Here is a 56,499-nt window from a genome sequence, read left to right as displayed (position 1 = left end):
GCCATCAAACTCTCTTACATAGTTATTGTAATTGCGTTTGATTTTCGAAGAAGGGTCTTCGCGTTGCGCCTGAGGCTGTTGATGTCTTTCCTGGCCTTCGTGAGGAGGGCGTTGCTGGCGCTCTTCACGTGGCTGAGCAACTGCTTCCTGCGCAATTACCGCCGGTTTTTCTTCCTCAATATCAGCCTGAATTTCAGCAACCGTTACTTCCGGCTCGGCAGCTGTCTCTACTTCGGCAGGGATTTCTTCTCTGCCCAAGTCGTTGAGGGTATCATTATCCTCGTCGATTTCGAGCGATGTATCTATGTTTTTCGGACGTTCTTCCTGGCGTTTCGGGAACTCCTGGCGTGCAGGGGTATCGAACAGCGGGGCAGAAGAAGGGCCGGTTGGGATATCTTTTTTATTCCGTACAGGACGGTTATTGCCGCCTTTCACGGGAACCTGCACAGGAGTCGGTTCAATGGGCCTACGAGCCCGTTTTTTCTTGGGTTCACCAGAATCCGCTGAAACTGCTTCGAGCACAGGAGCTTCGACAGCTACGGGAGCGGCAACAGGCGCAGGTGCTTCCTGCTGCGACATTATCCGGTTAATCAGTTCTTTTTTAGGAAGTTTGGCATGATCGGGTATTCCCAGAGCACCCGCTATTTCTCGTAGCTCTGATAAAAGCTTAATGTTTAAATCATCAATTGTAGGCATACAGAAAATGGAAAGTAAAGGGTCACTTTACCAATTGGACAATAAGGTTGTGAATATAATTGGATATAAACAGGACTGCGCGCCCTGAAGTCACGTGATGGTCATTGATAGGTTGATAAGCATTTATTGCGAAAGCCCGCGCGAAAGGCTTTACAAACTGCAAAACTTTGATGGATCAAATCTGAAAATTGTAACAGGTACAAACAGGAGTATTGACAATAAATCAGCAAGATTTTAAATCTCGATAACGCTGAGGTGCGAAGTTACTGCGAGATGGAATTTGGATTTACGAGTCGATACTGACTTGGATGGACGAAGGTAAATATATATGGTTTAATTTCCAAATATTTAGCTTAAAAACCATGCCAAGCGGTTTATTATTGTTTTTGTATGACAAAAAATCTCGGATAATGTGCACAAGTCGGTGATTTAACGTGCAGTAACTTCCTTGCAGCCTTAGTTTTTGTGGCGGGAAAATCGGAATTTTGCGGACTATGAACATTGTTGTGGATTCCGGGAATACCTTTTCGAAGATCGGATGGTTCGAAGGGGAAAAACTTATACGATATACGACGCACCTGGAATTCCCGGAACTGATCCGTAATGTGAAGGCGGAACTGCCGGAGTACTTGTTTTTTTCATCAGTCGGAAGAACGCAGGAAGAGTTTCAGGAAGCGCTTGGCGAACCGGTGCAGGTGATGGGGCTGACGCCCGATACCCCTTTGCCGATTGCCAAGCATTACGATACTCCGCAGACACTCGGTGCCGACCGGATTGCCGCTGCTGCGGGCGCAAATTATCTCTTTCCTGGTGAAGATCTCGTGGTGATCGATATGGGTACCTGCATTACCTATGACCTCATCGACCGCCATGCAACATTTCAGGGTGGGTTAATTTCTCCCGGTGTGCGGATGCGATTCAATGCCATGCATACGTTTACTAAAAGACTTCCACTTTTCGAGCCTGAAAAAACGCCTGATTTGATCGGAAAAAGCACCCGTCAGGCCATGCAAAGCGGTGTAATGAACGGCACCCTTTCTGAAATCGAAGGAATTATTGAACGATACCGACACAATTACCCGACTTTACGCGTAGTATTATGCGGTGGGGATGCTGCTTTTTTTGAAAGTAGCTTGAAACCACCCATCTTTGCGGTGCCGGAACTGGTTTTAATAGGATTGAACAGAATTTTAACATATAATGTCTCTTTACAGTAGAATAGGAATAGTCACGCTTGCCATTACACTCGGTTGGGGTTGTACAAATCTTGCAAAAGCACAAGGATTGGGCAATTCCCCGTATTCATCGCTCGGCATGGGGGAGTTTTACGGGGATGCATATTCCGACAATACTGGTATGGGAGGAGCTGGCGTCGCCGCAGGAAGCGGATTCCAGGTCAACAACCTGAACCCGGCGCTCTGGGTGCGTAACAGGTTTACTACACTGGATGTGGGGTTGGTTGGACAATATAAAGACATTGCCTCCGGGAACCTGAATCAGAGAAATGCAGGTGGAAACCTGGCTTATCTGTCGTTGTCGTTTCCGATTACACCAAGGTGGGTAATCGGCGCCAATTTGAAGCCTTACAGCTTCATTGACTTTGAGAACTCATTTACGCGGCCGGTATCCGGTTCAACAGGCGTTGCGCAATATACCGTTTCGGGAAAAGGCGGCGTCAATAAGGCATCGGTAGTCAACTCGTTCCAAATCGGGCGTTATGTAAGCCTGGGCCTCGAAAGCAGCTATTTTTTCGGCAATGTGCGTAGAGCGTCAGATGTAATGCTTTTTGTAAATGGCGTGCCGTCTGACTACATCGTGAGCCTCAACGAACGCAACACCTATTCGGATATCGCTTTCCGCGCCGGTGGGTCCGTTCGTATCCCTATTAAAAAGGAGAACAAGCTGAATCTGAACCTTGGCGGTGCATATAGTTTCAGTACTGCTTTGAATGCGACCAAAACGACCTCCTTTGAGCTTACGCAAGGTTCATTCCCTGTTGCAACACCCGATACATTAGAAAACAATCTGGGCGGTTCCATGAAAGTGCCTGAGCAATACCAGGTAGGAGCGACGCTGGAATGGCCATTCAAAATGACGGTTTCCGTGGATTACAGCCACCAGTCGTGGTCCCAGTACAGAGGTTTCGGAAATGTGAACGAAGCGCTGAGAGACGTGAATCGCCTGCACGTCGGTGCGGAATATATTCCGAAGTTCGCTTCGCTCAATTATTTTGATAACGTTCGTTACCGTATTGGTTTCAGCACCGGTAACACGCCGTATGTGGTGGGCAAAACGAAAATCAATGATACAAATGTCAGCCTCGGCTTTACTTTCCCGATGGGCCGTGGTTTTGCCAATTTCCTTTCGATCGCATTGGTAGGAGGGCAGCGCGGCACCAACTCCGGCGGCGCCATCCGCGAGCGTTACGGACGCGTGGTTTTGGGTGTGACGCTCCTGGAAAGATGGTTTGAGAAGAGAAGGATCGACTAAACAGGCAGTTTTATGCTTAGCAAAAGCATTCAAAAGGTTTTTTCAAAAGGAGATAATCACTTATCTCCTTTTTGTATTCTGGCACTTTGCGCGTTGCTTTTCGCGGCTTGTGAACCGAAAACGGATAAAATCGGAGCGGCTTACAATGGACCGATAGAAATTGTCAACGATCTGGTGGTGAAATACAGCGAGCAGGGCAATATGAAAGTATATGTCAAAACGCCCAAGTCATTAACCTATCAAAACGAAACCCGGGTTTTTCCGGACTCGGTCAATATCAGTTTTTTTGATTCGCTGGGAACGGTGGTAACTACGCTGCGCTCGGACTCGGGCAGGTACGACCGCAATGCGGACGTGTATATTGTGAAGGGGCATGTGCGTGTTGTGAAATTACAGGACCATCAAATCCTGACCACTACTGAGCTCAATTGGAGCCCGGGAACCCGAAAGGTTTTTACAGATAAGCCATTAAAAGTAAGAAACACGTTGACATCGGAAACGACTAATGCGGTAGGGATGGATGCGGAACAAGACTTTTCTCGGATCAAGTTGCGGAAAGGTACCGGAACATTTCTTACAGAATTCTAATCAGCCTTGCATTCTGCCAATGCTTTGTGCACCACTTCGATCGGCGTGTAAACGCTGTCTTTCCCCCATTTCATTGAAACAAAACTTACGATTTCCGCAATTTCTATTTCGGTCAATTTAGGATTGGGCGGCATCGGCCTGCTGAACTTCTTGCCGTTCACGACGATGGTATCGCTCATGCCGTACTGGATAATGCAGGCGACGCGTGCTTTGTCGGAAAGAATCGGCGACCCGGCAATGGGAGGGTACAAATTGGACATTCCTTTGCCTTCCATTTGATGACAGTTGGCACAATGCGTCATGTATAACTGCTGTCCGGTCACAAAATACTGCTCACTTTTCAGTTCTTCCGAACTGCGGCATGATGCCAGGCCCAGCATTAGCAACGCCAGGATGCGGGCTGTGGCGGCACGGTTCAATTGCAGCAATTTCATTTTTTGTATTCAGCCAGTAACCTTTCCATGTCGTTGAGCAACTTTTTGGTCCCTTCCTCAGTGGTACCGTCATACATGCCGCGCACGTGCTTGTCCTTGTCGACGAGAATGAACGCCCCGCTGTGGATGTATCCGCCCTGCACGGTGGTGTCTTCCTTGGCTGTGGACATGTAGTTCTTTTGGCCAATTTCATAAATCCGGGCCTTGTCACCCGTCAGGAACTGCCATTGCTGGCCTTCCACGCCCAAATCCTTCGCAAACTGGTTCAGTACCGCCGGTGTGTCGTGTTCGGGGTCAATGGAGTGGGAGAGGATCATCACATCGGGATTACCCTTGTATGCCTCGTATACCTTTACCATTTGTTTTTTCATAACCGGGCAAATGGTAGGGCAGGTTGTGAAGAAAAAGTCGGTTACGTAAATCTTGTTTTCGACAATTTTCTCGGTGATAGTATCCCCGTACTGGTTAACAAAAGCGAATTTCGGGATCTTGTTATAAATGGTGTCAACGACTTCCTTGCCATCCACAGTCTTCTTCACAACGTCGCGCTCTCCCAGGATCGGCAGTTTATTGTCCGAATCGCCGCAACCGGTAATGGCAACCATTGAACCGGAAATAAACAGCGAATGGAAAAGGATTGATTTTACTTTCGAATTCATAAACGGGTTATTCTAAAAATGTTTTCGCCTCCTGGATCGATTTCAGTGTGGCTTGTTTGACGAGCAATATCCTTTCTTTCTCTTTTTCGAAATAAAGGAGAGCTTCTTTGGGTTCCAGTTTTTTAGCCGAATCGCCGCGGTATGCATGCATCCAGTCCATCATAAGCTTATCGGCATCGGTCAGTTTCTGATTGAGATCTACCGCCTTAATGCGCTGTTCGGCCATTGTATTGCTGCTTACACCTACATTTTGAAGGCTGTCGATCCCCTGAATCTTCTTGGAAAGCTGTGATTTCAGGCTCATAATATCCTCTTGCTGAGGCATAACTTCGTCGTGAATCGCCAGTACTTCGGTCTCAAGACTTGTTAGTTTTTCTTGGTCTTTGTCTTTCCCGCACGCGAAGCAAAGTACGAGGAGAAATGATAGAGGGATAAGGCTTTTCATAGTAAATGGGTTTAACCAAATAGGCGTAGGTCAATCTTTCAGGATCATTTCGCGCGCATTATGCAGCACGGCTTCCGACGGATTATGCCCGCCGATCATCTGAGCGATCTCCTGTACACGTTCATCGATGGTGAGTTTTTTGATCCTGCTGACAGTTCTGTCGGAGGAGTGATCTTTATATACAAAATAGTGCGCGTCGCCGCTGCTGGCAATTTGGTGCAAATGGGTAATAGCGATAATCTGGTGGTTTATGGCCATATTTTGCATCATTTTACCCATCTTCTTGGCAATTTCGCCGGAAACCCCGGTGTCGATCTCGTCGAAAATAATGGTAGGCAGCTTTCGTTTGTCGGCGAGTATATACTTAATAACCATCATTAGCCGGGAAAATTCCCCGCCGGAGGCAACTAATTTCAATTCTTGGGGAACAATACCCTTATTGCCACTGAAAAGGAACGTTGCGGAGTCAATTCCGCTTGGTGCAGGCGCGGTTTCGTTGATCTGGATGCTGAGCGATGCATTGGGAATGCCGAGCTCATACAGCCGGTCCAGAATAAGCTTTTCGATGGCTTTGGTCACTTTTTTGCGCCTGTCGGAAAGTATTTTCGCGCCGGCAAGCATCTTGTCGTGCGTTTGTGTGACTTTCTTCTCGGCTGCGGCCAAGTCTTCATCCAGGTTCATGACAATGCTTAGCTTGCTCTGCAAGTTGGCCTCGATATCCAGTAACTGTGCGACGGCAGAAACCTGGTGTTTTTTAAGTAGTGAATAAATCAGGTCCAGACGCTCCTGAACGACCTCAGTCCGCGCGGAATCCAGTTCAACATTGCCATTCACCTGGTCGATTTCCTCGGCCAAGTCGCGAAGCTCAATGAGCGCGCTTTGGGCGCGTTGGCGCAGGATATCATATTCATTCACCAGTCGGGACGCTTGCGTAAGGGAGCCTACCGCACTTTTCAGTAAGTCGAGGGCCGAGTTTTCCGGGTTATCGAGATACGCGTGGGCCAATTGGAGTTTTTCTTTAATCTCCACCGCATTTTCCAGGATTGTCAGTTCCTGTTCCAGCTTTTCCTGCTCGTCGGCTTTCAAGCCGGCATTATTCAATTCCTGAAAAAGGAACTGATCATAATCGAATTCCTTGCGAAGCTGGTGTGCCTGGCGTTTTAACTCATCGAAAGCCTTAACAGCTTCCCGGTAAGCATTAAAATCGGCCTGGTACGTTTTGAGCAGATCGGCGTTTTCGGCGTAAGAGTCGACGACGCGTAGCTGAAACTCGTTATTCCCAAGCAATATCGAATCGTGTTGCGAATGGACATCCAGCAACTGCATACCGATCTTCCGAAGCGTTTCCAGGTTGACGGGCGTGTCGTTGATGAATGCCCTGGACTTACCAGCTGCCGAGATTTCTCGCCGCACAATGCATTCTTCCGAGAAGTCGAGATTCTCATCCTCGAAGTTCGGAGCCAGATCGTAGCCTGTCAGGTTGAAAGTGCCTTCAATTACACATTTCTCACTGCTGTCGTACAGCGATTTTGCGTCCGCCCTGTTTCCGAGCAGCAGGCCTATTGCACCAAGCATAATGGATTTACCGGCACCCGTTTCGCCTGTAATGATGTTCAGGCCGGGATCGGGGGACATTTCTAGGTGCTTTATCAGCGCATAGTTTTTGATCAGTAAATTAGAAAGCATGTCTAATTTAGGAAGCAGATTGCCGGAGATGATGCAACCTGGCTATGATGAAGGGGATCAACGTCGTCTCCGATACGAATATAGGCATGATCTTCCCAATTAGGAAATATAACAGGAAGTTGCCCCGATTTTATAAGGTAGCGTGCCTGCTGGGCGGTACAATGCCTCTGTCGTCGTCGTAGACCACTTCATACAAGTCGGAAAGCGCGATCTGGTGCTGGTGGTTGCGGGTATCTTTCAATACAAGATGCGTGGCATCGACGGATAATAATATGCCAAAAACAGTGTTTCCGTTCGATAGGACGGCATTGAGCGGCTGTTTTTGTAAAATGCCCTGCTTGCTCTTTATTTGGTCGGGAGTGACCCGCATTAGTCTTTTACTCATGAATAATGTGCTACATGGATAGCCGCTGGTAGAGCTGGGTTTTTGAAGGGTCGAGATTAACCAGCAGGGTGTAAGCCTGCACACGTTGCTCGGGTAATCCCTCGATCATTATTTTATACAATTCATCCGATTTGGCATCAAAAAAAGAATTGACCACAACGCTCGCCGGGCGGAGCTGATTAACTTCTTTAATGGTATTCAGGAATTCAAGCGTTTTCGTACGGGTTTCGGCCGGATTCTGCGTTGCTACGTCCAGTCCCTGACGGTAGTATTTATACATACCTTCACGGAATGGAGTAAATTGCTGACTTTGAAGGTTTTCGATCAGCCAATAGCGGTTTTTAGAGTCGCCGTTCGAGTCCCAGCCGCGTTTGTTGGGTGAGGAGTTTCTGGCAAGATTCACAAGGTTGAATGCTTTTTGTACATATGGCGATCCGCCCATTTTGCTGAAAGAGTCATAATCGAAAATCAGCGCGATGTTGGCGTAGAATGCCAGGATGTAGGGAAGTTCTTCGGTGTAGCTGTTTTCATTAAAATACAGCTGCGTGCTGGGAAGGTAAGTGAATGTGAAATTCTTATCGACATACGTAAAAAGCACGGTTTCGTAGGTGGAACCATACACGGGCCGGGATACGATCAACTGTGCATTGCCTTCGTAATTTCCCTGAGCCAGAGAGCGGGTGAGGTTCACATTGAGCTTGCATTTGATCTTCTCTTCCTTGGCAAACTGGTCGTTGGTCCAACGTGTATTGTTGAGAAAATCATTCATGTATGTCTGCAACTGACTCATGGATTGCGGGTCAGTTTTTTGTTGGGCTACCAATTGCTCATAATTGAGATTGACGGTAAACTGGAATTCCTGCGCGTGAACACGTTGCGCGAGCGCCCCCAGCAGCAGCGGGATAGTCAGGATCAGTAGTTTTATGCTTCGCTCCATTTGGCTAGTACGATATTAAGAATGTCCTGCGCGACCTCTTCTTTGGATTTAAGGTCGAATTGCTGGACATTTTTGTCTTTGTCAATAACGGTTATTTTGTTGGTATCGTGTGCAAAACCTGCCCCGGGATCGTTTAGTGAATTTAAAACAATGTAATCGAAATTTTTCCGGACAAGCTTATCCTCGGCGTGGTTCAATTCGTTTTCGGTTTCGAGTGCAAAACCGATGATCGTTTGTCCTGGCCGTTTCATGGCACCCAGGGTTCCCGCAATATCTGTTGTTTTGGTAAGATCCAGCGTCATGCTGTCGCCCTGCTTCTTGATTTTTTGTTCGGCAACGTGCTTTGGCGTATAGTCGGCCACCGCAGCTGCGAAAATGATCAGGTCATTAGCTTCGAAGTGGTCTTTTGCCGCATTGAACATCTGGTTGGCAGTTTCAACAGGGATGGCGTGGATATTGGGATTAGACGCTTTCAAATGCGTAGGCCCGCTTACGAGCGTTACATGCGCACCAGCGGCCGCGAAAGCTTCTGCGATGGCATACCCCATTTTACCCGAAGAACGGTTGCTGATAAACCGTACCGGATCGAGCGGCTCCACCGTCGGGCCGGCGGTAATCAGGACGCGTTTAGAGCGGGCAACTGGCCGTTGCGAGAAATGAGCGTCGAGTACTTTGATGATATTTTCCGGCTCAGCCAACCTCCCGTCACCGATCAGCCCGCTGGCCAGTTCTCCGTGTTCGGGAGAAATAAAGATGTTTCCGTAACTAACCAGTTTCTCGATGTTATGCTGCGTGGAGGGATGTTTGAACATATCCACATCCATGGCAGGAGCGAAGAAAACAGGGCACCGGGCTGAAAGATAAATGGCCGTGAGTAGGTCGTCGCAATGGCCGCTGGCACACTTGGAGAGCGTTTTTGCCGTGGCAGGCGCGATAATGACTAAGTCAGCCCAAAGTCCGAGTTCGACGTGGTTGTTCCATTCACCCGCATCATTTTTGGTAAACGAGGTGAGAACAGGATTTTTGGAAAGGGTCGACAACGTCAACGGCGTGATAAACTCCGTCGCGGATTGAGTCATTACCACACGAACCTCTGCTTCTGCCTTCACAAGCAGTCGTACCAGCAAAGCGGATTTATAGGCGGCAATACTACCCGAAATGCCTAGCAGTATTTTTTTACCTTTCAGATTCAATTTTACAAGGATTTGATTGTAAAGTTAAAACAAAAAAGCCCGCCATCAATCAGATTCATGGCGGGCTTCGGGAAATGCGGATGTATTATTCTTCGCTGGCGTCGCGGTAGCTGTGGTAAGTTTTGCCTTCGATGAACTCATCGATTGCAATGCTTCCTGCCTTAGGCATACGCTCGTAAAATTTCGAAATTTCGATTTGCTCTCTGTTTTCAAACACTTCTTCAAGGTTATCCACACCGGAAGCAAATTCAGCCAGTTTGTTGTTCAGCTCTTCCTTCATTTTGCTGGAGATCTGGCGAGCCCTTTTGGAAATGACCGATACGGATTCATACAGGTTACCTGTTACCGCCGCTATCTTGTCTGTATCACGGGTAATGATCGATGGATTCGTTGCCATAATGGTCTGATATAGTTAAATTTTTAAAACAATATAAATGGTACCTGCTACTGGCCGTTCGGGGCACTGGCAGCCGGTGTTGTAACCTTGGCCGGTTTGGTAGCCGGGTCGGGTTGAGCTTCTTTCAATTTCTGGCGTTCGGCTTCTACCTTGGCGATCGTTTCGATCTGCTTCTGGCTGTCTTCGTACATTTTTTCGGCGTCACGGTTATATCTGCCGGTCGGATATTTATCGACTAGTTCCTGGTAGAACTTGACAACGTCCTGGAATCTTTCTTTCTGCTTGTCGCTGAAACTGTTTGAAGCCAGGTTGTACTGGGATTCTACTTTCAGGAAGGCAAGCTCCTCGTTGTATTGTGAGTCGGGGAAGTCTTTTCGGAAGTTTTCGATGGAAATAACCGCCGATTTAAGCGACATCGGGTTAAAGTCACTGATTTTGTGATACAGCCTCGCGCGTTCATAGGCTTTCCTTTCGAGTTTAGACCTTAGTTCAAGAATATAACGGGTACATTCTTCGCGGAAAGGGCTGTCGGGATAAGTATTGATGAAATCCTGCATAGCTTGGATCGCCGTGAATGTGCTCGTCTGATCCAGGTTGTATGGTGAAGAGTCCTTGTACAACGAGAATGCATGCATATACAGTGATTCCTGTGCGTAGTCACTGCGCGCGTAAGTGTCGTAGAATTTCTTGAAGAGAAACTGACTGGTATTGTACTGGCCCTGGTGGTATTGCGAGTAAGCATAATAGAACTGCGCGAGCTCGGATTCGGTACTTCCTTTGAGCAAAGGGATCAATTCCTCAAACAGCAGTCCTGCGCGGTAATAGTCCGCCTTTTTGTAATAGGCCATGGCAGCATCGTACTTCTGCTGATCTGTGCCTGTCTTCTGTAACTTGGAGAACTTACTGCAGGAAGTAACAACAAGGATTGCAATGAATAGCAAGAAATAGCTTGCCGGACTGTTTTTTCGCATATTAACTGCAAAGGTAATAAAAAAAAGCTACACGATTCATAACGAATGCGTAGCTGATATAGTGTTAAAAGTTAGCCTATTGCTGATGGCGAACGAGCATTTTCTTGGTGGCCACTTTCTTGCCGTCGACAGACAACTGGTAGAAGTACAGGCCGGTAGCCATATCCCTGGTATTGATCCGCAGTTTACGATCGTTTTTGTTGAGTGTAAACTCCTGCATCTGAGAACCGAGCACATTGTAAAAAGTCAGTTTTGCATCGCGCAGGCCCGGATTGATCGTGAAATCGATTTCCGCGTATTCACTCGCAGGGTTGGGGTACACATTGGAAACCGAGATCTTGTCATTCACGAACAGTAGTTCTTCTGCTCTCAGTTGCGCTTCCAACGCGGGGGATTTCTTTTCACTGCCTTTTTCCGCTACTTCAACGGCCAGTGCATTATTGTCTGTCGCATTGGCGGATGCAAAAAGAAACGAAGTGTAGAATCTATTCAGCGCTTTTGGATTTTGCAAAGTCAGCGGTTTGTAGCTGGCACCGCTCGAAAAGTTTGAGAATTTGATGTTCTGAGTTGCGGGGGCTTTCTTTTTGCCGACCATATTCAGGCGGCTTCCCCCCGACACACTTTGGGCCTGTAACCCTTGAATACTCAGGGCTAAGGCTAAAATCATATATATAAAACGTATAGTTCTTTTCATAGCTGCAATCGGATACTTTTTACTAATGCGTTATGTGTTTTTTAGCTGAAAAGTACGCTACAAAAATATAGAGAAATAATTGTATATTCAAAATATATTGTGAGAATGGGTAACTTTATTTTTGTATGGTAAAAAATCGTGCCGACAGCCAACACCGTCACAATTTCTGATCAAACTTATTTTTCCTGCCAGGTCGTCTTGGCCTTCGTCGGTTTCTCGGCTATACGCCAGTTGAAACCGTCCAGTTGCCTTTCAGCGGGTTTTATTTTCGAAGGAGGGATTAACTTTCCATCCGGTTTTCCGATGAATGCGATCCGCTGGATACGATTGTCCTCGAAAAGCAGGTTCATTCTCCCGCATTCGACCCTGTTCAGACCGATATTTTTCTGCTTATCATCCACCGCATAGTAGGCGCTTTCCCCGTTGCCGTCTACCAAAACCTGCTTCAATTTGTTTCCTGTCTGAAAGTAGGCATTGATCGTCCGACCCTTCACCTGGTTGAATTGCTTCACTAGCGTGTCCTCCGTAATGACGAAAGATTTCCCCTTGAGAAGCATTCTGTTGATCTCGTTGCTGACCAGGAATGCGGTGATTGAATCGGCTTCCATCTGGTAATGCTGGTCACTCCAAAGGATCGGTTTACGGAAGAAACGGATGATCGAATCGGCCGTGTCGTAGGTGATCGAGTCGCATTTTCCCTGGAAATCGGATTTGTAGATGAACACATTGCGATCCCCGATCAGTTTCCGGGTGCTGTCACGCGAGTTCTCGAACGAGTAAAGCGTATCGGCCCGAATGTAGAGCGTGTCTTGAGATACTACATTTCTGACATAGGCATGGCCAAAAATTTTGGAATAACCCTTTGTCTTCCAGTAATATCCCTCGTCGCCATTCAGTACCGTTTTGTCCTTTTTAGCGACGATCACCACATTTCCTTTTCCTTTTCCGTCATTGGATTTGCCATCTACTACCAGTGAATCGGCGGTGAGTGTATACGTTTCATTGTCGACAGTCGTGCGCGTATGAAATGCTGACTGCGTCGATTCCGTATTGTACTGCCCCCGGGTTCCCACAACAGTGCCGTCTTTATTTACGATCTTGGTCTTGCCATTGAAATAAGACCATTTGGTGATCGAGTTGTAGAGAAGGGTATCAGTTGTGAGCGTGTATTTTTTGTTCACCAGCTTCACATTTTTGTAATAAGTGAATTCTTTCGTGCTGGTGTTGTACACTCCTTCTTTGCTGGTGAGTACATTCTCCTCATCGACGGTCCGCCCCGGTAGCTTGTAGTAGGCCATTCCGTTGGCCATATCGTACTCGATTTTCCGGGTTGTAAGCGTTTTTTTAGTGTCTTTCAGGACCGTTTTCTTTCCGCTTACGATTGCCAGGCGGGTATTTCCGTAATAATAGAGCGTATCTCCCGTTACTGTAATCGTGTCTCCCTGGACGATCTTGACATTGCCAAATGCCTCGATCATATTGGAATTGATGTGCTGGATAGCAAGGTTGCTGTATAAGAGTGCTCCCTTGTGCCTGAAAACGCCATTGGTAACCCGCCGCGAATCGTCGCCCGGCTCATTGATAATTTCGAGCTCGTCCGATTTGAGAATCTCTACCAGGTTGTCACTGGGAAGAGGCTGCGCCTGAGGTAATGCTTTCTGTGCGAACAGATAAGGCGAAAAAATCAGTAAGGCAAAGAACGTCAGTTGAAATATATTTCTTTTGATATTGATGACGCCGAAAAGTTTAAAAGGGTTGCAGGTTCCTGCACTATTTTTTTTGTTCATGTTGCTTTTCTTTCTCTTACCTTTGGCTGGATCCTGTCCCGTTGCCATCCGGACGAAGAGATAAATCCATTCTCATTTATTCAAAAGTACATCAAATACGATTCGCAGGTTCATGTTGGATTCGTTTTTAACTTTTATTAACCAACACACGCCGGATCTGAAACAGCAGCCGACTTTGCTCGCCGTGAGCGGAGGAATCGATTCTGTGGTGATGGCTCATCTGTTTCATAATCTGGGACTTCCTGCGGGTATTGCGCATTGCAACTTTGGTTTGAGAGGGGAGGAGTCGCAGGGTGATGAAGCATTTGTACGTGAACTGGCAGCCCGGTGTAATTTTCCGTTTTTTGTGAAAAGTCCGGATGTGAAAAGTTTCGCAAAAAGTACTTCCGTGTCGACGCAAATGGCAGCCCGCGAACTACGTTACGAGTGGTTTGAGAAGGTTAGGGAGGAGATGGGCTACCGATGGATCGCGACCGCGCATCATGCGAATGATTCGTTGGAAACGCTGTTGCTGAACCTGGCCCGGGGAACCGGCCTCGCCGGGCTGACAGGTATCGCGCCTGTAAACGGTCATTTGATCCGACCTCTATTATTCTCAAATCGAGCGGAAGTTAGTCGCTATGCGGCGGAAAACGGCATTGGATGGCGGGAAGACCGTACTAATGCAACAGACGATTATTACAGAAATAAGATTCGTCACCACGTGATCCCCGTTTTGGCTGAGTTGAATCCTTCGCTGGAAAATACATTTAATGTTTCGGTGGAACGACTGAGAGCTTCCAACGCATTGCTTGAAGCACATTTACAGAATTGGAAAAAGCAGATTGTGAGTGAGGAAAATGGCAATGTTCGCATCCCCATCGTCGCAATATCGGAAGAAGCTGAACCGGCTTACCGCCTCTGGTTCATTTTACGGGATTTCGGCTTCCAATATGGTCAGGCACGAAGCGTCGCGGCTTCTCTCAACGGGATTTCTGGTAAACAGTTCTTCTCACCAACCCACGTTTTGCTTATTGACAGGGATTTTCTTGTATTAAGAGATTTATCCGAAAACTCCGGTCAGGAGGAATTGATCATCGAACAACCCAACGCGACGCTGGACTGGCATGGCTTAAAACTTGCCCTGCGTACATTACCGGCAGGAAGCCCGGTTCACTTTGATCATACAACGATCGCCGTAGATCTTGATTTGCTCACATTTCCGTTAACCTTGAGAAAGTGGCAGCAAGGGGATATCTTTCATCCCTTCGGAATGGGCGGCAAACGTAAAAAGGTAAGTGACTTGCTGATCGACAAAAAAGTCGATCTTTTCGAAAAAGAAAAGACTGCCGTGCTGCTCAATGGCAATGGCGACATTATCTGGGTGGTAGGAATCCGCGCTGACGAACGGTTCAAAATAACAACGGCCACAAGCAATCTACTGCTGATCTCCCTCAACTAGTAGGCACAAAAAATGGCCGGATTAAGAACCCGGCCATTTTCCCACGAATTTCTATCCTAACATAAACTCGGTTAGTTCTATCGGATGCAAGAAAGTGAGGTAATTCGATTGGAAAAATGATATTGGTCATGGCTTTGAAAAAAAATCGGGGAGTTTGCCGGTGTGTGGCTCCTCGCAGGTAAAGGAGAGTGTTTTGTGACACCGTGTTTACTTAATTGGAATAGTCAACACTAACATAGAAATTACATACAATCTTCCCTCTTGGCAATCATGATTAAACAGTTACTCACCCTCTTTGCTTTTTGTTGCTATTTCAGTTGGTTTGCCCAAGCCCCCGCCATTCGCATTAATAAGTCAATCCCAAAAATTACTGCATTGGAACGGAGTTCTCGATCGATGTGACGGTGGAGGGGACATTTCCTGCTGATAATAATTTTACCGTCTTAGCCTACCGCTATTGGTACAGTCCTGCCCGACGCTGGGAATCGTCCGCGTGCTCGGGGGGGACGTTGGTTACCAAGCTGAAAGATGCGGAATTGGCCGATCTGGAAAGTTTTCAGATAAAAGTTCTTTCCACGAATCCCAAACGTAAATTGTTAGAGAGGATTTGAAACCAGATATATAACTCACTGTTAATAAGAAAGTTATAGGATTTCAAAAATTACTTCCACGATTCACGACATCAGCTTAAAAAGCCTCGTAAAAACTTATGTAACTAGCTGATTGTCAATTAATAACAAGCCGAATTTTACACAAAGTTATGAAATCTCTGTTTAAGGGCAAAAATTGGGTTAATTTCTTCTGCACTTTAGGTTCGAATCCCTAGTCTCCGAGGGTTCGAATCGTTTCGAGAGCATTTGGAAGTACCCAAGTCCGTCGGGAGCTCATATGGCTGTAATAGGAAAAGCTACGACATGTCAATTAGATAAAGCGTTCGATATTTCCGTCAATGGAGCAAGTGAAGTCCTGGTTTCCAGGCTAGGTTTGAGCTTGAGAAAAATCGACCCGAGCTTCGACCCCAGGACCTATGGTTTTAAAAGCCTTTCACAACTGCTGGAAAGCTTACCCAAATACCTACTGGCAAAAAGTGAAAACAAGCACCCATTAGTGAAGTTACGATGAGCGTGGGTTTAGTTGGTCTGTATTCCCTTTTCCTAACCTGCCAACTACAACAGATGGGGGAGCTGTAAAGCCAGCTATTCTGGTAGCTTGTACACCAGCGCATTCATATTGATACCTGCGCCTAAGGATGCGAAAACGATGTTGCTGCCGGCAGTAAACGTATGCTTCCCGAAATTGCCTTTCGCTATTAAATCAAATAAGGTCGGCAGCGTAGCGACAGAACTGTTCCCAAGCAAAGAGATCGACATCGGCATAATGTCTTCCGGGTGATCCTTGCGGCCGTAAAGATGAAATAAATGCGACAGGATTGCCTCGTTCATTTTTTCATTGGCCTGGTGGATCAATATTTTGTCGATATCTCCTATGGATAGCGATGCCGTCTGAATGGACTCCTTGACAGTGGCCGGAACGGTTTTCAGGACACTTTCATAGAGCTTCCTGCCATTCATCTTCAGGAAGGTGGCACCGTCGTCATAGTCGGGGTTGTACGAGCGACCCATCTGTAAAACGTAAGCCAGCTCATCGGTATAAGATTTGACGACATGTGAGAGGATACCTACGGGCCGGTCGCTCTGTACCCGCTCGACAATCACTGCTCCCGCGCCGTCAGCATATATCATGCTGTCCCTGTCATGCGGGTCACATACCCGTGACAACGTTTCAGCCCCAATGACCAAGACCCGCTTAGCTGCTCCGCAACGGATAAAGATATCCGATTGGATTACCCCCTGCAGCCAGCCGGCACACCCGAAAGGCAAGTCGAGGCAAACGGTGGAAGGGTTATGTATTTGTAGCCGGTTCTTTATCCTCGAGGCCAGTGAAGGCACCAGTCCGCTGCGGCAATTGGAGGCTGGTATATCTCCAAAATTGTGGGCGACAATGATATAATCAAGAGATTCCTGGTCGACTGACGAAGACCTTAAAGCTTCCTGGGCGGCAAAATAGCCGATGTCGGATGCCATCAGATCATCTGTGACGTATCTCCGTTCGGTGATGCCTGTAATCTTTTCAAATTGACTGATGATATCGGGGTTAGCCTTGGTAAGCCGGAGGCCGTCGCGGTCAAAAAATATATTTTCCAGGAAATGGTCATTGGGAACCTTCAGGGTAGGGATGTAGCAACCGCTACCGGTAATAACTGAAAAAAAATCGTTCTTCATTAAACATTAGAATTTTACAAAATGGATGTTGCTAGCAACTTTCTATCAGGCCGGTACGGAAGGTAAGCATAAATCAGGGCAATCAATGGGAAGTCGGAATCAAATACCAGCCCGTTTGATGACCAGCCCTGGGAGCTGCATTGATCATACAGTGCGATCATCACCAGGCCGACCAATCCAAGGGCAGTATACCTTTGGATTCGAAAAAATACAGGCGGTTCGCGACATGGGTTTAATCGGTAAATTTCCTTTACTATTTTGCAGTGCAAAACTCATCTAAATATAGAAGATATTTCAAGTCCGTTGGACCAGCCGGAGGAATCCACTTTGGATTGCTGGCGAAGGCGGGCAAAAGACATCAAAGAGAAGGACGAGCAGACCTCCGGGAGCGGTCATCCACACTGTTTCACCCTGACGGCCCGGACGCGGGAGAGGAATGGGAGGATTAGCTACGGTGTACAGCTCACCAATGACGGCCCTCTTTATGTTCGTCCAGGTTACGGGTTGGACTTATGGGACCAGTTCTTTTGAGCAACCAGTATCCTGCATCTGAGGGAAGTGTATCCTGGGCCAACAAAAAGGACAAAGTATGGCAACAACCAGGACCTTGTTTGGGAGATAGCTGTATCCTGCTTCACCCACCACGTATGCCACAAGCAAAAGAACTTAATCGAGGGGCATAGTGCATCACCTTTGGCAGGTTTGCCCGAGAATGCGATGCTACCTCTTAGTTTCTTTGCCCGGATTCTATCTGTTTGGTCCTGAATGTTTTAGGCCGCGAGCCCTGGAAGATGCCCATAATGCTTCCTGGAAGGTGGTGGTTCTACTGGAAAGCGTTCAATTTCCAATTCCCGCCAGTATGAGCTGCAATATCTGTTGCTAGGAGTATTTGCCTGGGTAAGTCAGATAGTTAATCACAGCGCGGATGCCAAAAATATCCATAACACATTCCTGAGCCGAAATTCTTTCCTTTTTCCGATGCACATTACCTTCCAGAAATACCACACGATCGGTGACACGTACGGTTATTTTTTTGCTGTCGACAAAAATATTCGCCTCTAAGGCACCCATGACCATTTCCAGTAGATTTTTATCTGTGGCTATTCTGTCAGCCTTTGAATCGAAGTCTGGTTCCCAAGATGTGCCGTTTTCTTCATTTTTTTTCATGTTAACAGGCAAAACAAGGTGTTGGGAAAAGTGAAAGGTGGTCCAAAGGCATGGGCTAAGGGCAAGACCGTGATTCACATCCACATGTTTTTACGAGGAATTGTTGGTTCCACTTATCATAATAAGCGTTAGGCGCCTGGATGATTTTGGGAGGTAGTGCGGTTTTCCCGTTTTCATTTGGCATTCGCATCTGAGACGACCGATGGCCGTGGATCGTCTACAAAATAATGATAATAACACGCATAAGGCCTTACACAATAACTGGCAGATGTTGTATATGTTACATATTTACAGACTTTCGCGTCTTTTCGGTTTGAGTTTCTTGCGGGCCTGGTGTCAGTTGATCGGAATATCAAACTGCCGACAAAGACCTTTGTGGTAAATGTTGGTTCATCATTATTGGTACCAAAAGTGCCGAAGAGAGAGAAGTGTAGCTATCTGGATGGAGAATGCGGTGTCTTTAATCATCGGATTCCTTGCCGGATAGACTATCGATAGGTTATTACCTTGTACAGGTGAAGCAAGTGTTAATCATTTACCTACTAGTCATTTTTTTTCGGAATAGATTGTCCTCGAATTCTGAATTGTAATGATCAACCACTACGAATTCTCCGCTTATGGTGCCGCTTGGCTTAGGTGAGAAGCGAATTACTCCTGTCCCGAATGATTTTGGGCTAAAATCGTCTAAGGGGGTGTTGATCCTTTGTCCTATGTAACTGAAATATTGCAAATAGATATTTCTTCCTTAGGTACGAGATCTAGCCCTTCATTGGTCTTCGAATTCAAAAATATGACTACTTAGCAAGGAAATTGTTTTGATTTATTGTTTAAGTACAGGATTTAAAAGTGACTTGTGTAAGTATCCCGCAAATCTGAAATCATTGCCTGGATGTAGTCAGGAAGGACAAAAAAGGTTCAGCCGCAACATGGGGAACATGTAAACAGCCCCTGGCAGGTTGACCTGCTGCATTGGAAAACCTCGGATTTGAATGTATTTGATACTGTGGCGACCACAAAAACAGGCTGCCAGTCCCCAAGGATGAATCGGTTCTAAATTCGGCTCGACGAACGGCTCGGTGTCCGTTACTTTTTAAGCCTGGATTCTTCAAGGTCTAAATTTTGTTCTATATCTCGTATCACATCTTCGTCGTATTTGTTTTCATCGCCGAGGGTGTGCAGGCACGCCCTCTGCAGGGCTACAAGTTCAATCATGATCTTCTTTTTTAGGTCTCTGGCAGAGTGGCCTCCATCCTGTGCCGGGTCGGCAAGGGCGATTGTCCTTTGAAGTTGTTCCACAATGCGTTTGACCGATCCATTGCTCCAGATTTCAGAGTGGTAATGTTGTTTCATGTATTCGGCAGACCGTTGCGCGAGGTGCAATCGTATCATTTCGATCTGCTGTTGAACGGATAGCTTCTCCTCGTCTTCCCGCACGTTTAAGAGCCGCAGTACTAAGGGAAGGGTCAATCCCTGAAAAACGAGCGTGACCAGTATGACGATGAAAGTAATGAACAGAATCAGGTTGCGATGAGGAAAAACGCTGCCCTCCTGGGTGGTCAGCGGGATCGTCAGCGCTGCCGCAAGCGATACCACGCCACGCATACCGGCCCATCCCATCACAAAAGTGAGTCTCCATCCCGGGCTATTCTCCCTGTTTCTAACATTGCGGCTCAGCATACGCGGAAGGAAGGTTGCCAGGTATACCAGGACAATCCTGACTATAATGGCGGTAGCACTGATAAGAAGCCCATATCCAATTGCTTCTCTCAACGAGTATGTACCTAGACCGTCAACAATCGTCGGCAGTTCTAGGCCGATCAAAATAAACACAAATGCATTCAGCAGGAAAACCAGCATGAGCCAAATTTCACGGTTTTGAAGCCTTGTCTGATAGTTTAGGAAATGCCTCGCGTGGTAAGAAAGGTAAAGGCCGCCGGTTACCACGGCGAGTACTCCTGACCAATGAAATTTTTCAGCAATGACATACATTAGATATGGCGCTATCAGGATGATTGGGGACGTAATTCGTGAGGACTTTGCCCAATAGCGAAGTATCAGGTATATCAGATGGCCAATAACAAGCCCAACGGCCATTCCCATAAATGCCAGTACTGCAAAATCGACGACTGCCTCTTTGGGTGCGAAATGGCCAGTCAAGACGGTAATAGTGGCAAAGCGGAAGACTGTTAATGACGCAGCATCATTGACCAGGCTCTCGCCTTCCAGGATCGTAATCCCACGCCGGGGCATGCTGAGGCCTCTCAGGACGGAGCTGGTTGCAACCGCGTCGGGCGGGGAAATGATCCCGCCAAGCAGGAAGCCCAAGGCCAGCGTAAAGCCAGGAATGATGGTCACCGATAAATAGGCAATAATCAGGGATGTTGAAAACACAAGTCCGAAACCCATTGAGAAAATAGATTCCTTTCGCGCCCAGAAATCTTTCCATGACGTGGTCCATGCGGCTTCGAAAAGCAGCGGCGGCAGAAATATCAGAAAGACAATGTCCGGATCCAGACTGATGTTGGGCACAGCCGGAATCAGTGAAATAACCAAGCCCCCCAGAACCAGTAGGATCGGATAAGACACCTTCAATCTTTCGCTCCAAAGATAAAGTAAGGCTATAAAGAAGAACAGGATAAGTACCAGCAGCAGATTTTGATGTACCATGTTTAAAAGTACATATACATTTCTGAAGATGGGTTGCAGGCAGCCATAAAATGGCAAGAAATCGAAGCATACCAGCTATCACCCGTGATATATGTAAATGTAAATATGGCGGATGTAAGGATCTTAGGTTACTAAAACATTTTCTTCACCGGATGATCCGAAATAAGATTTTGCAATTTTTTCATAAACCGGCCGGGCCATTCCGCTTATGTGACAATTTTCTAAGTTTTGGGATTAGCACGGCAAATCCAGAATTCAGGTGCTCTGGCTTGTCAAAAAAACAGTGATATGGCCTCCGTGTTCGGTAATCAAACTTTTGGTGAAGTTGGCAAATCAATGACAGTCGTTTTATTAACTATTTGTTGGCAGGCGTGCTGCTTTGGCCAAAAGCCCGGGAATGTGCTGGAAAGGGATTCGACCACCCAGGCCGATACCAGTAAAATGCTCGATCTGATCGATGTTGGCAAGCGATTACTGCACATCAGACCACGAAAGCCCAGCGGCACGGGTGAGCGCAAAATCTATTTCACTTTCCTGCCATTTTCTACACAAGTCCCCGGGGGAGGCACAGCGCTGATCACTTCTACCACGGCCGGGTTTTATCTGGGAGACAGAAAAAATACCCACATGTCAAAATTGACATTTACACCATACTGGAACTTCAAAAGTCGTTTTGGTCTTCCAATCCGCTCCTACATCTGGTTGAGTAAAAACAGGTGGGTGATCAGCGGTGATACCCGATTTTTGATCTACCCGCAGTATACCTGGGGGCTTGGGCGTCAGCACAAGGATCATGAAAAGCTTCTGGTCAATTATTCATACCTGCGGTTTTATCAACAGGCTTTCAAGCGTTTCTTTCGAGGCGCTTTTGCAGGAATGGGCTACCATCTGGATTACCGGCTAAATGTGCGGACGGCTGTTGACAGCCCTTCCTTGCGGGATTATACCGGCTATGCCTACGGTACATCTGCTTCTTCAAACAATTATTCATCGGGGCTGAGCCTGAATGTGCTTTTCGATACGCGCAGTAATTCCCTTAATCCCTGGGATGGGCATTATGCAAGCATTCAATACCGCATCAATCCTTCCTTTTTAGGCAATCAGTACACCTGGGAATCGCTGTACGTTGATGTGCGAAAGTACATCCGCTTTGGCGGGGGGGCACCAAAACAGAATATGCTCGCTGTCTGGGGGTATTTCTGGACAGTGCTTGACAAAGAAGTGCCGTATCTTGACCTTCCCAGCATCGGTTGGGAAGATTACAACAGGTCCGGCAGGGGCTTTGACCAGAACCGTTACCGAGGCCGGAATTTGCTGTACCTTGAGGCCGAATATCGGAGGGACATTACACAGAATGGATTTCTCGGCTTTGTGGTTTTTGCCAACACCAATTCTGTCAGCGGACCAAAAAGCAGTTTTTTAATCAGCTGGAACCCAGCAGTCGGGGCTGGAATACGCATAAAAATGAACAAACGATCTGCCACGAACATTGCGCTGAATTACGGCAGGAGCGTGCATCATTCAACAATTAACCTGACACTTGGAGAGGTATTTTGATCTGACTGGCTGATCGTTACGACACCTGCGGAGTTTGCCGGTTTATCGCGGCGAGGCAACAGGTTTTGAGTTATCGACCTTCGGCAGTCATGTGTGATATATATAAATGTTGTTGAGGCGGGTGTAAGGTCTTTCATCGTATATGGGTGAACTTTGGCATATCAATATCAAGCTCTCTGCTATGAACGATTCAGATTCTTTAACCGATCGCGATGGAATCGCTGACTATGCCCTCACGCTGGTTCATGAAATTCGTAATCCGCTTACAAATATTGATTTGTCACTGCAAATGCTCTCTGACCAGATACAGGATAATGACCTGCGGGTCTATCTTGGAATTATCAGAAGAAGCTCGGACCGGATCGGAAAGATCTTGAAGGATCTTGTAAACCATCAAAAAGTCGATCACGGCTTCCACTGCGACCAGTCCTTACATGCCATATTGGATGAAGTAATCTTGCTCGCCAGTGACCGAATTGCTCTCAAAAACGTCAAGGTGACACGGGATTATGTTTCGGAAGACTGTATTGTGATTGTGAACTTTCAAAAAATAACAATTGCGCTGACAAACATCGTTGTCAACGCCATCGAGGCCATGGACCCGACGCAAGGGGAGTTGAAGTTGGTTATCAGGTCGACGGACGCCGCACACCAGATCCGCATTGAAGACAATGGTTGCGGGATCAATGATGTCGGCATGAAAAATCTGTTTAAAAGAGGGTTTTCGGATAAACCAGGTGGAATAGGCATCGGCCTGTACTCAACGTTGAAAATCCTGAAATCCAACAATGTGGATATCGAGGTGCAATCTAAGGCAGGCTCCGGCACATGCTTCACACTGACGTTCAGCAAGAACCGAAATCCATAAAAATCGACCTGAAGACAGCCATAAACTCGGCAGAATAAGCTATATTGTAACAGGTTAGCTCTGAATTTATTGCCAGTGGAGTTATTGAGCTTATTCTATTATGATATTGTATATCAAATACATGGTCAGCCTGCGTTGCAAAATGATGGTGCAACAAGAACTGAAAAAACTAGGCCTGCATTACGTGGTCGTTGACCTGGGAAGTGTTGAGATCCTTGAAGATATCACAGCTGAGCAGCACGAAGCGCTTAAAACGAATCTGCTCAAGTCGGGCCTGGAGCTACTGGACGACAAGCGTAGCATCCTGATTGAGAAAATCAAAAATGTCATTGTGGAGATGATCCACTACCAGGATGAGCTTCCTAAAACCAATTATTCGGATTACATCGCTGCAAAACTGGGGTATGACTACACTTACCTTTCCAACATCTTTTCCGAGGTGAAAGGGATCAATATCCAACAATTTATCATCCATCACAAGATAGAAAAGGTCAAAGAGCTGCTGCTTTACGAGGATTTGAACCTGACAGAAATCTCCTATAAGCTGCACTATAGCAGCGTAGCGCACCTGTCTAACCAGTTTAAAAAAGTGACAGGCCTTTCCCCTACCTATTATAAAAAACTTAGGCAAAAGCGGGAAAGCAACCTGGAAAATATATAAGGGCAGTTGATGGCCATGGCAAGGTGTCGATTTCATTCGCGGTAATCAGTGATCAATGTAACTTTTAAGATCTGTTGTGTAACAGTTCGGCACCTGCGCATGTCGACCTTTGTACAGGTTGATTCAAACATAAAATCCCCTAGGGGCTCAACAATGAACAAGTTATGTATTACATTCATACTGTGCGTAGTATCGGCTACATCGTTTGCGCAAACATTTGGTTTCGGGCCAAAGGCCGGAGTGAACCTGAGTAATTATCAGGGTGGCAATATCCAGGCCGAAGCGAAGGTGGGTTACCATTTTGGCGGTATGTTGAATTTTGGCTTTGGAAGCGTGTTTTCTATCCAGCCTGAGGTGCTTTTTTCCACGCTAGGGGCCAAGGTCGAGCGTAGCGGTAATAAAGCAGACTTCAAGATCAATTATCTGAAGTGCCAATCATGCTGAAATTCAAAACCCGAAGTGGTTTTTATCTGGAAGCAGGGCCTTAGGCAGGATTCCGGTTATCGGAAAATGTCCCGGACCAGACTATTGATCATTTTGCTAAAATAACTTGGATATTTCGCTGGGTGCGGGTTTGGGCTATCAATCTAAAATAGGGCTTGGGGTAGGGTTTCGTTACGTAGCAGGTCTCTCAAAAGTGGGCGACTTCTCTTCCGAGGAAATTAATCCTGACTTCAAAAACAGCGTCATTCAGGGCAGCTTATTCTGGGTGATTCCCATCGTCAAAGAATAGTATGCTTTGCGTACGCGTTACGGGCACGAATGAAAGACTTCATGGATGTGATCAGGAAAACATAGCGTATATGAATACGGACAATGAGGAGTTAGCCAAAGCAAAAGCCCACATTATTGTGGAGATCATCGAGTATGTACCTAACGCGGTACTTAGCAGGACTATCATCAAAAAAACGACCGGTAATGTCACCGTGTCGGCTTTCGATGCCGGAGAGGAAATCGCCGAGAAGTCTTCCGCCTTTGATACCTACATTCAGATTATCGACGGCTCAGCTGAAATTATCATAGATGGCAAAAAGCACCAACTTGCCAGAGGTCAGGGGATTATCATTCCTGCACATCAAAGAAATTCCTTTTGCGCCAAAGAACCTTTCAAAATGATTTCGACGGTTATAAAGAGTGGCTACGAATGATCCGGACATATTCTTAAATAAACTCGCTATGATGAAAATGGAGAAAGTATCCCCTGGGCTGGTGCTGGCCACAACCTTAGGGTTTGCGCTGGCAGCCTGCTTTGCGTCCGGCATTATATTTCGTATACGTAGCAGCGTTAGAAAAAGAGTAGAACGCAGAGATGGCACGCTGGATGAGATCAACCGCAGGGTGACCAGGTTCAAGGGTGAAGTCAATAGAATCCTAGCAACTCTTCCCTTAAAGACACATGGGCATAAAAGTAAGCTCCACTTCCAGGAAACGAGAGCAAAAGCAATTACTGCATTCTCCGGTCCAGAAGCGATCTTATCCAGTGAACCGGTCGTCTGACAAGTGTGATGTTTACGCTGAAAGATTTTCGGCGAGTTGTATCACAGATAATTTTTGGAGTCAGGACAGTTATTAGGCCTTCATCTGCTCGGGCTGACCGTTAGCACCGCGGTGCCCGGGGTGGAACAAGAACTGATTCTACAAAATTCCTGCAAAATTGATTAAAGATCACAATTAAAATAAAGAACGTATGAAAACCGGAAAAGCATTTTGGGGATGGGTAACAATGGCTTCAATTTTTGTGGCTTTGGGAACTATGTTTCTGCCGAAAGGTAAATCCTACAAAGCAAGACGAATAATTGACAAAGCGAAAAAGCTCTTGGGGATGCAGGACCCGCTGCTGACAAACCCGGATGAGCAGAAAACAACGACCTTCCAGGGTAGGCCATAAACAGGATTGAGGTCACCGCAAATGATGGCCTAATCATCCTTTCTGGCACTGGGGATAGCTATGGTAAGAAATCAGAAGCGGAAGCCAGGCATGTGAAAGGCGTTAAAATGGAGACTGATCAGACAAGCGTTAAACCAGCCGCGGAAATGGTCATTCGGGATGACGCTGATCTGGGCGCGGCAGGCCCGGAAAGCGCCCGGTGTCAAGATCATTTGCAACAAGTTAATTGTAGAGAACTATTCCGCTGGCTCAAAAACAAGGTAGACTGTTCCTAGCGGGAAAGCCATTCATTTTAAACGAGAAACAATCATGAAAACCAACAAGATCATATTTTGCCTGGGCTTAGTCTTGCTCGCTTTTCCCTTAACCGCGCAAGTGGTCTCGAAAGACTCTCTTTCATACCTGAGAGAGCAGAAGCAAATGCTCGAAATAAGCAAAAGGTTAAACGAAAGTAAGATGCAGCTGGCCAAACTTGAAAATGAGCGAGAAGAAAAAATGATGGAAGTATCGCAAACATCCGAGAATGCACAGAAATCGGCAGACGCTAATAAGCGGGCGGCAGATAAACTCAGCGATGAGTCTCAGGACCGCAAGTTAGCTCGCAGGGCGAGCAACAGCGCTGGTTCCGCCAAATCGGACGCGAAGAAGGCGCGGAAGGCTGGTTATAGCCTGGAAAAACTCGATAAAGACATTAACTCACTGAGAACCAGTATTCAGCAGGATGAGAAAAAAATCGCTGAAATGCAGCCTGGTATGCAATCCGCACCGATGTATTGAAATGGTATTGGTACAACTTTTATCGACTAAAAAATGAACGAGCCAATCACAGATAACAAGTATTTTGACGGACAATGCGTCTATTCCAATGAGAATCCTGGTCAAAAGCTGATTATCAGACGTTACTATAAGAGAATCTATTATTGCCGGACGGTAGATGGTTCAGAAAAGGAATACGCCTTTTTTGAAAGGGAAATTTCGCCCGATTATGAAAGTGGCAAACAGCTGTATTGCCACTTTCCGAGGGAGGACATTGAATTGTGAGTTGTAATAGTCCGCACTTTAATCAGGTTGTGGGGTTCACGTTGCTAGTCAGCAGCGAAATAAATGCTGAAATTACTTCCTTCACCCGGGGCGCTTTCAACCACCAGGCTACCTCCGGATGCATCGATAATCCGTTTCGTGAGGTAAAGCCCCACACCGTTCCCTTCTATGTCGTGTCTGAGTCTTCCGTAAAGGGCGAAGATATGGTCCAGTTCCGGTGTGGGGATCCCGATACCGTTATCTTTTATGGAAAGTATTACTTGACGGTCGATCTTTTTGGTACTGATGTGAATAGCGGGATGCGAGCCCTCATTGAATTTCAAACTGTTAGAGATAAGGTTGAAGACGATACTTCGCAGGTTTTTCTTCGAAAAGGAAATGTCTTTCTCTTGCAGATCGACAGTTATTTGTGTGTGGGACTGTTTGATCCTGGGCTCTAACGGCCACAATACGCTTTGGATTATTTCATTGATGTCGACCTTTTCCCGTGATTTCAAATCATGTTCAACCTTGGCAACGGTGCCAATATCTTCCACCAGTGCGCGAAATCTTTTTAACGACGCGTCAATAACGTCCATAACTTCCGCCAGCTGGGCATCACGCACACCTATTTCGCTCATCAACGCGATACTACCCTCAATATGGGCAAGTGGTGCCAGCAGATCATGAGAGGCCAGGTGGACAAAATTGTCGAGCTCTTCGTTTAATTCAATCAACTTTTTGTTTTCAATATCCAACTTGTTGTTTTCTGACCGCATTTCTTGATTGTCATGACGCATCCGCCCGTTCGCGAGGCGTAACACGGCATTTGCAGACCTTAAATCGTTTAGTGATACATCCGATTGCTGGCGGACTGCGGATAGGTCTGTTTTTAATTCATTGAGCTCTTTTTTAAGGTCGGATATCTGTTTTTTGTGGCTCTTTGCAGTGTTTAAATCAATGTCAAGTTTTTTAGTCTGCGAGACGCTCTGCGCATTATCCGCCTTAAAAAAGCGAAGGCTGCTTCCATTGTTTGAAAAAGTCGTGGTGCCGGAGAGGAATTCGCTGGATAACGCCAGCATTTCTGATGAGGTAACTTTAAGAAAAGACAGGTAGTCCGCCAATGAATAAAAGTGCTGATCCAAAGCCCTTTTTCGCGTTTTATGGGACAAGATGTCAAACTTGTAACCCGAAAAATCAAACGCAGTGTTCTCGCGTATCACATTCAGAATCGTCTCCATTGTTACCTTTTCATTCTGATCCAGCAGAATTCTACGACTTTGCATCACATGATTTTCTATGATTTTTGCCATCAGGCGGGGTTCAGCAACGAAATCAACGCAGGAGGAGACCTCTGAATAGTCTGTTTCTTGTTCTCGTGCAATGACGATTCCTCCGGCGTCACGAATCGCCCGGATACCGCCAAGCACATCTCCATCCATCTCACAAAGGATGACCCCGATGGCTTTTTCGCCCTGATCAGCAGCCAGGGAATTGAAAAAACGGTCGATGTTTCGATGTAATCCCTGTTCAGGCGTTTTTGGCGTGATTTGCAACCTTCCTTTCAGGATAGTCATTTCACTATTAGAGGGAATAATGTAGATATGGTCTGCCTCCACAAGTATCCCGTTTTGCGCCTCACGAATAGCCAGATCAACATGCCTGGCTAGAATTTCGGCCAGTTTTGTTTGAAAAGCAATAGACAAATGCGGGATGACGATATAGGAAACTCCGGCAAGCGGCTTTTGATCAAAGAAAGAGGCTATTTCGTCGATACCGGAATCGGAACCACCGATGGAGATGATATGATGATGTGCGTTCATAGTGGAAGTGTCAAGTATGGTTCGTCTTTATCCAAAGCTGTGAATTTTAGTATTCTTATGGCATCAGCCGGCCGATGGTTTGGTTTTGCAGCGCATGGAAGTGGCACAAGGGCTGGTTGTCTCCGTTACTGGTGCTGAAATTGGCTAACGTGGTGTGCAGTTTGATGAAATGTGCTTATTGATTGACGCCATAGCCGCGGTTATTGGGAACATAAAATGGGGTGATTGCTGCGATTCGCAGATATTCTTTGTTGCAGGCGCTGCCGGAAAGGCAGGAACGAGAGGCATGGATCCAAGTTAAACAATTCCCTCATTAAAACAGGGTATTCCAAACTTTTTTAATGCGGCGACATGGGAACGTAGCGCCATCATAAAAGTTTGATGCTCCATGTAGTTCAGTCCAAATTCCCGGGCCGTTTTTTTGACGATAGGGGCGATCCCGGGATAATGAATGTGGCATATCTTGGGGAAAAGGTGGTGCTCAATCTGAAAATTCAATCCGCCTATATACCAGCTTAGCCATTTATTTCGCGGGGAGAAATTGACGGTCGTCTCCATTTGATGCACCGCCCAATCTTTTTCTATAATACCCTCCGGATTAGGCAACGGGTATTGAGTGCCTTCCACCGAATGTGCAAGCTGAAAGATCACAGTCAGTATCACGCCTGCTGAGAAATGCATAAGCAAAAAGCCAGTCAGAATAAAGTCGAAACGAATATGAAAAACCAGCGTGGGCAGCGCGAAGAATGTACCGAAATAAACCAATTTGATGATGATCATCGAGGCAAGCATTTGCAGGTTTTTGGGCTTTGTCTGGCGGTTAAGTCCGGATTTAATGAAATGAGCATATTGGACAAAGTCTTTCACCAACACCCAATACAAAGTCAGTATCCCATAAAAGAAGAAGGCATATATCCATTGGAACCTGTGAAAGGAAGTTACAGTTTCATGCGGAGATAATTTGATAACGCCCCGGTTCTTGATGTCCTCGTCCAGGTTCGCGACATTAGTGTAGGTGTGGTGCAAGACATTATGTTGCCATTTCCAATTGGACACCCCCGCGCCGGCAAGGCAAATCGTGAAGCCCAGCCATTTATTCACGGTCGGATTTTTGGAGAATGCGCCATGGTTAGCATCATGCATCACATTCATACCTATTCCCGATATGGCGGCGCCCATCACCAGCCAAAGGCACATGCTGATCCAGAAACCGGGTGCGACCAATAGTATTACTAAAAATGGCAAGACATAGGAAGATAGCAAGACGATCGTTTTCAGGACCATCGTGTGATTGGCATATCTGGTTTTTCGTCTCTCCGAAAAATATTGCTCAACTCTTTTTTTTAGCGTTGGGAAGAAAAGGCTTTTGTCGACAGCAATAAATCTTATTTTTTTCTCTGCGGTCATGATCTTCCAGTTTAAGTCCGTGTTTTAAAAAGACTTTGGAAGAGACAGAGATATTAAATCTGCTCTGGCAGGGCCGTTTGATATAAAACGCTGAAAATCAGTATTTATTTTAGGGGATTCTCCAAGAAATTGTAAGGCATTATCAACAAATTTCTATAAATCAAAAATGTTATTGATAAGCTGCTGTTAGGGTGATTGCTATGCTAATTGCAGCTACCTTTATACATGAATATCCACCTGGCATTTCGCCGCCCGACGGTTGCAATTTTTGATACCCACCCGGCAATGCGCATGGGCTTGGCTATTCTTCTGAGAGATAATTTCACGGAAGCCGAAATTATTGAATCGAACGATATGCTGGATTATCGTCAAGATGCAGGGCGGCCGGAGCCCGATGTGATTATCTATGTGTCACATGCGGATTTTGAAGAGGAGGGTTATCCATTAATTTCGGACATCAGACAGAAATGTCCTGGTTCGCGGGTGATCGTGTATGGGTCTGAAATGCAACCTGAGGTAATTATCGACTTTTTCAGGAAAGGGGTTAACGGCTATTTATCTAAATATGCGGATATCTCGGAAATGCTGATATGCATCAAGTCCGTTATCGATGGAAAGCGCTATTTGAGCGGCGAGTATATGGCTTTTTTATTCGAATACCTTCTTGCGAGCCATACCCCACAAAGGAGATCGGATCTGCTCACGCGAAGACAGAAGGAGGTTGCCGACTACCTTGTTCAAGGAATGTCGACATCTTCCATTGCCGAAAAGACGGGCCTTCATCTTTCTACTATCAGCACATTCAAGGCCGCCATTTTTGCGAAACTAGGCATCGATAATGTGTTCGCTCTTAAGGAAATTCTCGGAATGAACGAAAACTAAATAGGTATGAAACTCGCGCAACAAATAGCGAATAAAGTTTACCCAATCATGGAAGGAAACAGGCACCTTAGTTCGGAGAGGCTGAATCTGGCATTGATGCAGGAATTAGAAGCACTGACTGATAAGCCGATTGATCTTCTCAGGAAATTACTGGAATGCAACGTTCCCAATACAAGCAACAAGCATATTTTCGACGAAGTCAGGCGTTATCTGGATACCGTAGGCTAAGACCGGTTCGTGGTAATCAAACCCATTCTGCTGGATGTGGCAGTAACCGAAGAGCATTAGTTTTTTGACTTACCATTGAGTGGACTGGATTTTGTGCAAAAGCTTGGGAATGGGTATTTTACAGATGACGATGAGGACATGCAGTAGGCAGGACCGGGTAGAACGCCCTCTAAGGTTTATGTCACAAGTTTTTCGAAGATTCGATTTCAAATTTATAACTCATTGCAGCTAAGTATGGCTCAGTCAGTCCCTCTACGGGCGCCAGCTCCTCGGGACCGCGGCCAATCGTAAGCGGGATCTGGCCTTCACTGGATGAATAAGCCTGAGGTCATGGCCCAAACCCACTTGCCAGTCCTAGTTGTCGCAGCATCTGAACCATGAGCGGTGCAGAATCGCGGCAGGAACCAGCCCGCGTCCCCAGGATAATCTCACACGTTTGCATGCCTTGCTCTAATCTATGCACGTGCCGGATATAATTACAAACATGCATTTTAGCTTCACCAGAAGAGAAAGGGGGGCGTCATGGAACTTTTCGGTGCAGCCAACGAATGCGGTGAGCACAGAGCTCCTGTCGACGATTTGCAAATATGGTATTAACGCATTTTTAACGATCGAAGAATACAAAAATGATGGGCGTTGAGACTCACCGTCGGACTAACGCATCGAAGGGGACAAACTGTTCAGTCTGATGTTCAGGGTAACCTCTACCGACATAAAATCTGTTTTGTCGCCGAAATCAGCCCGCGCCATTTTGTTGCTGTAAACGTCGTGCTGTCAGTATAGGCGATTGGCAGGCCGCAGTACAAAACTGTACTCTTCTATGATCGCATGGTATCGTGGAGAATACGGTGCAACAGACCACCCCATTCCATGGTAGTTACAAAAAATCAAAATTATTGGATTTTTTGTAACTGCCTGGTTGAAGGAAAATTGGGTGGTCAATCAGGACCGAAATGACCTGGTCAGCCCAAATTGAAATGGAGTGTCACTGGCACCGTAATTGCCGCCTTTCACAATGTTATTAACAATGAAAAACCGGAGTTATAATATCTACAACAATGAAGTGCGATGGGTGGGAGGCTCCGAGGGCATATCGTTTCGATCCCATAAGGAGGTTAGGGTGGGGAGTTTTGAATTAAATTTCACGTTAGATCGGCGACTGTCTACGTGAAAAAGAAAAGCAGCATTCCGGGGTAAAGAGACATTATGGAATCGGCCAAAAGGCGATTCGGATCAAAACCCGGATGTACTTCATCAATACTTTCAGATCAGGTATTGATGTTCAGAATCAGACTGCACTTGCAAGATCTGCCATTACCCAGCAAGGTCTCGAAAGAGCCGCTGCTGCAAGGCCAACACTTCGGTCAAGTGTATAATCCGAAGTTTTCTAGCGCCTCCTAGGGACAGTGAATCGAAATCAGCAGCTTGTCGGTTAGCCAGCGCGGCCCTGTCTCGTTCATATTTACTCAATATGTCGAGTTTTTGGACGTCAGTTTTCATTGGGCTTCCTGGTTAAGTTATTAATGATAGCAGCAATAATCATTCCACACTTTAACAGCGTCGAGGCCATTTATTTGCTTATCGAAGCGTAAAGTCGATGTGCGGTCAACGGCAATATGAATGTAGCAAAAAAGCCGAGTAAATAGATCGAAATTTTCTACGGCCTCATCGAGTAAGAGCATTTCTGAGATTCCCGGAAACTTGTCGCAAGATCGATGGTACTTATAACATCATCCAAAGACCTATTATGTCATACAATTTGCGCTTGAAAAGTCAGTCTAATCTTCCAGTTTAATAGTCTGTATCAGCGTCAAAAGTCTGGTCAAGTGTTCGATTGACATCCCTCCATCTCCACTCTGATAAAAATCAAATACTTCAAAAGGCCCGTAAGTCAATGATTCACGGGCCTTTTGTTTCATGCCTGATATCTCAAAATATTCATTTTCCAACAAAAGCAAAGGGGCGAATTCGGGGTCAATTCGCATTTCGTCCTTTTTGTTGGAAAATACGGTGACACTGACCACTTCGTTCCGTGGCGGATTGACCACTAGTTACGACTCGCTTGATCTCTTGTAACTTGCTGATAAAAGACAAAATAGGGTGGTCAATTGAGGCCGAAATGACCTGGTCAACCTAATTTGAAATCAGGTGGTCAATTTCGCCGTTATTTCCATTAAAGTGTAATGTTCGCAAAACGCCGGTTGCTAACTGCTGCGTATATGCCACCATACATGGTTCGAGCGATTAGCATTCAATAATCGATATAGCATTTTTTGTTAAATGAAAAGGGCCGAACAAAATTGGATCCGACGGCGTTTGGAGGAGCTAGACGTTCTTGAATAGGATCAGAAGGCAGTTAAGCCTTTTGGGGTGAGAAGTTCCAGGACGCGATATCTATGATAATAAGGTTGCCGTGGAAAGGGATTTTAGCTGGTTTTTCCAGGCATGGTTAATTTAGCGCGATTATCTATCCAAAGGAATGTCAAGTTTTTTGATCAAAAAACTTGACATTTTGATTCCGATCTAATACATTGGTAGTATGGCTAATCTATCTAAGACTATACAGCAACAGATTCAGGGCATACCGGAAGACACCAGCTTCGGGTATGGAGAGCTAACCATACCTGCACAACAGTACCCATCAGCAGCGAAGGTGCTTGAACGATTGCAACAGAAAGGCCTGATTAGAAAACTGTCCAAAGGTATCTTCTATAAACCGAAAACGACGGTCTTTGGTGAAAAGCGTCCTGGTGAGGAGCAGGTGCTTAAACCCTATTTGTACCGTGAGGGGCAAAGGATCGCCTACATCACGGGAACTTACCTTTATAACCAAATGGGACTGACAACCCAGGTTCCAGCTGTTATCCAGATAGCCAGCCGCGAACGGCGGATTTTTGTCAACCGGGGCACTGTACATGCGACGGCAGTCAAAAGTTATGTGGACGTCACCGAAGACAATTACCAACTGCTTGGGCTGCTGGATGCATTAAAGGATTTGAAAGATATTCCCGATGTCTATATGCAAGCGGCCATCGGCATTATAATAGACCAAATCCAGCAGTTAACCGAAAGCAAGCTGAAAGAAATTGTTGGATACGCATTGAAATACCCGCCGCGTGTCCGCGCTCTACTTGGAGCGGTTCTGTCGTCGATAGGAAAAGGCGCTATCGCAAAGGCCTTAAAGGAAAGCCTCAATCCTTTGACCGTTTTCAAATTAGGAATTAACGATAAATTGTTGCCTTCGGCTGCGGAATGGAACATTCAATGAGACTGCATGAAAATAAGGAACTGTTTCGTGATGCGGTAACCTTTACGGCTCAGCAGAAAGGCCTACCTGAGATTTATATTGAAAAAGATTACTGGGTCACATTCGCGCTCCGGCGTATCTTCGAAGGGCCTTCTGCGGAATATACGGTTTTCAAAGGTGGCACAGCGCTTTCCAAGTGTTTTACCTATATCAACAGGTTCAGTGAGGATATCGACCTAATTGTTGTCAAGGATGCCGGTATATCTGCCAACCGTTTAAAGGACCGCCTGAAACAAATCAGCAATGTTGTTTCCGAGCTTATCCCCGAGATAGAAGCACCTGGTATTACCAACAAGAAGGGAATGATCCGTAAAACGGTGCATTCATATTCCAAAGTTTTTGACGGAAATTTTGGGCAGGTGCGGGATGCGATCATCTTGGAAACGAGCTGGCTCGGATCCTCGAATCCTGCATCCAAGGGACAAGTTGCTTCATTTATCTATGAGATGATGGTGTCGCGCGGACAGGCCGATTTAGCGGCAGAGTACGGGCTCCTACCTTTTGACGTATCGGTACTAGCGCCAAAACGAACTTTGTGTGAAAAGATTATGAGCCTTGTCCGCTTCTCATACACTGAAAACCCGGTAAGGGATTTGCGTAGCAAAATCCGGCATGTTTATGACCTTCACCAAATGCTGGCCCAGGATGACCTTTCCGGATTTTTCAATTCGCCAGATTTTGAGCAAATGCTACATAAGGTCGCGCGAGACGATCAACAAAGTTTCCGAAACAACAGCGACTGGCTTTACATCCATCCTTCGCAGGCCTTGGTCTTCTCGGATCTGGATCGGATTTGGCCGGACCTTGTCGCAGCCTACAATGGGGCGTTTCGAGCTTTGGTTTTCGGGCAGCTGCCGCCCGATCATCTGGTCAGGCAGTCGATGAAGCGTATCAGCGACCGTGTTGCACAGGTCGCGTGGCAAATTAACAGGCATGAGGGTTAAGGTTGATTTAACTGCCATGACTGGAATTCGTCGAGATGAATTACTTTCAATGAAAGGAGGGCGATGTGGCTACTTTGCTTTCGCCTCTGGCTCTTTTTGCTACTTTTATCGACGAGCAAACGACCCAACGCGTCGAAAATCCAATTGTCATTAGGACTACGATATCGGACTCGGATAGGACTTCCACTTAGCAGCAGCTCCGGTTAGAATCGAACAGTCAGATCCGGTTCGCGGCGGAGCGAGGGATTTGAACGACTGATTTAACGGACTGAAAGTCAGCAAGACCTATATCTTCTACAAATCCCTTCCATGATGCACGGAAAACTCAAAATTCTAATGGATTTATGTAGCATAATACTGATTGTTAGTAACTTGAAGATATTGGATATTGGCTTGTTACATGGAGATTAGGCAGCGGATGCTAGACAGGCTGCTATTTCAAACTTTGGCAAGCCTCTTCAATCTGGTCTGATATGCTTGGAGATAATTTCTTTTAGAACGATCATTCAAAAATGAGGCATTGACCAAGCGTTCGACCTTTTCTGAATTTGAAAGCATCGTGTCGAAGATGGATTTAACCGATTTTATATTTAAGCCTGCTTCCTCCCCAAGTGTATGGAATCGTCTGGCAATATTCCCCTTTGATAGTTGAGGGGGTAAGAGCCCATCTTCCAGCGCGAAGTCAGAATCATTTACATGAAGTCGGCTGTTAAGAAGATCGTACGCAGGACTGAGCCTAAAATCACCCATGCCGGTTTCAATTATCGAAAAGTTCTTAAAATGGGCGTCGCCATTTGAAAATAGATAATTGAACATGATTAGTTGAAATAGTTTGGGTGATTCTAATCCATAGATTGGAAGATATTTCTTCATTACGTTGAAGAGGTCCAGATAGTTACCCATATACTTGTAATGTTCCCCGTGGGTCTGAGGACTTCTGTTGGCCAAAGCCGCGAAATCCTCTACCGCCTTCTTTTTATTTCCATCATGTACATCAAAGCGCTTGGTCAGATATGCGGGTTTACCGTTTTCAAAGAAAATAAGTGCATTGTCTGCCGTTTCAATGCCATAAACCTGGCGGGCTATTTGCATCGTCAAATGTTCATTGGCTGGCATTTGATCTGGATTACTACCAATGGTGGGTATCGGTTTAAGGATGTGCGTTCCCTGCTCGCCCTCTCCAACCAATCTCAACTTACTCTTGACCTGAATTATGGAAAATTTTTCTTGGACGCCGGAAATTGACACTCGCCTTTGGCTCTGCAAGAACGCCATGTTAGCAAGGCCCCCGGAAGCTGGCGAGTCATACGGTAATACATGTGATACTTTCGCCCCATTGAACATTCTTTTCAGGCATAGTCTGCTGTAAGTATCATAGCCTTCGGCTAATGTACCCGGACAGTATTTGATAATAGGTATACTCATGCCGAGTCGTTTGTCCGTTTGACTGTGACAGCTCCAATTGCGTCGTACTGCGCAACGTTCAGTAAAAGCCCAAAATAGTCGTCCTCGTCAATTTTTAGGGACCTGCAGATAACATGCTTGTTAACGCCCTCCGGCAACATATTAGCAAAGAAAGGAAAAAGAGTTTTGGCGTTATACACCTTGACTGATTTCGGCAAAGTGAGGCTAACAGGAGGTTTCTGGCTGTTTGCCATCCAGGTATCTTCGTAGGTGAAGCTAAACGAACCATCGTTATGCTGGATTAGCTTGCCAGCAACTTCGCCTTTGTACATAATTTCCGCCTCCCTCATAGCTATTGATCCATCGATTTGATTTGCAGAACAAGCTGCATTCCCAGTACATCGGCAACTTTCTCTAATGTGATGATGGTAGGATTTCCCTTTCCACTTTCCAGCTGTTTCAATGTTCTCAATCCAACACCTGACATGTCGGCGAGCGTTTCCTGGGTTATATCAAGAAGTTTTCTTCGTTCCTTCAGTATGCTACCAAGATGCATTGCCCTTCCCGTTTGTAAAACCTATTATTCAAATATACGTTAAAACGTGCATTAAAGCGCTCTTTTCGATGTTAAAAATTGTTATTGACTGATAAAGGATAGTGAAAGTGCACTATGTCGCACTTTTGAAAAAATACTTGCTAGCCTTTCTGGGCGGGTTTTACCAGAGGTGGGAAATTGAAATAGAAGAATATTCGCATTCTATAACTGACGCTACTTTTCGAAGAAATCGTCATGCAATACATTTCAAATTGATCCATCTGTGTTCATAAAATTTCCGAATGAAGCGGGCCAGACTCTGTTTGCAATTCGCGAACAGAAAACTCAACTATAAGACATCTTGCATAAAATGATCTAGTGATTGAGTGCGACAACTTGACATCATCAGTTATCGCACTCAATCTCTTAATCAATAATCTGCAAAAACATGACCTTCATATTCGCTGTATCCATCTAAAAACAAGTCTCTTGCGAAGGCTTCGTAGTCAAAATACCGCTCGAGCGACTGGGGCACGCCTGAGAGCAGGCCAGTCTCTTCTATATACTGGTAAGCGTATTCGAGCGTCGCATCTTTCATCGAGCCGCCAAAGAATCCGCGGTAGCTTTCCCAGAAACTTTCAAGTTGGTCTTCCAGCTCATAGCGATTGTTTGGCCAATAGTTGATCTGTTTGCAATAAATCTCGAATGCTTCGGCAGTCTCATGGTCCATTTCACCGATGGCCTCGAAATATGTAAATGCCTCTTTATGTAGGCTGCATTCTGATATCAAAAAATCCGGGATGTTCTCCCAATCTTGGAACATCAGCTCTGGATCCAGTTCATTTCGATGAAATTCGTAGCAATCTTGCAGGAATTCTTTGAGATCAGCGAAGTCCGTCAGGTCAAACCACTTACCAAACAGCGACCCATTGTTGTACTGGCTGTAGGTTCCAACATAGATTTTAGGAGTACTTTCAAGATTTCTCATGAATGAAAGGCATTTAAGTTGCTTAGGCCCCGGCTCTGTGCTCAGGGCAATCGCTGCCTATCGATCAAAGAAAAAATGACGGGGCTTGTCCCTTGGTCGCAAGCCTATCCGGCGGTTTAGGGTGCGGCTGGCTGCCGAGCGATCAGCTAAAAAGCCGGATAACGGAGTGCAGGCTTGCAACCGTCATTTTTTGCTTTGTAACTTTCGTTTGCACTGATCACGATCTTGCTGATGTCCTTCGGGTGGCCAGCGACTTAGCCCCGTCTCCAGCTTTGACCATATGTAAGCTATATGTTTGCAGCAGTCCCAATATGGATTTGTAGGAGCGACTGAAAGTGCCAAGTCGATTTGCAATTTATGACCCGAACACAATCCGATTATTGTAACGTCTTTTCAGGTAAGAAGTCCCTGGGAGAGAGATTGAAATACTGGGCCAACTTATCAATGTGTTTGAGATTGTATTTAGCCCGATGATTGGTGCTTTCCGCATTACTGATGAATGCTTTTGTAGTTCCAAGAATACTGGCAATATCCTCTTGAAGCAAATTATTAGTCACACGTAGTTCCCTGACGTAGTCGATTACGTACTGTTCTATTCTGCCAATGTTGTCTTGGTCCTTCATGCTTGGGACTAAGTACGGGAAGCGTAAAAATTTTCAGTACACACATGTGTGTCTTTTGGTAACTTTCGATATATTTGTTTTAACAATCGTTCGCATAACGTGTGCAGATGAATGATTGTCGGCACTCATAGAGCTGCTATTTTCTTTTGTTGCCCAAGTTATCGTAAATGCTATGGCACTTCATGAACTCTCCAAGACGTCCGCACGCAACGAGCAATACCTGCTGCTTTTCCGCAACGGTAATGAGCGAGCACTTGATTATTTTTACAAACGCACCTATGACAGCCTGCTCTACATTGGTAGAGGTTTGGTCAATGACGAGTTCCTGGTAAGCTGCATCCTGCACGAATGTTACCTGAAAGTCTGGGCACACCGAGATCAGATTGAAAGCCTGCCCCATGCATACCGGTTTATCCGTCTCAATCTCCGTTGGCAACTCTTGAAGCAGGTTCAAAAGCCCTCATACCAGATATACCGGAAAATGACTGAAATAGACCATCTCGAACCTTTCCTGGGCGAAAAGCCAGATCTGGATAGCTACTTCGTGGACGGCACCGAAGGAAAGAGATTGGAAGAAATCTCGAAGGCGATCTCATTTCTGCCCAAACAGCGTCAGTTGATAGCAAGCCTTCATTTTAAGGATGGACACAGCGCACGAGAGGTAGCAAAAAGAATAGGAGCGAATACGCTACATGTGACCAGCGAAATCCAAAAGGCTGTAGAGGAGCTTAAAAAAATGGTAGTGCCCCGCGCGCCTGTGCCTATAAGGCAAGCGAAGCAGCCGTACCCTTACGATCATATTCTGAGTAGCGAGCAGGCTGAGGTGTTCGAGCTCAGGCAAGATCAGAAGAAGTCTTTTGCGGACATCGCGTCCATATTAGGCTATCCGCAAACCCAGGTACAGCAGCACTATATCAAAGCATATCAGCTTGTTAAAAATCATTGGAAGCAAAATGGGCGTTAGGTTATGGAAAAGCTTTTCACTACCAGGAAGATCCGGCTTTTGATCGATTCGGACGACATCGATCAGAAGAACAAGATTATCGATACGCTCTACCAATGGCGCTACAACTGCTTCAAAGCCGCCAACCAGATCTATACGCATCATTACGTCCAGCAGCAACTCAGGGAGATGCTTTATTTGACCGAAGGTGTAAGGGCCAGGCTTTCTGACATCAAGAAGGACGAGTATGGGATACTTTCTACGTCACGGATGAACACGAGCTATCAGGTGCTTGCCCAAAACTATAAGGGCAGTATCCCGATGCACGTCATGAGCGCCTTGAACGGTAATCTGGTCGCCAGTTTCAACAAGATGAGCAAAGCGTTAGCTAGCGGCGAAAGCGCAATGCCCAATTTCCGAAAGGAAATCCCGATCCCGTTTAAAGGAACCGATGTCAAGAAGCTAAGAAGCAGCAAAGAAGGGGCAGTGTTTCACTTTTCGTTATTCGATATTCCGTTCAGGACATACCTGGGAAAAACAGGCCATGACAAGCGGGAATTGCTTCAAAGGTTACTGGCGAGTCAAGTAAAGCTTTGTACAAGTTCACTGGCGCTCGACAAAGGAAAGATTTTTATGCTCGCTGTTTTTCAGACAGAACGGCAGGAGCAACAGCTTGATCAGGATATCATTGCAGAGGCCAGTTTGTCGCTGGATTACCCGATCATCGTCTCGGTAGGCAACAAACGTTATACAATCGGAAGCAAGGACGAGTATCTCTATAAGAGACTTGCGATCCAAGCTGCCATCCGGCGGAAAAGAAAAGCAATGGCCTTTATGAATCAAACCAGCCGAAAGCATCTCCGAAAAACGAGCATCGATCAGCTGATACAATCGGAGAAGCGGTATGTGTCGCACAAACAGCACGTATACAGTAAGAGGTTAATTGATTTATGCCTTAAAAATAAAGCAGCGACTTTACTGCTGGTAGACCAGACCGAGAAGGAGCAGCAAGCGAAGGAAGACCCGTTCCTTTTCAGGAACTGGGGTTATTACGGCCTCAAACAAAAGATAGAGAGAAAGGCCGAGAAGCTAGGGATTGCCGTGCTGGTTGAATGAATTTTCACAGAGGCTGCTTGTACAGCCGCAGGATGAAACCACTGGCGGTTTCATTAAGTGCCCAAGGGTGCATACAACTGGGTTAGCTTAATTATCAGTAAGCAAACGTGACCCGATATCACGCAGGTAACCGGGACCGGTTACCTGCATTTTTGAGTGGCTTTATTCCGCATCAACCGCAGCCTTAGGCTTTCTGCCACGAGGCTTTCCGGTATACTCAGGTTTTGGCGCTTCGGTTTCGATGGCGAGCTCGAAGCCTTTGATATTTTGATCAAAATCAAAGGTTGAAATCTTGAAGATCAGCTTTTCGCTTTCGAAGTTGACGTTACCTTTTTTCAGAATAAGTGCCAATGGAATTACATGGCCTCGGCCACTTTTCTCAAAGGAAAAAGTTTGATCCGAACCCGCTGCCGGAACAAGATATACGGATTTAATTTTTCGCTTTCCTTCCTGGGTTCCAATTTTGAAATGGGTAGATTCAGGATCAATTCCCAAGTCGCGTAATGCGGATGCCGGGAAAACGAGCTTTCCGGAATTAGAAATGTAACCTGTCGGAAGCGGTGCGGCTTTTTCGACCACTTTGGTTTTGGAAACGTTTTCCTCCGGAGAAAAGAATTTAATTGCTTTCAGTTTCATGAGTGAACGGGGTTATTTTTGGCTAAGATAGGTCATTCTTCACGAAAACCTGTATTTACAAGCCCAGGCCGTGTTTTTTCTGCTTTTTTAGATCTGGTTTTAGCTCTTTTTTGAGGCCGATTTCCAAATTTTGAGCCAGCCTCTTTTCAAGCGATGATAGGGAATAGTCACGGCCCAAATCAGAGCCCTTGATCTTGATTTTCTTCTGCATGTTAAAGAATGCGATGCCGCGCCCGATGTAAGATTTATATCCCGCACTTACCAGTTCTTGTTTAAGCTCATCAATGGATTTTACGCTGTCTAATAGCTTGTCAATCGTCTGCCTAAGCTTCAAATGTGCAAGGTCGGTTACCGATAGTTCCTGTGTCCTTCCCTGGTTAATGCGCATATCAGGTGCTTGAACCAATCCCAGTTTATGCTCCATTTTGCGAGAGAATGTCCCGATCCGGGCGTAGTTCTTAAAGTGATCGGCTGTATTTTTTCCATTGTGGTTGAGCCGGTTTGCAACGACATGAAAGTGAAGGTTACTGGTGTCCTCATGCTTGAAGACGAGCATTTGGTTTTGTTCAAACCCAAACTCCTTGGCAAACTCAGTAGTGACACTGGTGATGGTATCGTTACCGGGTTTTTCACCTGGCGCAAAGCTAAACGACTGATGCCAGATGTATTTGGTCAGCTGCGTATTCCGCGAGTGGTTATTCTCAAATTGTTTGATCAGATAATCCAGGTCTAGTTTTCCATCCGGATGTATTTTGATTCCCAGATTCTGTATGTAGACCAGTTCTCCACGGACTTCTTCCGTTTCCAGCTTTCTTTGCATTTTCGACGAAACCTGTTTGTCGTAGTAGCAGTACTCGATAAGCCTTTTCGCGTTACTGCCCAAACTTGCTTTCCCAATCATGTCTTCATCATTTTAAGTAATGTGGCAAGCGCACTTTCAATCTCGTGATGCACTGAGCTGGCGTCAGCGTTCACTGCTTTCCAAGCCCGTTCTAGTTCTGATAGTGGGGCTCGATAGTAGGCTTCGTATTTATCGAGCAGGTCGCCTGCAAGCCGAGCGTTCGACCGGACCTCTTCAATAAGTTGCTGCTTGCTTTCAAGCTCATCAGGAAACAGGGACAGAAAATTAGTAAGCTCATTTAACCATGAACGCAGGCTATCGAGCGTCCGCTTTGTGCTACGGATCTCAAAGGATTCAAATACCCATAAGGTGATAAGATCAGCAAGTAACCGGACACGCTGACTGCTCTGTTGCCATTGGGCAGAAAGCATCTGCTGATCTTTGGTCTTTAAAACTGCCAGCGAAAGGATACCCGAAAGCTGTTCCAGTATTCGGACTGTGTTGGCGACCTTTTTTGGGAGCGATTTTTTCTGAGGCTTTTTAAAAGGGACGTCCAAGGCCAATGTCAAGAAATACTGACTGGCGGAAAGCCCGCTTTTCTCTATGATCTGATTAATCTGGCTTTTCTGTTCAGCACTCACCCAGACTGAAAAGTGTTCTCTTTTGGCAGTGCCCTTTTCCTTGGGCGGTCTACCTTTCGTTTTCTGATTTTGCATATGTCTTTTGAGATTAGCTATGAGCCGGTGGCGAATAGCAGGGGTCCAGGGGTTTCTCCTGGCCAGCTCCGCCGGGTCGGCGAGCGTCGCTCCGACGCATTTTGCGACGTACCGGCGATAGCTGGCTAGGGAGAAAACCACTGCCCACGTTCGAATCTGTTCGAAAGTGTTCGCTTCCGTTCTAAAAAATTCGGATTTGTTTGAAAGTGTTTGAATTCGTTCGAAAGCGTTTGAAGTTGTTCGCCTTTGTTCGAAATCTGAATAACAACATTTAAAAAACGAGCTGTCCTATTCGGCCCCTAGCGGAACCAGCACACGTTTGCCCTGGGAGTCATAAATGTAGTGCTCACCGATCTTGACTTTCCCCTTTTTAGGTAAAGGTGTTAGTTGCAGGTACATCATTTTATCGTACTCGACAATTTTTCCTTGCTCCATGATCTGTCTGTAAGCTGGTGCATTTTCATACTCGTCCAAAATTCTTTGTCGCTCTACATACTGCTGCCCATCGCGTATCAATAAATAGAACAAAACAGATATGACAATGCCTGCAATTGAATAAGGAGCGCTTACACCCATACCATAGAATAGTGCCTGGCCTCGGTCTTGAAACTGCAGGAATCGTTTCCTGCCTTTCAGCTCCAATGCAGCCCGGTCGATGGCTGCAATGGATTTTCCTACCCTGATTTCCAGGCTTTGAAAATGCTCCTGGGTTTCGGTCAGAAACAGCGCCGACCAGTCATCGATCTCGTGACCGTATTTGGCCGCGTACTTCCCCCTGGTCTGGGTGAGGCGGTTCGGCTCCGGGCTATTCATCGCCGAAATTTTCTTTAAGTTCCTTCTTTAGCCTGAGCCTTGCGCCTGGTGGATAGTCTTTGAGCGAATAGCCATTACGGATGCCGTCGAGGATCTGTCCACCTAATAGCGATGCTGGCTCGAAGTCGCCGAAGCGTCTGAGGTCAAGTCCGAGTGCGGTGCAGTTGTCCTCGAGCTCTTGGGACAAGCCTGGAAACTGGTTAAAACCAAACAGGTTCTGCCAGATCACGATCTCAAATTTTGACCTTAATGCAGCCCGCATCTTTTCCAAAAACTGTATGCTCGCCAGGTACGCTCCGCCACCACCGATGATGATATGGAATACGGCTTCAATGCCAAGTTCATCACACCATTCCTTCAAATCGATATCCCGAGTGATCAGAGCAGGCAGTTGCTCGCTTTCCGGCGCCCCAAAATCCATATACACTTTGTCGAAGGGGCTATCCGCCAGACTTTCCACGTAGCCGATGAAAAGGTCCCGCATTAGCCTTTCGCGGTTGTCCAGCAGAGAGAAAGCTTCAAACCGGTCTTGTCCGAGAAAAGCGAGCTGTCGGGATGAGGTTTTTGTTGAGCTGTCAAGGTCAACAAAAAGGGAAGAGCTGCCCGCTTCGGAAAGCGCCCTCAGATAGGTGTGCAGGCTTTTGCCTACGCCGCCTTTGGCCTGGACGATAAAATGGAATTCACGTTTCATTTTTCTTTGCAAATTTTGATTCGAACTTAAATTGGTCTTGTAGCTTGATTTCATCCGGATTGGTCACCTTGAAAGCGCTGGCTTGAATGTTCTCAGCGTCTTGCGGTTGATCCGGCTTACGTATTGTCTTCTCCACAGCCCTGTGAATGCGCTCACGCTTTTTGTCCTTGAAGTAAAACCGACAGTAGCGCACATCTTCTGCGGTGATAAGCCCTGGCCTGCCCAATTTGGCATTAATCATATCGGCAATTCTGGCGCGTGTCAGGCTAGCAAATAGGTCTTCTCGAAAGAGCCCCACCAAGGCCTCTCTGCGTTTTCGGTCTTTCTGTTCGAAGAGCTCGACTAACAGCTTTTCATCGATCATCATCCGAAGGAACCGTAGTTGCGGTCAACACTATACGACTACCTTGTTGCGGGTGAAAAGAAGGATGATAGTCCAGGTAGCCATAGCTGATCAGCTCCCGCAAACATTTGTGATAAGTTGCCCCGGATTTGATCCTGGAAAATCCCATCAACTTCCTGCGACTAGCATGAAACGGGATTTGCCTGATCCCTTTGCCGTAGTAAAGAAGCGCGGTGTAAAGGCTAATGTGATAAGCGTTCAGCCGGTCATCGGATTTGACGGCCTCAAGTAATGCCATGTCCACGGCAGTACTCGGATGATCGAGCCTTTTCATCGCCCCGAGCCATTTCTGTTGAGCATCGTAGCAATGTCCCGCTGGCTGTAAAAGAAGCATCCACCGATCTTGGTAAACCGAAGGTGTCCCTGGATGCGAAGGTTCTGCAAGGTGCCCGGCGAGATGCTTAGCATCTTTCTTACCTGGGCACTCCTAAGCCAGGTACTATCCGTTGGCTTATCCTGCGAAAGAATTGATTTTAGCTCTGCAATGATTTCATTTTTCAGGTTTTGCAGATCCTCCCTGGTGATCATCTCTACATTCATTATTCTGCAAGTTTATCGTGAAACGTCCCGGCATGAAGACCGCCGGCTGCTTGCAAAAATGAGAGAGAGACAAGCTATTGCAATGACCAAACTCAGCAGCTGGTCATCAGGAGCCCGACTCCGAACTGGTCAGGATAATTTTAAAGAACCGCAAATGTTCGGGTACCTCGACTTCCTTGCTTGTCTTTTCCTTCTGTACTGGGAAATAATTGCGAGCTGTCTCGATGGGGATGGGCTTCCGGTCGTGCGTGAAATATTTACTTACCAGCTTATACCACCCACTCTGTTCCTGAAAGTTAAAAAGCCTCCGCTCGTCAGGAAGCATCAGCTGTTGTAATTGATGGATGAGGTGAATGAAGGTGGGGAGGTGCTTATCGCGAATATCGATCTTGGTCTTTGTCTCATAACGACGAAGTGCTTCGAGTTGATCTTTGAGCTCGGTGATTTGCTGTTTAAGCCCAACGATTTCTTTATTGTTTTCTGTAATAACGGCTTCTAGGGTTTGTGAGGAGCTCCACTTGTCGATCGAGTGGAGAAAGGTCTGGAATGTTCTTAATCGCTCAGTCTGCTGTTTCGCGCGTAGTGCTTTCCGGGAGAATGGATCGATGAGATTTAGTTGTGAGATCCGCGTTGAAACGATATCAGAAACGTAGCTGTGAAAATCATTTTCAGTGCCTGAGGTATTTTGAAGGTAGTGCCGAAGATGGAAATCGTAAAAGTCAGAGAAATCGTCTTTTCTGAGCTCGTAAAGCTTTAAAAAGAAATGATTGTCGTGAAAAGAGCTCCTGATGAATGGCGTGCCGATCTCAAATCGATGCGGTTTGAAATTCCAGGGATCGCGGATTTTAAAATAGGAGTGCTGCATAGTCTTTTAACCAAAAGTTACAAATCGAGCTTGGTATATCCAAATCCTTCGAGGACAGCAATCTGGAAGGCGAAAGTTTAGATGAGCAAGTTTCAAATGTTCTTACCGCATGGTTAATTGCTCTTTGCTTAACTAATGCCTGTCGCATTTCTGATGTCGTCGGGCCGGAAAATTTCAAGAGACATGGTACATTGCAGGGTTAGAGCAGCGACTTAGCTCAAAGTGCTTGTCTCATAACTAGTCAGCACTTTAGCTCTGGATTTTCGCTACCACCCTCTTTTTTAGATTCTTCGAAGGAATTTGACAATATGACAAAGTATAGTGTTCAGCAACAACCGATTGAAATCCTGCCTACCTGGATTAAATCCGGGTAAATTGTGATACTGTAGTTGGGTAATTATAAAAGCCTATAATTGTCGCTGCTCATTACCTAGACAAAAGGTCTGGTATGAATTCTCACACTCAGATTTAGCGTATTTACGAATATCGATAACCCAAGGAGAAAGAAAAAAATAGGGTAGGCTATCTCAATATATCCTTTTTGAGTGGCAGGCAATTCCGAGGAACTAGCGGCAGCCCATGTGATGAAAGCCGGATAAACGGATACCGATATGAATAACAGAAATCTGCTCCAAGCCCCTGGAAATAAGGCCAACCACGGAAAGTCCTGAGCGCTTTCAGCATCCTGACGAAGACGCGTCGCCCTGTTAAGATGTAGAACAAGGGAAGAGAGATACACCATTAAACAAAAAGTCAAGAACGGAGCAACAACATACATATGCTTGCTCGCCACACGAATCCCTGAAACATCAACGTCATTTTTGGGATTATTTTTAAAATTAGCTGATTCTCTGGTCAATAGATCTTTGCACTCTTTGACAGACTTTTCCTTATTTGTAGAATAGAAGTAATCGAGGCTTCCAAGGCTTTGCCCGCTTGGATCATTGAATATCTTCTGATCTTCACTGTTATATAAAATCCTATTCAATCTCGAAAGTGACATTAGAGAGTCAACATATTGATTTGATTCAGGTATTATGCGAAAATCCTCATCTTTCCACTCGATCATTTGCTCCGTCAAATCAACGATGTTTTCATGATAAATCTTTTGACGTTCTCGTCCGGCAGTAAGTTCAACAATTAAGTCATATGCTTCCCGGAACAGCGAAAAGTCCTTTCGATTCTCGGCGGTATCAAGGGTAATTCGCATTTTCCTTATGCTTTTATTTACCCTCTTCATTTCGGCATCGTGCTGTATATTCTCTTGCCTTATTTTACTTTTCAGCCTATTTATTTCAGCTGTGTCCTTCTTACTAACAGCTACATTGGAGGAGTCGATCTCGTTTTTGCGAAATACTTTGACGCCTGTACTATCATATCGGATTCTTACCTTATCATACAGGATCATTGAGTCTAAATCAGCTTCACTTTCTTGTACAATTCGTAGACCTGTCTCGAAAGGGTTTGTCTCGAAAATGATTGATCCTGCAAAAATTCCAATAACGGTTAGGACGACAAGTAATATTTGGTGGATGTTTCTTGCAGATTGTAAGCTTTCATTCATATGATAAAGGGGTTTTGTGCAAAATTAAGCATTTGACCACCAGCTACAAGAACAGAATTATAAGTTGGCACGTGTATCATCTTGTGATAAGGTGGTTGGGAAAAAGAGATGCTAATGACCGAATAGACGATCAAGTTGCTGGATACAGAAGACGCTCTTGAAAAAGCCTACTGGGATTTTGACAGCACAAGAGCTGGAACTGGCCCATGGAAAGGCAGACCAAAATCTGAGCGTGATGCATTCAAGGGTATCGTCCGCGCCGCATTACAGCATCAAAAAGACAGCGATTTGATAAAGGCGTTGGGGGATTATTACATCCCTCAGCTTAAGTTCAGCATGAAAGGTTGCGATCACATCATCTTGGGGCTTATAACGCCTTTGTAATAGCGATAGGGTGCATCGAAGAAGCACTCGCAGCGCACAAGGCTAAGAAGGATGGAGCCGAATAACGACGAAGGCCACCCAAACGATTACTAATGTTCAACTAAATCAATCCTTAGGGCGATCTATAAAATCCTTTTTTCTTCATTTTGAACCCTATTCTATCGTTGATAATCAAATAGTTATTATGTTGAGGCCGCCAAAACATAAACCTCCGAGAGACCCGAACCCTGAATCACTCGTAAATTGTCTTTATGTAACGTGTTGTTTATTAGTAGTTTACGACTTATTTTTATGCTCGGAATGTGACCGTTTAGTAAATTGAGAGAGCATATCGAGAGCACTGCTTTATATGTCATATAAAGTATTGAATATCAGTGTGATATAAGTTAGGTTCGAATCCCTACGCCTCATACCTCCCTGTGGCAGCTTTTAACCTCTCTCTAATTATCTCTTTGAAGCTTTCAGGAGCAAGTACTTTGACCTTTTCTCCAAATGCCAGCAATGTACTTTCCAACTCGTAGTTAGGAGCTACCTCTATGGAAATAACCAGCTCCTCTTTTGTCTTGGATCTGATTCTTTGCGTGCCATGAATTGGTTTCGACAATACATATGGCGCAGTTTTTGAATCGAACGACAGCAAAATTTCGGTTACAATAGATTGTTCCCGTTTTGTGACACCGATGATGTCTTCAAAGTATTCGTTAAAATCGCAGAGTGTATTCTCTGTAAAATGAAAATTTTCATCCCTGATGTCGATGATCCTGTCCAAAGCCAGGTTGAAGATCCGGCCAGATTCATATTGTAGCCCGAAGAGAAACCAGCGATTATTGTATTGTTTCAAATAATACGGGTGGATGACAAGTTCGGAAGCTTCTTCGCTATGAAAGGGCTGGTACTGAATGCACAGCACCTGTTTATATAAAATACTCTGAAAAAGTTGCCCTAGGCGTTCTATGCCGGTTAAATATTGATTGTTATCAAAACTGATGATTGGTGCCCGATTTCGCTCCAAAAGGAAAGATTGTTCCAGTTTAGGCATCAGCTCATTCACCCAACCGAATTGCGGCATTCCCTCAAATCTCGCGAGTAGCTCCATCGCTGATTTTAGCTGTTCGATCTCCGATTGATTAAGTGGTTGCTTTTCAATGGAAAATCTTGGGTCGCTATATCTGTAATGAATCCGTTTTCCAACCTTTACTTTATCGAGCGGCAGATTCCAGGCCTCTTCCATATACTTAATATCTTCAAAGATCTGCCGCCGCTGCACTCCCTTACTATCCGGATTTCTATTCAATAAAGCAGCGCTGCAAGCTTCCACCAAGTCTTCCATAAAATACCGTTTGAACGGATTGGAGAAGCATTTATCCAACGCGAGATATCGTGTTTGAGCATCTTTGTTAGTAGCCATTGAGATAGAGGAATTTGAGTACTCAAAAATAAATTTTCCTGTGCAGATACACTGCACAGGTGCAAAGAATCTTTGAGCATCGAACACTAAAAAGCGACTTAGTATGAAGAGCAAGTATCAAATGAGTGTGCCGCTGGTATGCAAAAGCTGCCAGAGTGAGGACATCTACCTGAGTGAAGACAAGCGGTTTGCCAGATGCAACCAATGCCAGAAAGAGTATCCAGGCGGGTATGATGAGCTGGTGAGGGCAAATAAGCTGAGGATTGATGCAGAGATGAAAAAAATGCAAGCCAAAGTGGTTAAAGATGCGGAGAAAAAGGTGGATGATATGTTGAAAAAGGCCTTCGGAGGCGGTAAGAATTTCAGATTCTAGTATGCGTCGTCATCAGATTCGGCAGCCACGCCAAATCAAAAATGTTACATTTGTACACCCAGAACGATTTGAAAGATTGCTTTAAACAGCATATGTTTCCAAGGTTCGCAACACGTAGACCTATGTTTATCAGACACAATGACTTAGTAATTTCAAAAGACGACCCGTTCGCAACCTGCCAACTGGGAAGAAAGAAGTATGCTGACGTCCTGACACAAATTGTTGACGAGCCGGGCAACGGCTTCGTTTTGGCGATCAACAACGAATGGGGAACAGGAAAGACCACATTTGTGAAGATGTGGCAGCAGCAACTTCAAAATAATGGATTCACAACCCTATATTTCAACGCATGGGAAAATGACTTTGAGCGTAACCCGCTAGCGGCAATCATGTCGGAGTTGAAAGTATTGCGTAAGAAAAGCAATGCGAAAACCTTCGACTCTTTGGTAAAGAAAGGGGCGGTCCTTACCAAGAACGTCCTTCCTGCGCTGGTAAAAGGTCTTGCGAAACGATACATTGATAGCGAGGAGCTTGTGGAAGGAATTGTATCTTCAACCGAAGCGGCGGCCGAAATATTGGAAAACGAAATTGACGAATACACTGCGAGAAAAAAGAGCCTCCTAGATTTTCGTGCCGATCTGGAAAAGTTTTTGGAATCGACCAAAGGAGATAAACCGGTCATTTTCATCATTGATGAGCTCGATCGTTGCCGGCCCAATTATGCGGTAGAGGTCTTGGAGCATATGAAGCATTTCTTCGCGGTCAACGGGATCATTTTTGTTCTATCAATCGACAAAGTACAATTAGGGCATGCAGTTAGAGGGGTGTATGGGAGCGAGCAGCTGAATGCCGATGAATATTTGCGGCGATTTATTGATTTGGAATATTCAATTCCTGAGCCTGATATTGAGAAATTTGTCAACTACCTTTTTAAATACTTTTCATTTGATCAGTTCTTCAAATCACCAAAAAAGCTGGAATATCGAAGTGCTGAGTCCGATCGAGAGAGTTTTCAGAATCTGGCTAAAATACTTTTTAAATTAAAATCACCTACTCTTAGGCAGCAGGAGAAAATATTTGCACAGGCAAGGATAGCATTGAAAATGTTTTCTTACGAACAATTTTTATTTCCAGAAACCCTATTGTTTTTAATTTACCTGCGATCAACCGATCACGAATTCTTTATTAAGATTGCTGGCAAGAAGCTGAATCTACAAGAATTATCAGATGAGTTTTTTTTGAAAATTGGAAGAGGTAGTTCTGACACAGTCGTACGTCACATGCTATTCTTAGAAGTTCAAGTAACTAACCTATACAACAACTATATATCTGAAAACCAGTATGATTCTTCGAGATATAGAAGAGTGGAAAAAGGCGAAGAATTACCTCTTGTAATCTCAAAATTAGATCAATCTGAAAATCAGCAGCAGTATCTGGAATGTATTCGTTATCTAAACAGAGAACCTGACCGATCATATGTTTCCCTTAAACATTTGCTAGATCGAATCAATTTAACAGAGACACTAGTCAGCTAATTTAAGTGTTGCAAAAAACCTAATCGCATTTAATTAATGAATTATTCGAAAGTTAAGCTGGGCGAAATTTGCTACATAAACATGGGTAAAACTCCTTCCAGATCCAAGTTGCAATATTGGGGGCCGGGTTTTCCTTGGGTTTCAATAGCGGATCTATCAAGCTGTCGATCTGCTGGTGTTATTGGCGAAACGAAGGAGCAGATAACTACTTTGGCAGTCAAAGAGTCAGGGATTAAGATTGTGCCAGCAAACACATTACTGTACAGTTTCAAGCTTTCAATTGGTAAAGTAGCAATTACAAAGACTGAACTATTTACCAATGAGGCTATCGTTGCCTTACCAATTAAGGATACTGAAAGAGTTGACATCAAATATCTTTATCACGCTATCCAAAACATTAACGTGTCAGGAATAGGCGACAAGGCTGTTAAGGGATTGACATTGAACAAAGAGAAGCTGCAAAGCCTGGAAATCTCTCTCCCCGACCTCCCAACCCAAAAACACATCGCATCCATCTTAGACAAAGCCGACGCGCTGCGCCAGCAAAACCGCCAGCTTTTGAATTATTATGATGAGCTGCTGCAAAGCACGTTTATTGAGATGTTTGGGGATCCGGTTAGTAATAATAATGGCTGGACAGTAAAAAGATTGGACGAGATAGCTGAGGTTGTTTCTGGCGTTGCGAAGAATACAGGATTGGCTGGCGACCTGATTGAAGTTCCCTATATGCGCGTTGCAAACGTTCAGGATGGGGCTTTGGATCTTCGAGAAATAAAGACAATACGAGTTTTCAAACGAGACTACGAAAAGTATCAGCTAAAAAGTGGCGACGTTTTGATGACGGAGGGGGGAGATCCTGACAAGCTTGGACGTGCGGCTATATGGGGCGAAGAAATCCCAGACTGCATTCATCAAAATCACATTTTCCGCGTCCGACCAAATTATCTAGTCGCTGATTCAGAATTCCTTTGCAGCCAATTTGGGAGTATTTATGGGAAGAAATATTTCCTACGAGCGGCCAAGCAAACTACTGGAATCGCATCTATTAACATGACACAGTTGAAAAACTTCCCAGTGTTAGTTCCACCAATTGAAATGCAAAAAGAGTATAAAGATGTAATGCATAAAATTAGGCAACAAAAAGAGATTCTTTCCTCGGAAATCATGGAACAGGATATGCTATTCAATACGCTACTTGCCAAGTATTTTACTAATAATTGAATCAAAAATGCTCACAGGAGAAAAAAGAACCCAAATAGATAAAATATGGAATGCCTTCTGGACCGGTGGCGTTTCCAACCCTCTTACAGTCATTGAACAAATTACCTATTTGCTTTTTATCAAGCGACTGGATGAGCTGCAAACGGCAAAAGAACAAAAGGCCAGCTTGTTAGGGAGCCAAATAGAATCGCCGGTATATCGGGAGGACCAATCTGACCTGAGATGGAGCCGGTTCAAAGACCGGGAGGCGGAGGATTTGTTTAAGCATATGACCAAGGAAAATGGCGTTTTTGATTTCATCAAAAACCTTGGAACAAACAATGTATTCAGCCGATTTATGCGGGGAGCGACGTTCATGATCCCAACTCCGCGCGTTCTCGCCCAGGTAGTAGATTTGCTCAGTGATGTGGAAATGAATGACCGGGATACCAAAGGAGACATTTACGAATATTTGCTTTCCAAAATCGCCTCCGCCGGCACAAACGGACAGTTTCGTACGCCACGCCACATTATCAAAATGATGGTGGATATGATGGAGCCCATGCCTGAGGATATCATCTACGATCCTTCAGCAGGAACCTGCGGCTTTTTGGTTGCCTCCGCTGAATATGTTCAGCATCATTACGAAAGTCAGTTTACAGATTCGAAGTTCAGAAAGCATTTCAATGAGCAAATGTTCAATGGGACGGAGTTTGATGCAACAATGATCCGGATCGGTGCGATGAACATGATGATGCACGGAATCGAAAACCCGCATTTGCTGGATGTAGACGCATTGTCGGAAGCCAACGCCGGATTTAAAAACAAGGCGACACTGGTGCTCGCGAATCCACCTTTTAAGGGCAGTTTGGATCATGATTCTGTTGAAAAGAACATTTTGTCGATTATCAATTCCAAGAAAACAGAACTACTTTTTTTGGGTCTCATGCTAAGAGGAATGCAGGTAGGCGGCCGGGCTGCTGTGATTGTGCCGGATGGCGTTTTGTTTGGATCCTCCAAGGCGCATGTGCAAATCAGGAAGGAAATCATTGACAGGCATCAGCTTCGCGCAGTGATTTCGATGCCTTCTGGTGTATTCAAACCGTATGCGGGAGTAAGTACGGCCATTCTAATTTTCACCAAAACCAATTCCGGTGGAACGGACCACATTTGGTTTTACGATATGCAGGCCGACGGACTCAGTTTGGACGACAAAAGGCAACCTGTTGCCAGCAATGATATCGATGACATTGTGACGCGTTTCAAAAATCTGGAACAAGAAGCGGATCGGTTACGGACGGACAAATCGTTTTTTGTACCCGTAAGTGAAATAATTGAAAATAAATACGATCTTAGTATCAACCGGTACAAGGAAGTGGTGCATGAAGAGAAACATTACGACAAGCCAGAGGTAATCATTGCAAGAATAAAAGCGCTGGACGAAGCTCGCAGGCAGAACCTGGCAGAACTCGAAAAACTACTCTCCCAAGAAATATTGAATAATTAATGCTCAATTCTAACTTCTTTTTCCTCAATAATGAATGGGCAGATCATTTCGAAACTGCTCAGAAAGCGGAAAGCTACGCATTAACAGAACCGACCATTTCTGCTATATTGAGCAGGAAAGCGCTCGAAGAAATGGTGAAGTGGCTGTATGATCACGACGTAGCTTTGCAATTGCCATTGAAAGAGCAATTTAACCTGAATGACCTTTTGCGCGAGCCCAGCTTTCAGGATTCCTGGGGAAAAGAATACGGAAAAGAGCTGCATATCATTAAGAACACCGGTAACAATGCGGTTCATCGTGGTACTAAAACCGGTACGCACGAGTCGCTTTCGTCCGTCAAATACTTATTTAGATTTTGCTCAGGGGTTGTCCGTACCTATTCGGCCAACCCTTATTCTTATCGTGCTTTTGATGACAGTCTGATCCCAACCGAAGGGAAAAAGCTTTCGCAAAAAGTCTACGACCAATTGCTCGACGAAGGCAAGCAGCAGAGCATTGAGTTGGCAAGAAAAACTGCGGAGTTGGATGAAAAAACGGAGGAAATTGAACGCCTCAAACGCCAGCTGCAACATTACGAACAACTAAGCAAGCAGAATGGCGAGGTAGTGGCACCGGCTGTGCTGTCCGAAAAGGAAACACGAAAGCTTTATATCGACGTATTGCTGCGGCAAGCCGGTTGGGATGTTGAAGCAGCAAACGTGCAGGAGTTTCCGGTCACTGCGATCGACGAAGAGTCGGGAACAGCCAAAAGTCTGAAAATAGATTACGTCCTGTGGGGCGACGACGGGAAGCCCCTGGCTATTATTGAAGCAAAGCGTACCAGCAAGGAGGTAGAACGCGGAAGATATCAGGCAAAGAATTATGCTGACGCGATCGAAAAGCAATATGGACAAAGACCGGTCATCTACTACACCAATGGTTTTGACACCTTCTTTTGGGATGATCTGCGATATCCGCCACGTAAGGTATTTGGCTTTTTAAATGCGGAAGAGCTGATGCGTTTGATGGTCAGGCGACATCAGAAATCCTTGCTTCGCGAGCAGAAAATTAATCAGGACATCGCCGGTCGGTATTACCAGGAACGTGCGATACGCAGGGTTATGGAGCGGTTCGAAGATGAAAATCAACGGAAGGCACTCCTGGTCATGGCAACCGGTACAGGAAAGACGCGTGTTTCAGCTGCGATTGTGGATCTGCTCGCCAAAGCACAATGGATCAAACGCGTGCTGTTTCTCGCCGACCGTAATGCATTGGTCACACAGGCGCTGAAAAATTATAACGAATACCTACCCAGTTCTACCGGAGTGGATCTCACCAAAGAAACGGATCAGGGATTTGCGAGGGTAGTATTTTCAACTTATCAGACTATCATCAATCGAATTGACTCCGACTACCGGAATGGAAAGCGATACTACGGTGTCGGGCATTTTGATCTGATCATCATCGATGAGGCGCACCGCTCCATTTATGATAAGTATGGCGCCATCTTTGAATACTTTGACGCTCTGTACCTGGGCCTCACTGCCACGCCAAAAAGCGAAACGGATAGGGATACTTACGCCATTTTTAATCATAAGCCGGGTGAACCTACCGATGCATACGAATACACCACGGCAGTAGACGACAAATTTTTAGTTCCGATCAAAAAAGTGAAGCTGGAACTGAGGTTTCCAACACAGGGAATCAAGTATACCGATCTCTCAGACGAGGAGAAAATGGAATGGGAACGTAAATTCTACGATCCCGCAACAGGTGCTGTGCTGAATGAAATCGATGGGGCGGCTATCAATCAATGGCTTTTCAATCAGGATACTGTTGACAAAGTGTTACAATCGCTGATGGAATTCGGGCATAAAGTCGAAGGAAATGAGAAGTTGGGTAAGACGATCATATTTGCCAGAAATCACCGA

General features: G+C 45.5%; 59 protein-coding genes (2 of these 59 cut by a window edge). 26 read left to right on the top strand and 33 right to left on the bottom strand.

Annotated elements, in window-relative coordinates; all coding sequences use genetic code 11:
* Positions 1-696: the beginning of a transcription termination factor Rho gene (gene rho, locus J2Y43_RS01735; protein WP_309981526.1), read on the bottom strand. The gene continues 1,110 nt to the left of window position 1, outside the view; 696 of the gene's 1,806 nt are visible here — the first part of the coding sequence; its start codon is at positions 694-696; the stop codon falls past the left edge of the window.
* A 494-nt stretch (positions 697-1,190) separates the two neighbouring features.
* Between rho and J2Y43_RS01730 the strand changes: the two genes are divergently transcribed.
* Genes J2Y43_RS01730 through lptC form a run of 3 tightly spaced genes read left to right on the top strand, consistent with a single transcriptional unit; the run spans position 1,191 to position 3,774 of the window.
* Positions 1,191-1,913 carry a type III pantothenate kinase gene (locus tag J2Y43_RS01730; RefSeq protein WP_309981527.1) on the top strand — a complete coding sequence of 241 codons (723 nt, stop codon included), beginning with the start codon at positions 1,191-1,193 and terminating at the stop codon, positions 1,911-1,913.
* Positions 1,897-3,186 carry a hypothetical protein gene (locus J2Y43_RS01725; protein ID WP_309981528.1) on the top strand — a complete coding sequence of 430 codons (1,290 nt, stop codon included), beginning with the start codon at positions 1,897-1,899 and terminating at the stop codon, positions 3,184-3,186. Before J2Y43_RS01730 ends, J2Y43_RS01725 begins: the two co-directional genes overlap by 17 nt.
* Positions 3,187-3,198: 12 nt before the next feature.
* On the top strand, positions 3,199-3,774 hold the full coding sequence (gene lptC / locus J2Y43_RS01720; protein WP_309981529.1) for an LPS export ABC transporter periplasmic protein LptC: 576 nt from the start codon (positions 3,199-3,201) through the stop codon (positions 3,772-3,774).
* Here the strand turns inward: lptC and J2Y43_RS01715 are convergent.
* From J2Y43_RS01715 to J2Y43_RS01665, 11 genes are all read right to left on the bottom strand, one after another.
* The gene (locus J2Y43_RS01715; RefSeq protein WP_309981530.1) at positions 3,771-4,208 is read right to left on the bottom strand and encodes a cytochrome c; all 438 of its coding nucleotides are present in this window, start codon (positions 4,206-4,208) and stop codon (positions 3,771-3,773) included. The two genes, lptC and J2Y43_RS01715, sit on opposite strands and share 4 nt — an antisense overlap.
* A complete protein-coding gene (locus tag J2Y43_RS01710; RefSeq protein ID WP_309981531.1) occupies positions 4,205-4,867 on the bottom strand; it encodes an SCO family protein in 663 nt (220 codons plus the stop codon). The genes J2Y43_RS01715 and J2Y43_RS01710 overlap by 4 nt, the downstream gene beginning before the upstream one ends.
* 7 nt (positions 4,868-4,874) lie before the next feature.
* Positions 4,875-5,312: a viral A-type inclusion protein gene (locus J2Y43_RS01705; RefSeq protein ID WP_309981532.1), complete on the bottom strand. Its 438-nt coding sequence runs from the start codon at positions 5,310-5,312 to the stop codon at positions 4,875-4,877.
* A gap of 30 nt (positions 5,313-5,342) precedes the next feature.
* The gene (gene recN, locus J2Y43_RS01700; RefSeq protein ID WP_309981533.1) at positions 5,343-6,998 is read right to left on the bottom strand and encodes a DNA repair protein RecN; all 1,656 of its coding nucleotides are present in this window, start codon (positions 6,996-6,998) and stop codon (positions 5,343-5,345) included.
* A 130-nt stretch (positions 6,999-7,128) separates the two neighbouring features.
* The gene (locus tag J2Y43_RS01695; protein ID WP_309981534.1) at positions 7,129-7,383 is read right to left on the bottom strand and encodes a hypothetical protein; all 255 of its coding nucleotides are present in this window, start codon (positions 7,381-7,383) and stop codon (positions 7,129-7,131) included.
* A gap of 10 nt (positions 7,384-7,393) precedes the next feature.
* Positions 7,394-8,320 (bottom strand): DUF4835 family protein, encoded by a 927-nt coding sequence (locus J2Y43_RS01690; RefSeq protein ID WP_309981535.1) that lies wholly within the window; start codon positions 8,318-8,320, stop codon positions 7,394-7,396.
* The gene (gene coaBC / locus J2Y43_RS01685) at positions 8,305-9,513 is read right to left on the bottom strand and encodes a bifunctional phosphopantothenoylcysteine decarboxylase/phosphopantothenate--cysteine ligase CoaBC (RefSeq protein ID WP_309981536.1); all 1,209 of its coding nucleotides are present in this window, start codon (positions 9,511-9,513) and stop codon (positions 8,305-8,307) included. The genes J2Y43_RS01690 and coaBC overlap by 16 nt, the downstream gene beginning before the upstream one ends.
* A gap of 85 nt (positions 9,514-9,598) precedes the next feature.
* Entirely contained in the window at positions 9,599-9,910 is a 312-nt protein-coding gene (locus tag J2Y43_RS01680; RefSeq protein ID WP_015814652.1) for a DNA-directed RNA polymerase subunit omega, read from the bottom strand.
* 47 nt (positions 9,911-9,957) lie between these two features.
* Entirely contained in the window at positions 9,958-10,881 is a 924-nt protein-coding gene (locus J2Y43_RS01675) for an outer membrane protein assembly factor BamD (RefSeq protein ID WP_309981537.1), read from the bottom strand.
* A 76-nt stretch (positions 10,882-10,957) separates the two neighbouring features.
* On the bottom strand, positions 10,958-11,548 hold the full coding sequence (locus J2Y43_RS01670) for a T9SS type A sorting domain-containing protein (protein WP_309981538.1): 591 nt from the start codon (positions 11,546-11,548) through the stop codon (positions 10,958-10,960).
* A 203-nt stretch (positions 11,549-11,751) separates the two neighbouring features.
* Complete coding sequence (locus tag J2Y43_RS01665; RefSeq protein ID WP_309981539.1) at positions 11,752-13,362, bottom strand: OstA-like protein; 1,611 nt, start codon at positions 13,360-13,362, stop codon at positions 11,752-11,754.
* A 112-nt stretch (positions 13,363-13,474) separates the two neighbouring features.
* On the opposite strand from J2Y43_RS01665, the gene tilS reads away from it, so the two are divergent.
* Together tilS and J2Y43_RS01655 are read left to right on the top strand one after the other, a co-directional pair.
* Positions 13,475-14,803, top strand: a complete 1,329-nt coding sequence (gene tilS, locus J2Y43_RS01660) for a tRNA lysidine(34) synthetase TilS (RefSeq protein ID WP_310226376.1) — start codon at positions 13,475-13,477, stop codon at positions 14,801-14,803.
* Between the two features lie 888 nt (positions 14,804-15,691).
* On the top strand, positions 15,692-15,925 hold the full coding sequence (locus tag J2Y43_RS01655) for an OST-HTH/LOTUS domain-containing protein (RefSeq protein WP_309981540.1): 234 nt from the start codon (positions 15,692-15,694) through the stop codon (positions 15,923-15,925).
* A gap of 74 nt (positions 15,926-15,999) precedes the next feature.
* Here J2Y43_RS01655 and J2Y43_RS01650 read toward each other — a convergent pair whose 3' ends face one another.
* From J2Y43_RS01650 to J2Y43_RS01640, 3 genes are all read right to left on the bottom strand, one after another.
* Positions 16,000-17,085, bottom strand: a complete 1,086-nt coding sequence (locus tag J2Y43_RS01650) for a ketoacyl-ACP synthase III (protein ID WP_309981541.1) — start codon at positions 17,083-17,085, stop codon at positions 16,000-16,002.
* An 879-nt stretch (positions 17,086-17,964) separates the two neighbouring features.
* The gene (locus tag J2Y43_RS01645) at positions 17,965-18,252 is read right to left on the bottom strand and encodes a BON domain-containing protein (RefSeq protein WP_309981542.1); all 288 of its coding nucleotides are present in this window, start codon (positions 18,250-18,252) and stop codon (positions 17,965-17,967) included.
* Positions 18,253-19,335: 1,083 nt separating this feature from the next.
* Positions 19,336-20,919: a Na+/H+ antiporter gene (locus tag J2Y43_RS01640; protein WP_309981543.1), complete on the bottom strand. Its 1,584-nt coding sequence runs from the start codon at positions 20,917-20,919 to the stop codon at positions 19,336-19,338.
* Positions 20,920-21,318: 399 nt separating this feature from the next.
* Between J2Y43_RS01640 and J2Y43_RS01635 the strand changes: the two genes are divergently transcribed.
* The 9 genes from J2Y43_RS01635 to J2Y43_RS01595 all read left to right on the top strand — a co-directional run bounded on the left by J2Y43_RS01635 (position 21,319) and on the right by J2Y43_RS01595 (position 26,670).
* Positions 21,319-22,476: a hypothetical protein gene (locus tag J2Y43_RS01635; protein ID WP_310226375.1), complete on the top strand. Its 1,158-nt coding sequence runs from the start codon at positions 21,319-21,321 to the stop codon at positions 22,474-22,476.
* Between the two features lie 181 nt (positions 22,477-22,657).
* Positions 22,658-23,344: a HAMP domain-containing sensor histidine kinase gene (locus tag J2Y43_RS01630; RefSeq protein ID WP_309981545.1), complete on the top strand. Its 687-nt coding sequence runs from the start codon at positions 22,658-22,660 to the stop codon at positions 23,342-23,344.
* A 142-nt stretch (positions 23,345-23,486) separates the two neighbouring features.
* Positions 23,487-24,005 (top strand): AraC family transcriptional regulator, encoded by a 519-nt coding sequence (locus tag J2Y43_RS01625; RefSeq protein WP_309981546.1) that lies wholly within the window; start codon positions 23,487-23,489, stop codon positions 24,003-24,005.
* Between the two features lie 153 nt (positions 24,006-24,158).
* Entirely contained in the window at positions 24,159-24,449 is a 291-nt protein-coding gene (locus tag J2Y43_RS01620) for an outer membrane beta-barrel protein (RefSeq protein ID WP_309981547.1), read from the top strand.
* A gap of 106 nt (positions 24,450-24,555) precedes the next feature.
* Entirely contained in the window at positions 24,556-24,738 is a 183-nt protein-coding gene (locus tag J2Y43_RS01615) for a hypothetical protein (RefSeq protein ID WP_309981548.1), read from the top strand.
* Between the two features lie 70 nt (positions 24,739-24,808).
* Complete coding sequence (locus tag J2Y43_RS01610; protein WP_309981549.1) at positions 24,809-25,153, top strand: cupin domain-containing protein; 345 nt, start codon at positions 24,809-24,811, stop codon at positions 25,151-25,153.
* Positions 25,154-25,181: 28 nt separating this feature from the next.
* Positions 25,182-25,502, top strand: a complete 321-nt coding sequence (locus tag J2Y43_RS01605; protein ID WP_309981550.1) for a hypothetical protein — start codon at positions 25,182-25,184, stop codon at positions 25,500-25,502.
* Positions 25,503-25,692: 190 nt separating this feature from the next.
* The gene (locus tag J2Y43_RS01600) at positions 25,693-25,893 is read left to right on the top strand and encodes a hypothetical protein (protein WP_309981551.1); all 201 of its coding nucleotides are present in this window, start codon (positions 25,693-25,695) and stop codon (positions 25,891-25,893) included.
* Between the two features lie 309 nt (positions 25,894-26,202).
* Positions 26,203-26,670 (top strand): hypothetical protein, encoded by a 468-nt coding sequence (locus tag J2Y43_RS01595; RefSeq protein WP_309981552.1) that lies wholly within the window; start codon positions 26,203-26,205, stop codon positions 26,668-26,670.
* 308 nt (positions 26,671-26,978) lie between these two features.
* On the opposite strand, the gene J2Y43_RS01590 is transcribed toward J2Y43_RS01595, so the two are convergent.
* Both J2Y43_RS01590 and J2Y43_RS01585 read right to left on the bottom strand, forming a co-directional pair.
* On the bottom strand, positions 26,979-28,736 hold the full coding sequence (locus J2Y43_RS01590) for a chemotaxis protein CheB (protein ID WP_309981553.1): 1,758 nt from the start codon (positions 28,734-28,736) through the stop codon (positions 26,979-26,981).
* 297 nt (positions 28,737-29,033) lie between these two features.
* A complete protein-coding gene (locus J2Y43_RS01585; RefSeq protein ID WP_309981554.1) occupies positions 29,034-30,143 on the bottom strand; it encodes an acyl-CoA desaturase in 1,110 nt (369 codons plus the stop codon).
* Between the two features lie 225 nt (positions 30,144-30,368).
* Between J2Y43_RS01585 and J2Y43_RS01580 the strand changes: the two genes are divergently transcribed.
* The 4 genes from J2Y43_RS01580 (at position 30,369) to J2Y43_RS01565 (ending at position 35,504) form a co-directional block, all read left to right on the top strand.
* Positions 30,369-31,025 carry a response regulator transcription factor gene (locus J2Y43_RS01580; RefSeq protein ID WP_309981555.1) on the top strand — a complete coding sequence of 219 codons (657 nt, stop codon included), beginning with the start codon at positions 30,369-30,371 and terminating at the stop codon, positions 31,023-31,025.
* A 48-nt stretch (positions 31,026-31,073) separates the two neighbouring features.
* Positions 31,074-31,253 carry a hypothetical protein gene (locus J2Y43_RS01575; protein ID WP_310226374.1) on the top strand — a complete coding sequence of 60 codons (180 nt, stop codon included), beginning with the start codon at positions 31,074-31,076 and terminating at the stop codon, positions 31,251-31,253.
* Between the two features lie 2,539 nt (positions 31,254-33,792).
* A complete protein-coding gene (locus J2Y43_RS01570; protein ID WP_309981557.1) occupies positions 33,793-34,521 on the top strand; it encodes a DUF6088 family protein in 729 nt (242 codons plus the stop codon).
* Positions 34,518-35,504: a nucleotidyl transferase AbiEii/AbiGii toxin family protein gene (locus tag J2Y43_RS01565; protein ID WP_309981558.1), complete on the top strand. Its 987-nt coding sequence runs from the start codon at positions 34,518-34,520 to the stop codon at positions 35,502-35,504. The genes J2Y43_RS01570 and J2Y43_RS01565 overlap by 4 nt, the downstream gene beginning before the upstream one ends.
* A 438-nt stretch (positions 35,505-35,942) precedes the next feature.
* Here J2Y43_RS01565 and J2Y43_RS01560 read toward each other — a convergent pair whose 3' ends face one another.
* From J2Y43_RS01560 to J2Y43_RS33510, 5 genes are all read right to left on the bottom strand, one after another.
* Entirely contained in the window at positions 35,943-36,929 is a 987-nt protein-coding gene (locus tag J2Y43_RS01560) for a HipA domain-containing protein (RefSeq protein ID WP_309981559.1), read from the bottom strand.
* Positions 36,926-37,258, bottom strand: coding sequence for a HipA N-terminal domain-containing protein (locus J2Y43_RS01555; RefSeq protein ID WP_309981560.1), 333 nt, complete (start codon positions 37,256-37,258; stop codon positions 36,926-36,928). The genes J2Y43_RS01560 and J2Y43_RS01555 overlap by 4 nt, the downstream gene beginning before the upstream one ends.
* A 2-nt stretch (positions 37,259-37,260) precedes the next feature.
* The gene (locus J2Y43_RS01550) at positions 37,261-37,464 is read right to left on the bottom strand and encodes a helix-turn-helix transcriptional regulator (protein ID WP_090373383.1); all 204 of its coding nucleotides are present in this window, start codon (positions 37,462-37,464) and stop codon (positions 37,261-37,263) included.
* Between the two features lie 409 nt (positions 37,465-37,873).
* On the bottom strand, positions 37,874-38,431 hold the full coding sequence (locus tag J2Y43_RS01545) for an antirestriction protein ArdA (protein WP_090373382.1): 558 nt from the start codon (positions 38,429-38,431) through the stop codon (positions 37,874-37,876).
* Between the two features lie 377 nt (positions 38,432-38,808).
* On the bottom strand, positions 38,809-39,054 hold the full coding sequence (locus tag J2Y43_RS33510) for a helix-turn-helix domain-containing protein (protein ID WP_090373381.1): 246 nt from the start codon (positions 39,052-39,054) through the stop codon (positions 38,809-38,811).
* A gap of 172 nt (positions 39,055-39,226) precedes the next feature.
* Between J2Y43_RS33510 and J2Y43_RS01540 the strand changes: the two genes are divergently transcribed.
* Positions 39,227-40,018: a sigma-70 family RNA polymerase sigma factor gene (locus tag J2Y43_RS01540; RefSeq protein WP_309981561.1), complete on the top strand. Its 792-nt coding sequence runs from the start codon at positions 39,227-39,229 to the stop codon at positions 40,016-40,018.
* A gap of 3 nt (positions 40,019-40,021) precedes the next feature.
* Positions 40,022-41,113: a hypothetical protein gene (locus J2Y43_RS01535; RefSeq protein ID WP_309981562.1), complete on the top strand. Its 1,092-nt coding sequence runs from the start codon at positions 40,022-40,024 to the stop codon at positions 41,111-41,113.
* A gap of 162 nt (positions 41,114-41,275) precedes the next feature.
* On the opposite strand, the gene J2Y43_RS01530 is transcribed toward J2Y43_RS01535, so the two are convergent.
* The 10 genes from J2Y43_RS01530 to J2Y43_RS01485 all read right to left on the bottom strand — a co-directional run bounded on the left by J2Y43_RS01530 (position 41,276) and on the right by J2Y43_RS01485 (position 48,182).
* The gene (locus J2Y43_RS01530; protein ID WP_309981563.1) at positions 41,276-41,692 is read right to left on the bottom strand and encodes a hypothetical protein; all 417 of its coding nucleotides are present in this window, start codon (positions 41,690-41,692) and stop codon (positions 41,276-41,278) included.
* Positions 41,693-41,804: 112 nt separating this feature from the next.
* Positions 41,805-42,650, bottom strand: coding sequence for a relaxase/mobilization nuclease domain-containing protein (locus tag J2Y43_RS01525; RefSeq protein ID WP_309981564.1), 846 nt, complete (start codon positions 42,648-42,650; stop codon positions 41,805-41,807).
* On the bottom strand, positions 42,647-43,306 hold the full coding sequence (locus J2Y43_RS01520; RefSeq protein WP_309981565.1) for a plasmid mobilization protein: 660 nt from the start codon (positions 43,304-43,306) through the stop codon (positions 42,647-42,649). Before J2Y43_RS01520 ends, J2Y43_RS01525 begins: the two co-directional genes overlap by 4 nt.
* Before the next feature lie 288 nt (positions 43,307-43,594).
* Positions 43,595-44,119: a hypothetical protein gene (locus J2Y43_RS01515; RefSeq protein ID WP_309981566.1), complete on the bottom strand. Its 525-nt coding sequence runs from the start codon at positions 44,117-44,119 to the stop codon at positions 43,595-43,597.
* Complete coding sequence (locus J2Y43_RS01510) at positions 44,112-44,810, bottom strand: hypothetical protein (RefSeq protein WP_090373374.1); 699 nt, start codon at positions 44,808-44,810, stop codon at positions 44,112-44,114. Before J2Y43_RS01510 ends, J2Y43_RS01515 begins: the two co-directional genes overlap by 8 nt.
* Positions 44,800-45,177, bottom strand: a complete 378-nt coding sequence (locus tag J2Y43_RS01505; RefSeq protein WP_090373373.1) for a hypothetical protein — start codon at positions 45,175-45,177, stop codon at positions 44,800-44,802. The genes J2Y43_RS01510 and J2Y43_RS01505 overlap by 11 nt, the downstream gene beginning before the upstream one ends.
* Positions 45,164-45,487 (bottom strand): hypothetical protein, encoded by a 324-nt coding sequence (locus J2Y43_RS01500; RefSeq protein WP_218147649.1) that lies wholly within the window; start codon positions 45,485-45,487, stop codon positions 45,164-45,166. The genes J2Y43_RS01505 and J2Y43_RS01500 overlap by 14 nt, the downstream gene beginning before the upstream one ends.
* On the bottom strand, positions 45,484-45,753 hold the full coding sequence (locus J2Y43_RS01495; protein ID WP_090373372.1) for a helix-turn-helix domain-containing protein: 270 nt from the start codon (positions 45,751-45,753) through the stop codon (positions 45,484-45,486). Before J2Y43_RS01495 ends, J2Y43_RS01500 begins: the two co-directional genes overlap by 4 nt.
* 106 nt (positions 45,754-45,859) lie before the next feature.
* The gene (locus J2Y43_RS01490) at positions 45,860-46,618 is read right to left on the bottom strand and encodes a hypothetical protein (protein ID WP_309981567.1); all 759 of its coding nucleotides are present in this window, start codon (positions 46,616-46,618) and stop codon (positions 45,860-45,862) included.
* A 430-nt stretch (positions 46,619-47,048) separates the two neighbouring features.
* A complete protein-coding gene (locus J2Y43_RS01485; RefSeq protein WP_090373370.1) occupies positions 47,049-48,182 on the bottom strand; it encodes a hypothetical protein in 1,134 nt (377 codons plus the stop codon).
* A 135-nt stretch (positions 48,183-48,317) separates the two neighbouring features.
* Here J2Y43_RS01485 and J2Y43_RS01480 point away from each other — a divergent pair, with 135 nt between their 5' ends.
* Positions 48,318-48,566 (top strand): hypothetical protein, encoded by a 249-nt coding sequence (locus J2Y43_RS01480; protein WP_090373369.1) that lies wholly within the window; start codon positions 48,318-48,320, stop codon positions 48,564-48,566.
* 400 nt (positions 48,567-48,966) lie between these two features.
* Here the strand turns inward: J2Y43_RS01480 and J2Y43_RS01475 are convergent, their stop codons facing one another.
* Positions 48,967-49,896: a WYL domain-containing protein gene (locus tag J2Y43_RS01475; RefSeq protein WP_309981568.1), complete on the bottom strand. Its 930-nt coding sequence runs from the start codon at positions 49,894-49,896 to the stop codon at positions 48,967-48,969.
* Positions 49,897-50,077: 181 nt separating this feature from the next.
* Here J2Y43_RS01475 and J2Y43_RS01470 point away from each other — a divergent pair, with 181 nt between their 5' ends.
* The 5 genes from J2Y43_RS01470 to J2Y43_RS01450 form a co-directional block, all read left to right on the top strand.
* Positions 50,078-50,347: a hypothetical protein gene (locus tag J2Y43_RS01470; RefSeq protein WP_309981569.1), complete on the top strand. Its 270-nt coding sequence runs from the start codon at positions 50,078-50,080 to the stop codon at positions 50,345-50,347.
* 122 nt (positions 50,348-50,469) lie between these two features.
* Complete coding sequence (locus J2Y43_RS01465) at positions 50,470-51,882, top strand: P-loop NTPase fold protein (RefSeq protein ID WP_309981570.1); 1,413 nt, start codon at positions 50,470-50,472, stop codon at positions 51,880-51,882.
* Between the two features lie 36 nt (positions 51,883-51,918).
* Entirely contained in the window at positions 51,919-53,103 is a 1,185-nt protein-coding gene (locus tag J2Y43_RS01460) for a restriction endonuclease subunit S (protein ID WP_090373365.1), read from the top strand.
* A gap of 7 nt (positions 53,104-53,110) precedes the next feature.
* Positions 53,111-54,589: a class I SAM-dependent DNA methyltransferase gene (locus J2Y43_RS01455; protein WP_309981571.1), complete on the top strand. Its 1,479-nt coding sequence runs from the start codon at positions 53,111-53,113 to the stop codon at positions 54,587-54,589.
* Positions 54,589-56,499 carry the 5' portion of a DEAD/DEAH box helicase family protein gene (locus J2Y43_RS01450; RefSeq protein ID WP_309981572.1) on the top strand. Its footprint extends 1,488 nt past the window's final position, so the window shows 1,911 of its 3,399 coding nt (coding positions 1-1,911); its start codon is at positions 54,589-54,591; its stop codon lies beyond the right edge, outside the window. Before J2Y43_RS01455 ends, J2Y43_RS01450 begins: the two co-directional genes overlap by 1 nt.

The organism is Dyadobacter sp. BE31 (assembly GCF_031457695.1).
Lineage (GTDB): Bacteria > Bacteroidota > Bacteroidia > Cytophagales > Spirosomataceae > Dyadobacter.
Note: the sequence above shows the minus strand (reverse complement) of the source record. Positions and strands in the feature narration are given on the sequence as shown.

What these genes read in the sequence shown, in the direction of transcription:
- J2Y43_RS01575 (WP_310226374.1), top strand. Translation starts at nt 31,074, where the DNA reads ATGGAAGGAAACAGGCACCTTAGTTCGGAGAGGCTGAATCTGGCATTG.
- J2Y43_RS01670 (WP_309981538.1), bottom strand. Translation starts at nt 11,548, where the DNA reads ATGATTTTAGCCTTAGCCCTGAGTATTCAAGGGTTACAGGCCCAAAGT.
- J2Y43_RS01540 (WP_309981561.1), top strand. Translation starts at nt 39,227, where the DNA reads ATGGCACTTCATGAACTCTCCAAGACGTCCGCACGCAACGAGCAATAC.
- J2Y43_RS01605 (WP_309981550.1), top strand. Translation starts at nt 25,182, where the DNA reads ATGATGAAAATGGAGAAAGTATCCCCTGGGCTGGTGCTGGCCACAACC.
- J2Y43_RS01505 (WP_090373373.1), bottom strand. Translation starts at nt 45,177, where the DNA reads ATGATGATCGATGAAAAGCTGTTAGTCGAGCTCTTCGAACAGAAAGAC.
- J2Y43_RS01555 (WP_309981560.1), bottom strand. Translation starts at nt 37,258, where the DNA reads ATGAGGGAGGCGGAAATTATGTACAAAGGCGAAGTTGCTGGCAAGCTA.
- J2Y43_RS01680 (WP_015814652.1), bottom strand. Translation starts at nt 9,910, where the DNA reads ATGGCAACGAATCCATCGATCATTACCCGTGATACAGACAAGATAGCG.
- J2Y43_RS01485 (WP_090373370.1), bottom strand. Translation starts at nt 48,182, where the DNA reads ATGAATGAAAGCTTACAATCTGCAAGAAACATCCACCAAATATTACTT.
- J2Y43_RS01650 (WP_309981541.1), bottom strand. Translation starts at nt 17,085, where the DNA reads ATGAAGAACGATTTTTTTTCAGTTATTACCGGTAGCGGTTGCTACATC.
- J2Y43_RS01510 (WP_090373374.1), bottom strand. Translation starts at nt 44,810, where the DNA reads ATGAAACGTGAATTCCATTTTATCGTCCAGGCCAAAGGCGGCGTAGGC.
- J2Y43_RS01645 (WP_309981542.1), bottom strand. Translation starts at nt 18,252, where the DNA reads ATGAAAAAAAATGAAGAAAACGGCACATCTTGGGAACCAGACTTCGAT.
- J2Y43_RS01515 (WP_309981566.1), bottom strand. Translation starts at nt 44,119, where the DNA reads ATGAATAGCCCGGAGCCGAACCGCCTCACCCAGACCAGGGGGAAGTAC.
- J2Y43_RS01495 (WP_090373372.1), bottom strand. Translation starts at nt 45,753, where the DNA reads ATGAATGTAGAGATGATCACCAGGGAGGATCTGCAAAACCTGAAAAAT.
- tilS (WP_310226376.1), top strand. Translation starts at nt 13,475, where the DNA reads ATGTTGGATTCGTTTTTAACTTTTATTAACCAACACACGCCGGATCTG.
- J2Y43_RS01710 (WP_309981531.1), bottom strand. Translation starts at nt 4,867, where the DNA reads ATGAATTCGAAAGTAAAATCAATCCTTTTCCATTCGCTGTTTATTTCC.
- J2Y43_RS01520 (WP_309981565.1), bottom strand. Translation starts at nt 43,306, where the DNA reads ATGCAAAATCAGAAAACGAAAGGTAGACCGCCCAAGGAAAAGGGCACT.
- J2Y43_RS01625 (WP_309981546.1), top strand. Translation starts at nt 23,487, where the DNA reads ATGATGGTGCAACAAGAACTGAAAAAACTAGGCCTGCATTACGTGGTC.
- J2Y43_RS01475 (WP_309981568.1), bottom strand. Translation starts at nt 49,896, where the DNA reads ATGGAAGACTTGGTGGAAGCTTGCAGCGCTGCTTTATTGAATAGAAAT.
- J2Y43_RS01600 (WP_309981551.1), top strand. Translation starts at nt 25,693, where the DNA reads ATGAAAACCGGAAAAGCATTTTGGGGATGGGTAACAATGGCTTCAATT.
- J2Y43_RS01500 (WP_218147649.1), bottom strand. Translation starts at nt 45,487, where the DNA reads ATGAAAAGGCTCGATCATCCGAGTACTGCCGTGGACATGGCATTACTT.
- J2Y43_RS01580 (WP_309981555.1), top strand. Translation starts at nt 30,369, where the DNA reads ATGAATATCCACCTGGCATTTCGCCGCCCGACGGTTGCAATTTTTGAT.
- J2Y43_RS33510 (WP_090373381.1), bottom strand. Translation starts at nt 39,054, where the DNA reads ATGAAGGACCAAGACAACATTGGCAGAATAGAACAGTACGTAATCGAC.
- J2Y43_RS01550 (WP_090373383.1), bottom strand. Translation starts at nt 37,464, where the DNA reads ATGCATCTTGGTAGCATACTGAAGGAACGAAGAAAACTTCTTGATATA.
- J2Y43_RS01470 (WP_309981569.1), top strand. Translation starts at nt 50,078, where the DNA reads ATGAAGAGCAAGTATCAAATGAGTGTGCCGCTGGTATGCAAAAGCTGC.
- J2Y43_RS01695 (WP_309981534.1), bottom strand. Translation starts at nt 7,383, where the DNA reads ATGAGTAAAAGACTAATGCGGGTCACTCCCGACCAAATAAAGAGCAAG.
- J2Y43_RS01655 (WP_309981540.1), top strand. Translation starts at nt 15,692, where the DNA reads ATGGCTGTAATAGGAAAAGCTACGACATGTCAATTAGATAAAGCGTTC.
- J2Y43_RS01570 (WP_309981557.1), top strand. Translation starts at nt 33,793, where the DNA reads ATGGCTAATCTATCTAAGACTATACAGCAACAGATTCAGGGCATACCG.
- J2Y43_RS01560 (WP_309981559.1), bottom strand. Translation starts at nt 36,929, where the DNA reads ATGAGTATACCTATTATCAAATACTGTCCGGGTACATTAGCCGAAGGC.
- J2Y43_RS01715 (WP_309981530.1), bottom strand. Translation starts at nt 4,208, where the DNA reads ATGAAATTGCTGCAATTGAACCGTGCCGCCACAGCCCGCATCCTGGCG.
- J2Y43_RS01460 (WP_090373365.1), top strand. Translation starts at nt 51,919, where the DNA reads ATGAATTATTCGAAAGTTAAGCTGGGCGAAATTTGCTACATAAACATG.
- J2Y43_RS01455 (WP_309981571.1), top strand. Translation starts at nt 53,111, where the DNA reads ATGCTCACAGGAGAAAAAAGAACCCAAATAGATAAAATATGGAATGCC.
- recN (WP_309981533.1), bottom strand. Translation starts at nt 6,998, where the DNA reads ATGCTTTCTAATTTACTGATCAAAAACTATGCGCTGATAAAGCACCTA.
- J2Y43_RS01725 (WP_309981528.1), top strand. Translation starts at nt 1,897, where the DNA reads ATGTCTCTTTACAGTAGAATAGGAATAGTCACGCTTGCCATTACACTC.
- J2Y43_RS01565 (WP_309981558.1), top strand. Translation starts at nt 34,518, where the DNA reads ATGAGACTGCATGAAAATAAGGAACTGTTTCGTGATGCGGTAACCTTT.
- J2Y43_RS01640 (WP_309981543.1), bottom strand. Translation starts at nt 20,919, where the DNA reads ATGGTACATCAAAATCTGCTGCTGGTACTTATCCTGTTCTTCTTTATA.
- J2Y43_RS01545 (WP_090373382.1), bottom strand. Translation starts at nt 38,431, where the DNA reads ATGAGAAATCTTGAAAGTACTCCTAAAATCTATGTTGGAACCTACAGC.
- J2Y43_RS01490 (WP_309981567.1), bottom strand. Translation starts at nt 46,618, where the DNA reads ATGCAGCACTCCTATTTTAAAATCCGCGATCCCTGGAATTTCAAACCG.
- J2Y43_RS01690 (WP_309981535.1), bottom strand. Translation starts at nt 8,320, where the DNA reads ATGGAGCGAAGCATAAAACTACTGATCCTGACTATCCCGCTGCTGCTG.
- J2Y43_RS01705 (WP_309981532.1), bottom strand. Translation starts at nt 5,312, where the DNA reads ATGAAAAGCCTTATCCCTCTATCATTTCTCCTCGTACTTTGCTTCGCG.
- J2Y43_RS01595 (WP_309981552.1), top strand. Translation starts at nt 26,203, where the DNA reads ATGAAAACCAACAAGATCATATTTTGCCTGGGCTTAGTCTTGCTCGCT.
- J2Y43_RS01525 (WP_309981564.1), bottom strand. Translation starts at nt 42,650, where the DNA reads ATGATTGGGAAAGCAAGTTTGGGCAGTAACGCGAAAAGGCTTATCGAG.
- J2Y43_RS01535 (WP_309981562.1), top strand. Translation starts at nt 40,022, where the DNA reads ATGGAAAAGCTTTTCACTACCAGGAAGATCCGGCTTTTGATCGATTCG.
- J2Y43_RS01675 (WP_309981537.1), bottom strand. Translation starts at nt 10,881, where the DNA reads ATGCGAAAAAACAGTCCGGCAAGCTATTTCTTGCTATTCATTGCAATC.
- J2Y43_RS01610 (WP_309981549.1), top strand. Translation starts at nt 24,809, where the DNA reads ATGAATACGGACAATGAGGAGTTAGCCAAAGCAAAAGCCCACATTATT.
- lptC (WP_309981529.1), top strand. Translation starts at nt 3,199, where the DNA reads ATGCTTAGCAAAAGCATTCAAAAGGTTTTTTCAAAAGGAGATAATCAC.
- J2Y43_RS01465 (WP_309981570.1), top strand. Translation starts at nt 50,470, where the DNA reads ATGTTTATCAGACACAATGACTTAGTAATTTCAAAAGACGACCCGTTC.
- J2Y43_RS01585 (WP_309981554.1), bottom strand. Translation starts at nt 30,143, where the DNA reads ATGACCGCAGAGAAAAAAATAAGATTTATTGCTGTCGACAAAAGCCTT.
- J2Y43_RS01590 (WP_309981553.1), bottom strand. Translation starts at nt 28,736, where the DNA reads ATGAACGCACATCATCATATCATCTCCATCGGTGGTTCCGATTCCGGT.
- J2Y43_RS01730 (WP_309981527.1), top strand. Translation starts at nt 1,191, where the DNA reads ATGAACATTGTTGTGGATTCCGGGAATACCTTTTCGAAGATCGGATGG.
- J2Y43_RS01620 (WP_309981547.1), top strand. Translation starts at nt 24,159, where the DNA reads ATGAACAAGTTATGTATTACATTCATACTGTGCGTAGTATCGGCTACA.
- J2Y43_RS01630 (WP_309981545.1), top strand. Translation starts at nt 22,658, where the DNA reads ATGAACGATTCAGATTCTTTAACCGATCGCGATGGAATCGCTGACTAT.
- J2Y43_RS01665 (WP_309981539.1), bottom strand. Translation starts at nt 13,362, where the DNA reads ATGAACAAAAAAAATAGTGCAGGAACCTGCAACCCTTTTAAACTTTTC.